The sequence below is a fragment of the Stenotrophomonas sp. 10N36 genome, from assembly GCF_056395005.1.
In genome coordinates this window covers 1-54,321 of record NZ_JBFTIS010000015.1, presented here as the reverse complement: position 1 = coordinate 54,321, position 54,321 = coordinate 1, and the positions used below count along the sequence as shown (strand labels likewise).

Sequence of the window (54,321 nt, the reverse complement as noted above, 5' to 3'; positions counted from 1 at the left end):
GTGGTGCGCTGGTTGGGCAGGCGGTTCCAGCCGTTGATGGTCACCCCGATGGAAACCGGTGCGTAGATATCGATCGGGGTCGGGGTGGCATCCAGGCTCAGCGATTCCTCGCGGTAGTCGGTGTAGTCCACGCCGGCCAGCAGCAGGTGCTGGAACGCGCCGGTGGCCACGTCGAACTGCAGCGCGGTGTCGCTGGTCAGCACGCGCACGTCCGGGCGCACGCCGTAAGCGTTGCGGTTGACCACGCGCTTGTCGGCATCGATGAACGGGTCGGTCGGGTTGGTGTAGGTGTCCGGGTACAGCTCGCGGAATTCGGTCTTGCCGTCCAGGTAACGCACCGAGGAGCGCAGGCTGACGGTGTCGTTGAAGGCGTGGTCGAACAACGCGGTGAGGCTGTACACGCGCGAATCGAGCGTGTCGAAATCGCGGTCGCCCAGGAAGGTCGACGGGTCCAGGCGCGGTCGGCCGGCCGGCGCGTTCAGGGTGGCCACCACCGGCAGGAACTGCTGGCTGGAGGCGGTCTCGTCATGCTGGTAGCTGGCCAGCAGGGTGAGCGTGCTGCGCTCGCCGCGCCAGCTGATCGACGGGGCGATATACACGCGGTCGTCGTCGACGCCGTCGGTCTGCATGCCCGCGTTGCGGACCAGGCCGACCACGCGGCCGGCCACGGTGCCAGCGTCGTTGAGGCTGCCGCCGATGTCGCCCTGGAACTGCTTGCGGTCGAAGTTGCCCAGTTGCACGCCCAGCTCACCGCCGATGTCGGTGAAGGTGGGGCGCTTGGTCATGGCGTTGATGATGCCGCCGGTGGCGCCGGCGCCGTACAGCACCGACGACGGGCCGCGCAGTACTTCCACCCGCTCCAGGCCATACACCTCGGTGCGTGCCATCGGGTTGAAGCCGTAGCTGCGGCGCAGGCCGTCTAGGTACTGCACCGGGTCCAGGCCGCGCACGGTGCTGCCGTCGCTGCGGGTGTCCAGGCCGTAGGCATCGGCGGTGACACCGGCGCTGTAGCGCAGCGTTTCCTGCAGGTTGTGCGCGCCCCGGTCGGTGAACAGCTCGCGGGTTACCACGCTGATCGCCTGCGGGGTCTGGGTCAGCGGGGTGTCGGTCTTGGTGGCGGTGCTGGCGCGCTCGGCCACCACGCTCACTGCGTCCAGGGTACGTGCGGCGCTGGCGTCCTGGGCCTGGGCGATGGCCGAGGCCAGCAGGGTGGGGGTGGCCAGCGACAACAGCAACAGGGTGCGGGAACGGGGCAGGGCGGGCATCGGGGTGGTCCGGGCAGGCAGGTGGCGACGGATTATCCGGATGGCCTATTGCGAATACAAATGATTCTCAAACTGAACCGATGGGGGTGTCGTCAGTGCAGGGCGTCGGCCACGCAGCGGATGCTCAGCCAGGCACCGCCGTCCGGACTGGCGTCGGTACGCAGGCGGAACCCATGCAGGCCGACGATCGCCGCCACGATCGACAGCCCCAGCCCGAAGCCTTCGCCATGCCCGGCCGCGGCGTTGCCGCGGAAGAAGCGCTGGTAGACCAGGGTGCGGTCCTGCGGGGCGATACCCGGGCCGTTGTCGATGACATCGATACGGGTGGCGCCGCCTTCGTCCACCGCGCGCAGCAGGATGCGTCCGTGTTCGGGGGTGAAGCGCAACGCGTTGGATAGCAGGTTGGCCAGTGCCTCGAACAGCAGTTCGCGGTCGCCGCTCACCGGCGCCAGCGACGGTGCGATTTCCAGTGCCAGTACCTGCTGCTTCTCTTCGGCCAGGGGCAGGTAGAACTGATGCACCTCCTGCAGCAGGTCGGCCACGTCGATGTCGATGAAGGCCGAGCGGCGTTGGTGGCTTTCCAGTTCCGACACGCGCAGCAGCGCCGCGAAGCGCGCCATCAGCAGGTCGGTTTCCAGCAGCGCCTTGTCGATCTGGTCTGCATGCGGGTCGTGTTCGTCCAGCGCTACCCGGGTGCGGTACAGGTGGGCGCGCAGCCGGGTGAGCGGCGTGCGCAGGTCGTGCGCGATGCTGTCGCACACCCCTTTGACCTCGGTCATCAGCTGCTCGATGCGCTCGAGCATGGCGTTGACGATGCTGGACAGGCGGTCGATCTCATCGCGCCGGTCCGACACCGGCAGGCGCTGCCCCAGATCACCGGCGACGATGCGGTTGGTGGCCGCCTCGATCTGCTGGATGCGCTTCAGCGGGCGCCGCCGCAGGATGTGCCACCCGGCCAGCCCGGGAATGACCGTGAGCGACACGCCCCACAGCAGGGCGTCCAGGATGATGCTGTTGACCGCGGTCAGCTTGCCGTTCTGGCGGACGAACACCAGCACCCGGCCGTCGTGGGTGGCCACGCCGAGCGCGCTGCCCGGTTCATCGCGCTTGCCCGTGGCCAGCACCCAGCCGTCCACCGGATGCGAGCGGCCGTCGACGGGCAGCCCGGCCGGCACGGCCACCAGCGGGCCGGCCAGCGGTTGGCCGGCGGCAGTGAACAGGCCGTAGGCGTACACCTGGTGGAGGTCGTAGCGGAGGCTGTCGCGCAAGGCGTCATCCAGCGCCGGGCCCTCGAAGGTCATGAACAGGTGCGCGCGCTGCTGCAGGCCCGATTCGGACAGGTCGTTGAGATAGTCGGAGATGCGCCAGTACATCACCCCGAGCAGCATGCTCGACCAAGCCACGAACAGGATGCAGTACAGGCCCAGCAGGCGGCTGCTGGAGGAGCGCCATTGCTCAGGGGTGTGGGTCGAGGACATAGCCGGTTCCGCGTACGGTCTTGATCGGCTGCTCGCGGCCGGGATGTTCGATGCGCTTGCGCACCCGCCCGATGTGCACGTCGATCAGGTTGGTGCCAGGGTCGAAGTGGTAGCCCCACACTTCCTGGAACAGCATGCTGCGGGTGACCACCTGGCCGGCGTTGCGGACCAGGAATTCCAGCAGTTTGAACTCGGTGGGCAGCAGCGCGATCTCCTGCCCGGCGCGGCGCACCGAGCGGGTCATCAGGTCCAGTTCCAGGTCGCCGGCGCGCAGCACGTTGTCGGCGACGCTGGCCTGGCCATGGCGGCGGATCAGCACTTCCACCCGCGCGGACATTTCATCGGAGGCGAACGGTTTGGTGAGGTAGTCGTCGCCGCCCGCGCGCAACCCGCGCACGCGTTCGTCCACGTCGGACAACGCGCTGATCATCAGCACCGGGGTGGTGATGCCGTCACGCCGCAATGCCGTGACCAGCGCCAGGCCGTCGATGCCGGGCAACATGCGGTCCAGCGTGATCACCGCGTAGTCGCCGCGACGCGCCATCGCCAGGCCGGTGTCGCCGTCGGCCACCAGGTCCACCTCGAAGCCGTGGCTGCGCAGTTCGGTGGCGATTTCCTCGGCGGTGACAAGGTCGTCCTCGATGGTGAGTACGCGCGGCATGGGCCACTTTGAAGGCTGGGTCCCGCGCATCGTCGCAACCGGGGGCAGCCACTGCAAATGAAAAATGTTTCATGCGTTCTTCGCTGGATCACGCTGCTGCGTCTTCTATATTCGGCCCCGTGGAACCCCGCTGCGGCCCTGGCCGGGCGTGTCCACACAGGACGTCTGCCTTGGGTATCGACGTCCCCGGGCCGTGCGCCGTTGCAGTGGCGGCACGCCCAGCGCTTCCCCCACGCCTGGAACCCCGCACCCGATGATCCCCACGTATTCCTCCTCCCCGGCCTTTGGCCGGCCGTCGCCCCGGGCCTGGCGCGCGCCCTGGCTCGCCGTCGGCATGGCCACCCTGCTGGTGGCATGCGGCAAGGACGCACCCAAGGCGGCGTCCGCCGCGCCGGAGGTGAGCGTGCTGACCCTGCAGGCCCAGCCGCTGGCGCTGGAGCAGGAGCTGCCGGGGCGCACGGTGGCCTCGCAGGAATCGGAGGTGCGCCCGCAGGTGGACGGGGTGCTGGTGGCGCGGCTGTTCGAGCAGGGCCAGATGGTGCGGGCCGGGCAACCGTTGTTCCAGATCGAACCGGCGCTGTACCAGGCCGCGCTGAACGAGGCCCAGGCCAACGTGAAGACCGCCGAAGCCACGGCGGTGGCCGCGCGCCTGCGCGCGCAGCGGCTGCAGGCGCTGGGCAAGGACCAGCTGGCTGCCCGCCAGGACGTGGACGACGCGATCGCCAGCGGGCAGCAGGCGGCTGCGGCGGTGCAGGCGGCGCAGGCCGCGCGCGATACCGCCCGTACCCGGCTGGGCTTTGCCACGGTGACCGCGCCGATCGCCGGCCGCATCGGCCGCGCGCTGTTCACCCCGGGCGCGCTGGTCACCTCCGGCCAGGCCGAACCGTTGGCGCGGATCCAGCAGGTGGACCCGATGAACGTGGACATCACCCAGTCCAGCAACGAATACCTGGCGCTGCGCCGGGCGATTGCCGAGGGCGGTGTGCAGGCCAGTACCGCGCCGGTGCGGCTGCGCCTGTCCGACGGCACCGACTACCCGCTGCCGGGCACGCTGGAATTTGCCGACATCGATGTCGAGCAGGCCACCGGCAGCATCACCCTGCGCGCGCAGTTCCCCAACCCGGCCGGCCAACTGCTGCCGGGCATGTACGTGCGTGGCCAGGTGGGCCAGGGCATCCGCCAGCAGGCGCTGCTGGTGCCGCAGGCGGCGGTGGACCGCAGCCCCAAGGGCGACGCGCAGGCGTGGGTGGTGGACGCCGATGGCAAGGCGCGGTTGCGCGTGTTCCGCACCGCCCGCGCGGTGGGCAACCAATGGCTGGTGCTGGATGGCATCGCGGCCGGCGAACGGGTGGTGGTGGCCGGCGCGCAGGGCCTGGCCGACGGCATGCCGGTACGGGTGAAGCCTGCCGCCGCCCCCGCCGGGAAGGGCTGAGCGCATGCTGCCGCGCTTCTTCATCCATCGCCCGGTGTTCGCCTGGGTGCTGGCGATCTGCATCATGGCGCTCGGCGCGATTGCAGTGACCCAGCTGCCCGTGGAGCAGTATCCGGACATCGCCCCGCCGCAGGTCAACATCACCGCCAACTACACCGGCGCCTCGGCGCAGACCGTGGAAGACAGCGTTACCCAGGTGATCGAACAGCAGATCAAGGGCATCGACCACCTGCTGTATTTTTCCTCCACCAGTTCGTCCTCGGGCCAGGCGCGCATCACGGTCACCTTCGACCAGCGCGCCAATCCGGACATCGCCCAGGTGCAGGTGCAGAACAGCGTCAACCAGGCCATCAACCGGCTGCCGCAGGAAGTGCAGCAGCAGGGCGTGACGGTGGCCAAGTCGCAGGGCGATGCGTTGATGGTGGTGTCGCTGTACGACACCAGCCGGCGCATGGAACGCGTGGACGTATCCGACTTCCTGGTCAGTAACGTGCAGGACCCGATCAGCCGCATTCCGGGCGTGGGCGAGATCAACGTGTTCGGTGCGCAGTACGCCATGCGCATCTGGCTGGACCCGCACAAGCTGCGTGCCTTCAACCTGATGCCCGCCGATGTGCGCAGCGCCATCGAAGCGCAGAACACGCAGGTGACCGCCGGTGAACTGGGCGCGTTGCCGGCCGCGCCCACGCAGGGCCTCACGGCCACGGTCACCGCGCAGTCGCGGTTGCAGACCCCCGAACAGTTCCGCGCGATCATCCTGCGCACGCTGCCCAGTGGCGCGGCGGTGCACCTGGCCGACGTGGCGCGGGTGGAGATCGGTGCGGAGAATTACCAGACCAGCAGCTACCTCAACGGCTACCCGGCGGCGGGCTTCTCGGTGACGCTGGCCTCCGGTGCGAACGCGCTGGAAACCGCCGACGCGGTACGCGCCACCCTCGAGAAACTGCGCCCGGGCTTCCCGCCCGGGGTGCAGGTGGCCTACCCGCGCGACAGCACGCCGTTCGTGCGGGTCTCCATCGAGGGAGTGATCCACACGCTCATCGAGGCCATCGTGCTGGTGGTGATCGTGATGTTCCTGTTCCTGCAGAACGTGCGTGCCACGCTGATTCCGGCGATCACCGTGCCGGTGGTGCTGCTGGGCACGTTCGGCGTGCTGGCGGTGGCCGGCTTCACCATCAACACGCTCACCCTGTTTGCGATGGTGCTGGCGATCGGCTTGCTGGTGGACGATGCCATCGTGGTGGTGGAGAACGTGGAGCGCATCATCCACGAGGAACACCTGCCGCCGCGCGAAGCCACCGAAAAATCCATGGGCGAGATCACCGGCGCGCTGGTTGGCATCACCGTGGTGCTGGGGGCGGTGTTCCTGCCGATGGCGTTGTTCGGCGGTTCCACCGGCATCATCTACCGGCAGTTCTCGATCACCATTGCCTCGGCGATGGCGCTGTCGGCGTTGGTCGCGCTGACCCTGACGCCTGCGCTGTGCGCCACGCTGCTCAAACCATCGGCGGCACAGAAACCGCCGGGCCGCTTCTTTGCGTGGTTCAACCGCGGCGTGGAGCGCGGCCAGGACGGGTACCGGCGGCGGCTGGGCGGCGTGGTGGCCGCGCCCAAGCGCTGGATGGCGTTTTACGTGTTGGTGATCGTGGCCATGGTGGCCCTGTACGCACGCATGCCCACCGGCTTCCTGCCGGTGGAAGACCAGGGCCAGGTGATGTTCCAGTTTTCAACCCCGGAAGGCACGCCGATGGCGCGCACCGAGGCGCTGGGCGCGCAGATCAGCCAGTACTTCCAGCAGAACGAAAAGCAGAACCTGGAAGCGGCGTTCGTGGTGGTGGGGCGCAACAATGCCGGCACCGGGCAGAATGCCGGGCAGGGCTTCCTGGCGCTCAAGCCGTGGGGCGAGCGCGATGGTGACAACACCGCCGCGGCGATCATCGCGCGGGCCAACGCGCATTTCCGCGGGCTGGCCGATGCCAAGGTCAACGTGCTGGCCCCGCCGGCAGTGCGTGGGCTGGGTCAGTCCAGCGGTTTCGAACTGTGGCTGCAGGACAGCAGCGCCGCCGGGCGCGCTGCGTTGCAGGCCGCGCAGCAGCGGGTGGTGGGCGCGGCCAACCAGGACGACGCGCTCAGCTCGGTGCGCTTGAACGGGCTGGGCGACAAGGCCGAACTGCACCTGGACATCGACCACGCCCAGGCCAGTGCGCTGGGGCTGGCGCAGGCCGACATCAACAGCACGCTGGCCGCGGCCTGGGGCGGTACCTACGTCAACGACTTCCTCGACCGTGGCCGGGTCAAACGCGTCTACCTGCAGGGCGATCAGCCCTACCGCAGCGTGCCCGACGACATCGGCCAGTGGTACGTGCGCGGCAGTGACGGGCAGATGGCGTCCTTCGCCAGTTTCGCCAGCAGCCACTGGGCGCGCGGCCCGCAGCTGCAGCAGCGCTTCAACGGCCTGCCGGCAATGGAAATCCAGGGCAGCGCCGCAGAAGGACGCAGTTCCGGCGAGGCGATGCAGCGCATGCAGGCGCTGGTGGCCGCCGAACCCGGTTTCGAGCTGCAATGGAGCGGGCTGTCCTACCAGGAGCAGCTGTCGAGCAACCAGACGCTGTGGCTGTATGCAGCGTCGATCGCCTTCATTTTCCTGTGCCTGGCGGCGCTCTACGAGAGCTGGACGGTGCCGGTGGCCGTGCTGCTGGTGATTCCGTTGGGCGTGCTGGGTACCGTGCTGGCTACCACGGCGGCCGGGTTCGTCAATGACATCTACTTCCAGGTGGGCCTGCTCACCACGATCGGGTTGTCGGCCAAGAACGCCATCCTGATCGTGGAATTTGCCGAGGCCCGGTACCGCGCCGGCAGTTCGGCGGTGGACGCGGCGCTGCAGGGCGCGCGCCTGCGCCTGCGGCCGATCGTGATGACGTCGCTGGCGTTCATCGCCGGCGTCATTCCGCTGGCCCTGGCCACCGGCGCCGGTGCGGTCAGCCGCCGCGAGATCGGCATGAGCGTGATTGGCGGCATGCTGTCGGGCACGCTGCTGGCGATCGTGCTGGTGCCGCTGTTCTTCGTGCTGGTGCGGGGGCTGGGCAGGCCCGCGCCGACCGCGTAACCGGCGCGGCGCGGCCGTCACATGGCTGTCGTACCGGCCTCACCTGGCCTATGCCGGGGCGCCGGTAACGTGACACCTCCCCGTCCCCCACGGAGACATGCCATGTGGTTGCTTGACCGACTCTGGCCCGCACGCCCGGCCCCTGAGGCCGCTACGCCCCCGCCGTTGCCCGATGCCGCCCAGCGCAGACTGCTGCTGAAGCGGCCTGCACGCGCGGGCCGCACCCGCATGGCGCCCTGGCAGAAAGTGGGCACCCCGGCGCGGCGACGCAGTCACTGAGCCGGCGGCCGGTCGGCGGGGTGGTTGACCCCGTCGCTCACCGGCACCTCGCCCAGCGCATACGGATTGATCCCGTCCAGGCAGCCCAGGTTGTAGCCGTACTCGTCCGGCGATGAGCGCCGCTGGTGATGGGTGTAGATGCCGCAGGTGCCGCAGAACCAGTGCTTGGCCACGTGCGTGTTGAACTGGTAGAGCCGCAGCGCGTGCTCGCCTTCGATGACCTCCAGGTCGGCCAGCTTCACCGACCCGACGATGGCGCCCTTGCGCCGGCACAGCGAGCAGTCGCACCGCCGCGGCGACAGCACGCCGTCGGGCAGGTGCAGGCGCAGGACCACCGCGCCGCAGTGGCAACGGGCCAGGTGGTGGCGCTGGATCGGCACCCCGCCGATGGAATGAATACCGGGCATCGCAAGCGCCTCCTGTGCGCAATGGGGACGCCGCCAGTATGCCGCCGGCCCAAGCTGAACAGGCGGACATGTAACCCACACCGCGGTTGTGGCTAACTAGCGCCCCCGAACCAACGATGGACCGACGCGTGAAGAAGGCAGGACGATGGGGGCTGGCGCTGTTGATGCTGGTCGCAGCGCTGTGGGTGACCGGCCTGTTGGCTTATCAGTTGCCCGGACCGGGCTGGCTGCGCTGGGTTGCCATCGCGGCGTGGGCGGGCTTTGCGCTGACCACGGCGGTGGGCGTGGCGCGTGCGCGGGCAGGGCGTTGGCCGGGTGCGGTGTACGTGGGCGCGCTGGTGCTGTGTGGCGTCTGGTGGCTGCTGCTCACCCCGCGGCAGGACCGGGTCTGGGCCGAAGACGTGGCGCAACGGCTGAAGGTGGTCGAATTCGACGGCACCCACGTGGTCCTCGACAACGTGCGCAACTTCACATGGCGCAGCGAAGACGACCACGACGTGCACTGGGTGCGCCGCAGTTATGACCTGGACCAGCTGCGCTCGGCCGACCTGGTGATGTCGTACTGGATGGGGCCGATGATCGCCCACACGCTGATCTCCTTCGGCTTCGCCGACGGTCGCCAGCTGGTGTTCTCGCTGGAGATCCGCAAAGAGCGCGGCGAGTCGTTCTCGGCGCTGGGCGGGTTCTTCCGCAAATTCGAAATGACCCTGGTGGCGGCCGAAGAGACCGACATCATCCGCGTGCGCAGCAACGTGCGGGGCGAAGACGTGTACCTGTACCGCCTGCAGGGCATGACCCGCGAACAGCTCAAGGGCCTGTTCGTGTCCTACCTGGGCGAGGCGCGCAAGCTGGACGCCGCCCCGGCGTTCTACAACACCCTGACCAGCAACTGCACCACCATTGTCTACGAGCTGGCCAAGCAGATCGCTCCCGGCCTGCCGCTGGACTACCGGCTGTTGGTGTCGGGCTATTTCGCCGAATACGCACGCGACCTGGGCGTGCTCACCCCCGGCGTGGACTTTGCCACGCTGAAGGCGCGCGGCCGCATCACCGACCGCGCCCGCGCCGCCGGCAACGACCCGGCGTTCTCGCAGTTGATCCGCCAGGGCGTGCCGGGCATGCACCAAGGAACCGCACCATGACCTCGCCCCACGTGTTCCCCCGCCGCTTGCTGCCGTTGCTGGCGGTGGTGTTGTCGCTGCTGCTGTCCAGCGGCTGCGCCATGGTCACCATGAAGCAGGTTGCGCCCACCGACTACCTGGCCAACAAGCGCGGCGACGTGCTCACCTCGGGCAAGCTCAGCGCGGCGTCGCAGGAAACCCTGAGCGTGGTCGGGCTGGACGAGGACCTGTGCGCCAAGGACGTGGTCACCTGCCAGAAGACGTTGGTAGACACTGCCGTGCTGCCGGAAGAGCAGCGTCTGTCGGCGCTGTCGGAGCTGTGGGTGAAAACCGCGCTGGGGCTGAGCCCCAAGCCAAAGGACCGCGAGAAGCATCCGATGAGCGATGCGGCGCTGGATGCATGGCTGGAAGCGGCGCGTTACGCCTATGCCTACCTGTTCTTCAGCGGACGTACGCCGTCGGACCGTGCCTTCGAAGACCGCCAGACCCAAGTGCGCGACTACTACAACTACGCCGCCGAGCAGACCGCGGCGGTGGTGTTCAAGCGCGCCCGCGAGAGTGCGCTGGAGGGCGAGGACTACAACGCCCCGGTGGCGGGCGAGCGCTGGACGCTGACGTCGGACTTCGATGAACTGCGCATGCCCAGCATTCCCACCCGCATGGTGTCGGCTTCGTCGGTGAGCTTCGCCGGCCTGCGCAGCACCTACCGGCGCGATGGCTTCGGTGCCGAGCTGGTGGTGGTGATGGACCCGCCCAAGCTGATTGCAGCCGCCGACGGCACCAAGGCGGAGATTCCGCAGTACAGCGAGATGTCGGCGATCAACGCCACCGCGCTGCTGCGCTTCAAGGGCGACAGTCTGCAGCAGGTGCTCGACACCACCCAGGTGCTGTTCGATGTGTATTCGCCCGAGTCCACCGAAAGCGTGGACCTGCACGGCGAGAAGGTGCCGCTGGCCGGCAACTTCACCGCCGCCTACGGCATGTGGCTGGCGCAGTCGGGGTTTGCCACGCAGTCGCTGCGCACGCTGTTCGGGCTGAGCGAGGGCATCGGCGAACCGCACATGTACCTGATGCAGCCGTGGGACCCCAACCGCCGCATCATCTTCATGCTGCACGGCCTGGGCAGCAGCCCGGAGGCGTGGGTGAACGTGGCCAACGAGATCATGGGCGATCCCGAGCTGCGCAGGCACTTCCAGGTGTGGCAGGTGTATTACCCGACCAACGCGCCGATTGCGTTGAACCGGTTCGAGATCGACGCGGCGTTCGACAACACGCTCAAGCACTTCGACCCGACCGGCAGCAGCCCGGCGTCCAAGGACATGGTGTTCATCGGCCACAGCATGGGCGGCGTGCTGGCCCGGCTGCTGGTGACGTCCTCCGGTGACGTGCTGTGGAACGACCTGCTGGCCAACTACGACCTCAAGGGCGAGCGCCTCAAGCGGGTGCAGGCCAAGCTCGGACCGCTGCTGCATTTCAACGCCGAGGCGAATGTGGAACGCGCGATCTTCATCGCCGCCCCGCACAAGGGCACTGACATCGCCGGCAACCGCGTGGGACGCCTGATCGGGCGCCTGGTGCGCCTGCCGATCACCATCCTGGGCAAGTTCGATGACGTGTTCCAGGCCCTGCAGCAGTCGGAAAGCCAATCGGCGCAGCCGACCAAGCTGCAGATTCCCAACAGCATCGACAACCTCAAGGCCAGCGACCCGTTCGTGAAGGCGGCCGGCGCGTTGCCGATCATGCCGGGGCTGAAGTACCACTCGATCATCGCCCAGCGCAAACCCGACGTGCCGCTGCAGCAGTCCGACGATGGCCTGGTGCCGTACTGGAGCGCGCACCTGGACGGCGCGGTGTCGGAGAAAGTGATCATCTCCGGGCACAGCGTGCAGGAAACCCCGCAGGCCGTGCTGGAAATCCGCCGCATCCTGCGCGAAGACCTGAAGGAAGTGGGCGACACGCACCCGTGAAGCGGGGACCGGCCGGCTGAAACGCGCCCGGTGGAAAGCGGGCGCGGTTGGGGATATGCATTCAGCGGCGAACGGATCGACCGGCAATGTGCATTCATCGTCGAACCGGGCCGACCGGCAATGTGCGGTCGCTCGTAGAGCGGGGCTCTGCCCCGCTGCCCTTCGCGGGGAAAGGCAGCCGGGCAGAGCCCGGCTCCACGGTCCAGCCGGGCAGAGCCCGGCTCTACGCGCGTGCCGTTTTCAGATGCGCCGGGCGACGACCACGCTGGCCACGGCCAGCACCAGCATGATGGCGTAGGTGAGCAGGTAGCCCAGCATCACGTTGCCCTGCAGGAACAGCGCAAACAACGAACCGGAGATCGCCAGCGTGGTGGCCACGGCCAGCGCTTCGCTCAACTGCAGCGCCGAGGTATTGGCGCCCTGCTGCGCCGGCGGCGACAGCGACAGGGTCAGCACCGAGAGGCTGGGGTAGATCAGGCCCATGCCGAAGCCGGTAAGGGTCCAGCCGGTCAACGCGAACCACAACGGCGTGGCCGGCTGGATCGCCAGCGACGTGGCCACGATGCCCACGCACATCAGCAGCGCGCCGGTGACCAGCAACTGCTGGCGCGTCCAGCCCCGCTGCTGGTGGCCCTGCAGCCACGAGCCGCTGAACCAGCCCAGCGCGCCCAGGCTCAGCGCCACCCCGGCCAGCAGCGGGCTTAGCCCGCGTTCGCGCTGCAGCAGCAGCGGCAGGAAGGCTTCGCAGCCGAAGAAGGCCGACGCGGCGATGCCACGCAGCGCAATCACACTGGGCAGCCCCCGGCGCAACCGCAGCGTGCCGGTGGGCAGCAGCTTCCAGCTGCACAGCGCCAGCAGCGCCAGCGCGGTCCAGCCCTGTTGCTGGCCGCCGATGTACAACAGCAACGCCCCGGCGGCGGCCCCGATTGCCCAGCGGATGACGCGGTCATCGTTGCGTGCCGACGGCGGCGGCGCGCCCACGTCGCGCAGGGCGGGGCGCAGCAGCAGGGCCGCCGGCACCGCCAGCAGGGGCACGATCAGGAATACCCAGCGCCAGCCCAGGTGCTGCACGATCAGCCCGCTGATGCCGGGTCCGATCAGCGACGGCACCACCCAGCCGGCCGAGAACGCGGCGAACACCCGCGGCCGCATCGCCTCGGGAAAGGTGCGCCCAACCATGACATACAGCGACACCGAGACCGCACCGGCTCCCAGCCCCTGCAGCAGCCGGCCCAGCACCAGTTGCGGCATGGTGTGCGCGAAACCGGCCAGCAGCAGCCCGGCGATGAAGCAGCCCAGGCCCAGCCACAGCGGCCGCGCCGGCCCCAGCCGGTCGCTCCAGCGCCCGGCGAGAGTCATGCCGATCACGCTGGTGGCCAGGGTCCCGCCGAAGGCCAGCGCGTACAGGCGCAGGCCGTCCAGTTCGTGGGCCACCGTGGGCATCGCGGCGGCCACGGCCAGCGCTTCGAAGCCATACAACGAGACCAGCGCGACCATGCCGATGGTGGTGGCGCGGTAGCGGGGCGACAGGATCGACGGCGTTGGCACGTCGGCAGGGGCCGCGGCGGCGGCGGTTACATCGGAAGACATGCGGGATACCAGGCAGCGGACGGGCAGGGTGTGCTTGCAGCGCATCCCCGCGTCACGCAGGATGCCACCTGAACCATGGTTGAGGTCAAGCAGTGATCGCGCAGGAACTGAGTGTGGGCGAAGTGGCCAAACGCAGCGGGGTGGCGGTGTCGGCGCTGCACTTCTATGAACGCAAGGGGCTGATCCGCAGCCTGCGCACCGCCGGCAACCAGCGCCGGTTCGCGCGCGATGTGCTGCGCCGGCTGGCGGTGATCCGCGTGGCCCAGCGCGTGGGCATGCCGCTGGAAGCGGTGGCGACTGCGTTTGCGGCGTTGCCGGAGAACAAGACGCCGACCAAGGCCGAGTGGGCGCGGATGTCGGCGTTGTGGCGCAGCGAGCTGGACCAGCGCATCGAGCAGTTGTTGTTGCTGCGCAACCAGCTGACCGACTGCATCGGCTGCGGCTGCCTGTCGTTGAAACGCTGCCGGCTGGCCAACCCGGGCGACGCGCTGGGCGACCAGGGCGATGGACCGCAGCGGTGGGGGTGAGGGGGATTACCGGGCATGCGGGTTGTCTGGTGGCCGGGTGACGTCATGCTGCGCGCTCGAGACATCTGATGCCGGTCCATCCGGTAGGTATCGACCGTTGGTCGATACACCACCCGGCGGGCATTGCGGGGAGCCGGCCAGCGGCCGGCACTACCGTTCTACCGACCAACGGTCGGTAGCTACCGTTTCGTTCGGTCGTTGGCGTTTCGTTCGGTCGGTCGTTGCCGTTTCATCCGTTCGGTCGTTGCCGTTTCATCAACGTTCGGTCGTTGCCGCCGGTAGGTATCGACCGTTGGTCGATACGCATCATCCGCCCGCCGTCACACCTCACCACACGTTGAACACCTGTCCGCTCTGCACGCCTTCCACGCTGCGCTGGTAGGCCAGCGACGCGCGCTGGGCGGTGACCGCTTCAAAGCCGGGGAAGTAGGCGCCGTAGTCGGCTAGCGATTCGACGAGCACGTTCGGGCTGACCACGTTGATGCGCAGTCCGCGCGGCAGCAGTTCGCAGGCGGCGCCACGCGCGAAGCCTTCCAGTGCGGCGTTCACCGCCGTGGCATTGGCACCGTCGCGGATCGGCTGGGCGCTGACGATGCCGCTGGTGAGGGTGATCGAGCCGCCGGCCGTGAGATGGTGCTGGGCCGCCAGCGCCAGCCGTACCTGGCCCAGCAGCTTGTCCTGCAAACCCACGTTGAACTGCGCCGGGGTCATGGACCCCAGCGGGCCGAAATGCAGCTTGCCGGTGGTGGCCACCACGGCGTCCACCGTGCCCACCTGGGCGAACAGGGCCTGCACGCTGGCATCGTCGGTAAGGTCTACCTGCACGTCACCGCCGTGGCGGCCGGCGCGGATCAGCTGGTGATGGGTGCCCAGGGTCGTGGCGACGGCCTGGCCAAGGGTGCCGCTGGCACCAACGAGAAGAATCTTCATGTGGGAGGCTCCAGAAAGGACGTGCAGCCAGTCTGCGCCCGCGGCGGCGGTTCGGTAACCGGCGTATGCTTTGCAGATTGCAAACCAGTGGTTACCAATGGATACCTTGCGCTGCATGCAGGCCTTCGTGGCCGTGGTCGAACACGGCAGCTTCAATGCCGCCGCCGAGCACTTGGCGGTGTCGTCGGTGATGGTCGGCAAGTACATCCAGCAGCTGGAAACGCACCTGGGCGTGCGCCTGCTGCAGCGGAACACGCGCCGGCAGAGCCTCACCGATGCCGGGCGCAACTACCTGGCCGGCTGCCGCAGTGTGCTGGAACAGGTGCAGCAGGCAAACGCCAGCGTGGCCGGCCTGCAGGCCCAGCCCCAGGGGCTGCTGCGGATCAGTGCGCCGGTCACCTGGGGCAGCTGCGTGCTGGCCCCGCTGGTGGCGCAGTACCTGGCTGCTTACCCGCAGGTAACGGTGGAGCTGGACCTGAGCAACCGCCGGGTGGACCTGATCGAGGAGCAGTTCGACGCGGTGGTACGGATGGGGCGGATCGGCTCGGCCGAATGGGTGGCGCGGCCGCTGCCGCCGTACGCGATGCAGATCTGCGCTGCGCCGGCCTACCTGCAGCGAAAGGGCATTCCGCGGCATCCCGGCGAGCTGCGCGATCACGATTGCCTGACCCATGTGGCCTGGCGCGGGGGCCATGGCTGGCGCCTGCGCGGGCATCCCGAGCAGGACTGGTCGGAGCATTCGCGGCTGCTGTGCAACGACGGTGATGGCCTGCGTCGTGCCGCGTTGGCCGGGGCCGGGCTGATCCTGCAGCCGGCGGTGCTGCTGGCCGATGACATCGCCAGCGGACGCCTGCAGCCGGTGCTGGCCGACTACCTGCCCGAACCGCGCCCGCTGCACCTGGTGTACCTGCCGGATCGCCGCCCGCGGCCGAAGTTGTCCAGCTTCGTGGATTTCCTGCTGGACCGGATGACCCGGTAGAGCCACCCCGTGGGTGGCTGTCGTGCGATCACGGTTTCCGTCAGCCACCCGTGGGGTGGCTCTACCGACCTGGAGAGGGGCGGGGCATCCTGCTCAACCGGCCGCCGGTGGCTTAGTCGTTCGCGGCCGACAGCGCCTGGCCGCGCCGGGTCGCCGCGTCGATCGCGCGCGCGACGATGGCCTCGAAACCGTCGGCCTGGAAGGATTCGATCGCCGCCTGGGTGGTGCCGTTGGGCGAGGTCACCCGGCGGCGCAGTTCGGCCGGGGCGTCGCCGGATTCGTCGAGCATGCGGCTGGCACCCAGCAGGGTCTGCACCACCAGCGTGCGTGCCGCCTCGGCCGGCAGGCCCTGGGCTACCGCGGCGGCTTCCATCGCTTCGGCCAGCAGGAATACATACGCCGGGCCACTGCCGGACACCGCGGTCACCGCGTCCATGCGGGCTTCGTCGTCGATCCACACGGTGCGCCCGGCGCTGGCCAGCACGGTATCGGCCTGGGTCCGCTGGGCATCGCTCACCGTGGCGGTGGCATACAACCCGGTCACCCCCGCGCCGAGCAGGGCAGGGGTGTTGGGCATCGCCCGCACCACCGCCGCGCTGCCGCCCAGCCAGCGTTCCAGCTGCGCGCTGGTGATGCCGGCGGCGATGGACACCACCAGCGGTTGCCGGGCACCGGCCAGCGGCACGAGCGACGCGCATACATCGCGCAGCACCTGCGGTTTCACCGCCAGCACCCATACCTCGCCCTGGGCGGCCGCTTCGGTGGCGCTGGCGTAGGTCTTCACGCCGAAGTCGGCGGTCAGCTGTTCGCGCAGCGCGGTCACCGGCTCGGCCACGTGAATATGCGCGGGCGCAACGCCCTGGCGGACCAGCCCGGCGATCAGGCTGCGGGCCATGTTGCCGCCGCCGATGAAGGTAAGTGTGATGGCGCTCATGCAATCTCCGGGTGATGCGTGTGAAAGGGAGTCAGGCCGGGCGCGGGCGCGCGCCGAACAGGGCGGTGCCGATCCGCACCAGGGTGGCGCCTTGGGCAATGGCCTCGGGGTAGTCGCTGCTCATGCCCATCGACAGCGTGTCCACCTGTGGATGCGCCGCAGCCAGTGTGTCCAACAGGGCGCGCATACGCGCGAACGCCTGCTGGCGGCGCTCGGCCTCGGGCCACGGGGCGGGAATGGCCATCAGCCCGCGCAGCTGCAGGCGCGGCGCGGCGTCGATGGCCGCTGCCAGCGCAGGCACGTCCTCGGGGGCGCAGCCATGCTTGCTGTCCTCGTCGTCGATGTTGACCTGGATGAGCACGTTCAACGGGGCCAGCGCCGCCGGCCGGTGTGCGGCCAACGCCGCTACCAGCTTGGGCCGGTCCACGCTCTGCACCCAGTCGAAGTGCTGCGCGGCCAGCTCGGCCTTGTTGGACTGCAGGTGGCCGATCAGGTGCCATTCCAGCCCGAGCGCCGCCAGTGCGTCGATCTTGGCCACGGCCTCCTGCACGTAGTTTTCGCCGAACGCACGTTGGCCCTGGGCGGCCAGTGCCGCCACCGCCTCGGCCGGCTGGGTCTTGGAGACCGCCAGCAGCACGGGGTCTGGCCGCCCGGCGGCGGCAGCCGCGTTGTGCAGGTTCAGCAATATCGTGGACAGGGGCAGCGCGGACACGGGCGTTTTCCGGTAGATCAGGAACGCTATACTGCCGCCCGGGGAAAGAACCTTCCAGTCGCAGCAGTCATGGGGAGTAGCAGCGCATGGATATCGCCGAACTGTTGGCGTTTTCCGTAAAGAACAAAGCGTCGGATCTTCATCTGTCGGCCGGCTTGCCGCCGATGATCCGCGTGGACGGCGATGTCCGTCGCATCAACATTCCGGCCTTGGACCACAAGCAGGTGCATGCGCTTGTGTACGACATCATGTCGGACAAGCAGCGCCGCGATTACGAGGAATTCCTCGAGGTCGACTTCTCGTTCGAGATTCCGTCGCTGGCGCGTTTCCGCGTCAATGCGTTCAACCAGAACCGGGGTGCCGGTGCGGTATTCCGTACCATTCCCTCGGAAGTGTTGACGCTGGAAGACCTGGCCGTGCCGCCGATCTTCCGCGAACTGATCGACCAGCCGCAGGGCCTGATCCTGGTCACCGGCCCGACCGGTTCGGGCAAGTCGACCACGCTGGCGGCGATGATCGACCACATCAACAAGAACGAATACGGCCACATCCTCACCGTCGAGGATCCGATCGAATTCGTCCACACCTCGCAGAAGTGCCTGATCAACCAGCGCGAAGTGCACCGTGATACGCACGGCTTCAACGAAGCGCTGCGCTCGGCCCTGCGTGAAGACCCGGACATCATCCTGGTCGGCGAATTGCGCGACCTGGAAACCATCCGTCTGGCGCTGACCGCCGCGGAAACCGGCCATCTGGTGTTCGGCACGCTGCATACCAGTTCGGCGGCCAAGACCATCGACCGCATCATCGACGTGTTCCCCGCCGGCGAGAAGCCGATGGTGCGCTCGATGCTGTCCGAGTCGCTGCGCGCGGTGATCTCCCAGGCCCTGTTGAAGAAGGTCGGTGGCGGGCGTACCGCTGCATGGGAAATCATGGTCGGCACCCCGGCCATCCGCAACCTGATCCGCGAGGACAAGGTGGCGCAGATGTACTCGGCCATCCAGACCGGCCAGCAGATGGGCATGATGACCCTGGACCAGCACCTGCAGGACCTGGTCAAGCGCAGCCTGATCACCCGCAACCAGGCCAAGGAATACGCCAAGGACAAGCGCATCTTCGAATGATGGTAGAGCCGGGCGCTGCCCGGCTTCCTGCACCGCCGGCCGCTGGCCGGCTCCCGGCAATCTTCGGAGCACACCGCAATGAACACCACCACCACGACCATCGACTTCACCTCGTTCCTCAAGCTGATGGCGCACCAGAAGGCGTCGGACCTGTTCATCACCGCGGGCATGCCGCCGGCGATCAAGGTCAACGGCAAGATCTCGCCGATCACCCAGACCCCGCTGACACCGCAGCAGAGCCGCGACCTGGTGCTCAACGTGATGACGCCGGCGCAGCGCGAAGAGTTCGAAAAGACCCACGAGTGCAACTTCGCCATCGGCCTGTCCGGCGTCGGCCGGTTCCGCGTGAGCTGCTTCTACCAGCGCAACCAGGTGGGCATGGTGCTGCGTCGCATCGAGACGCGCATTCCCACCGTGGAAGAGCTGAGCCTGCCGCCGATCATCAAGACGCTGGCGATGACCAAGCGCGGCATCATCCTGTTCGTGGGCGCTACCGGTACCGGTAAATCGACCTCGCTGGCGGCGATGATCGGCTACCGCAACCACAACTCGACCGGGCACATCATCACCATCGAAGACCCGATCGAATTCGTGCACAAGCACGAGGGCTGCATCATCACCCAGCGCGAAGTGGGCATCGATACCGACAGCTGGGAAGCGGCGCTGAAGAACACCCTGCGCCAGGCACCTGACGTGATCATGATCGGCGAGGTGCGTACCCGCGAAGGCATGGACCACGCCATCGCCTTCGCCGAAACCGGCCACCTGGTGCTGTGCACGCTGCACGCCAACAACGCCAACCAGGCGATGGACCGCATCATCAACTTCTTCCCGGAAGACCGCCGCAACCAGTTGCTGATGGATCTGTCGCTGAACCTCAAGGGCGTGGTGGCCCAGCAGCTGATTCCCTCGCCGGATGGCAAGTCGCGCAAGGTGGCGATGGAGATCATGCTGGGCACGCCGCTGGTTCAGGACTACATCCGCGATGGCGAGATCCACAAGCTCAAGGAAGTGATGAAGGAGTCGGTGCAGCTGGGCATGCGCACCTTCGACCAGAGCCTGTTCGAGCTGTACCAGGCCGGTGAGATCAGCTACGAAGACGCGCTGCGCTACGCCGATTCGCAGAACGAAGTGCGCCTGCGCATCAAGCTGTCGCAGGGCGGCGATGCGCGCACGCTGTCGCAGGGCCTGGACGGAGTGGAGATCTCCGAGGTCCGTTGAGCCTGCGGGGCGCGCGCAGGCCGCGCGCCCGTGTCCCCGGCAGCCGTGGCGCGCCGGGCGGCGGGGGGATCTGGAAAAACCCCCGGCGCTCTGCGATAGTCGCGCCGTCCCGGATTCCCGGGATACAGGGGGCGCCGGCACCTCGCCGGTAGATGCATTGCAGGTGATCCGCATATGGAAGTGGACGATCCTTACCGTGCGCCGGCAACACTGCCGGTCGCAGCACCACCGTTTACCCCGGCACCCCGCATCGCCACGCGCGATGTCGTCGCTGCCGCGTACTACTCACCGCCCACGCTGAAACTGGCCTCGCTGTCGCTGGTGACGCTCGGGCTGTACCCGCTGTACTGGTTCTGGCAGAACTGGCGGGCGATCAAGCGTGAAACCGGCGGCACCCAGTGGCCCTGGGCGCGCGCCCTGTTCGCCCCGCTGTGGTCGTTCCTGTGTTTCAGCGACCTGCGTGATATCGCGGTCAGCCGCCGCCGCGAACTGGCCTTCGCGCCGGGCCTGCTGGCGGCGGTGTACTTCCTGCTCAACCTGGGCGGACGCCTGCCGGGCGGCATGGGGCTGGTGTCGTTGTTGACCTTCGTGCCCCTCCTGCCGATCAATAGCCTGCTGCGGCGCTACCACCGCGAGGAAGGCGTGGACATGCAGCGCATGGACCGCTTCGGGGTGTGGCACATCCTGTTGCTGCTGTTCGGGGCGGGGTTCCTGCTGTTGGGGCTGTTCGGGCTGTCACTTCCGGATACGGAGCGCTGAGACAGGCATGGAGGCAGTGCTCAACCACGTCCTGATCGACTATGAGAACGTGCAACCCAAAACACTGGCTGCGCTGCGCGGGGCCTCGTTCAGGGTGCTGGTGTTCGTCGGGGTTGCGCAGGCAAAAGTCAGCATCGAGGTGGCCGAAGCGCTGCAGGCACTGGGTCCTGACGCGCGTTATGTGCGGTGCAGCGGCGCCGGCTCCAACGCGCTGGATTTCCATATCGCCTTCTACATCGGCGAGCTGTCCAGCAAGGGCCCGGAAGACCATTTCCACATCGTTTCCAAGGACACCGGGTTCGACCCGCTGGTACACCATCTGCGCGCACGCGGCTTACGGGTGACGCGCTCGCCGTCGGTGGAAAGTCTGCCAATGCTGCGCGCTGCCGAGCAGAAAGCTGCGAAGGCTGCCGCCGTGGTGCAGAACGGCGCGGCTGCACAGACCGGCGGGCCTGCCGTGGCCGTCGCACCGATCAAACGCGTGGTAGAAGCGCTTCGGAAGCAGGGCTCCAAACGCCCGGCTTCGCCGAAGACACTTCTCAATGCAATCGGCGCGATTTACCAGGGGGCAATGCCGGTCGCTGAGCGTGAGCGTCTGGTCCAGCAGCTGCAGCAGCGGGGCTGGGTCAGGATCCAAGGGAGCAAGGTGACGTACGCACTGCCGGCATGAAGGGTCTACGTATAGCGCTGGATTGATGAGCCAGTTTCATTACCACCAGCGATCACCCCGGTTCTCTTCCTGCCCTCGGGCGGTTCAAGATGGGCATCCCCCACCGATGCCGTTCCCGACGGCAGGAGCACCACCATGCAGACACGAGAACTGGGCAACAGCGGCCTGCGCGTTTCCGCGCTTGGCCTGGGGTGCATGGGCCTGAGCTTCGGCTACGGTCCGGCCACCGACACCCGCACCGCCACCGCCCTGCTGCACGCGGCCGTGGCGCAGGGTGTGACCTTCTTCGATACTGCCGAGGTGTACGGTCCGTTCCGCAACGAGGAACTGCTCGGCCAGGCATTGGCGCCGCATCGCGACCAGGTGGTGATCGCCACCAAATTCGGGTTCAAGGACGGCCACGCCGACGCCGGGCTGGACAGCCGCCCCGAACGCATCCGTGCGGTAGCCGAGGCCAGCCTGCAGCGGCTGCAGACCGACCGCATCGACCTGTTTTACCAGCACCGGGTGGACCCGAACGTGCCGATCGAAGACGTGGCCGGCACGGTCAAGGACCTGATCGCCGAAGGCAAGGTGAAGCACTTCGGGCTGTCCGAGGCCGGTGCCGACACCATTCGCCGCGCGCACGCGGTGCAGCCGGTGGCCGCCCTGCAGAGTGAGTATTCGCTGTGGTGGCGCGAACCGGAGCAGAGCGTGCTGCCGGTGCTGGAGGAACTGGGCATTGGCTTTGTGCCGTTCAGTCCGCTTGGCAAGGGCTTCCTGACCGGCGCGATCAACGCCGACACCGCGTTCGCCGACGACGACTTCCGCAACAGCGTGCCGCGCTTCGCCGCCGACGCGCGGCAGGCCAACCAGGTGCTGGTGGATCGGATCAGTGCGATTGCCGCCGCCAAGGGCGCAACGCCTGCACAGGTTGCGCTGGCCTGGCTGCTGGCGCGCAAGCCGTGGATCGTGCCGATTCCGGGCACCACCAAACTGCACCGCCTGCAGGAAAACCTCGGCGCCGTCGCGCTGCAGCTCAGCACCGACGATCTGCAGCAGATCGGCGTGGCGCTGGACAGCATCGCCATCGTCGGCGACCGCTACAACGCCGCGCGACAGAAGCTGGTCGCGCGCTGATACCTGCAAGGCGCACGCACGACCAACGGTCGTGCGCTACCGGCCCGGTGATCGGCACGCCGATCACCCCGCCACCCCGGGGTGGGTACCAATCGTTGGTCGGCACCCCGATCACCCAACCACCCCCGGTAGGTACCGACCGTTGGTCGGCACCCCGATCACCCAACCACCCCGGGTAGGTACCGACCGTTGGTCGGTACTCCGATCACCCAACCACCCCGGGTAGGTACCGACCGTTGGTCGGTACCCCGATCACCCAACCACCCGGGGTAGGTACCGACCGTTGGTCGGTACCCCGATCACCCAACCACCCCCGGTAGGTACCGACCGTTGGTCGGCACCCCAATCATCCAACCCTCCGGGTAGGTACCGACCGTTGGTCGGTACGCCCCTCACCCCCGAATAAACGCCAGAAGATCCCCGTTGATCACCTCGGCATGCGTGGTGCACATCCCATGCGGATACCCCGGGTAGACCTTCAACGTGCCATGCCTGAGCAGTTTGATCGCAAGCTCGGCAGAATCGGCGATGGGCACGATCTGGTCGTCATCGCCATGCATCACCAGCACCGGCACATCGATCTTCTTCAGATCCTCGGTGAAGTCGGTTTCCGAGAACGCCTTGATGCAGTCGTAGTGCGCGTTGATCGCGCCCATCATGCCCTGGCGCCACCAGTTGTCGACCACCCCCTGCTGGACCGGCGCACCGTCGCGGTTGAACCCGTAAAACGGAATGGGCACCTCGCGGTAGAAGGTGGCGCGGCCTGCAGCCAGCTGCTGGCGGAAACCGTCGAACACCGCCTTCGGCGTTCCGCCCGGATTGCGCTCGCTCTGCACCATGATCGGCGGCACCGCGCCGATCAACACCGCCTTGGCCACCCGGCCAGGTTTCGCCTGGGCCACGTAGTGCGCCACTTCGCCGCCACCGGTGGAATGCCCCACGTGCACCGCATCGCGCAGGTCCAGGTGGTCGGCCAGCGCGTTGACGTCGGCCACGTAGGTATCCATCTCGTGGCCGCCACTGGTCTGCGAGGACCGGCCATGGCCGCGGCGGTCGTGCGCGATGACCCGGTAGCCCTGCAGCAGGAAGAACTGCAGCTGGGTGTCCCAGTCATCGGCAGTGAGCGGCCAGCCGTGGTGGAACACGATGGGCTGGCCCTGGCCCCAGTCCTTGTAGAAGATCCGGGTGTTGTCGGCGGTGGTCAGGTGGGGCATGACGCGGACTCCTGCAAAGGACGAGGGGAGGGTGCGGAGGTGCCCTGGCATGCTGCGGCAGCGGGGTGTTCAGCGGGCATGAAAGCCCGTGTCGATTTCGCGCCCCCCGCCACGTCATACACAGCGAGCCCCGCCATCCCGGCGGCGCGCCACCCCTGCGAGGCATCCGCCATGAGCGATACCCCCACCCTGAAAGGCCCGGCGTCGTACTTCCCGTCCATCGAAAAGACCTACGGCCAGCCGGTCGGGCACTGGCTGGCGCTGCTGGTGGCGCAGGGCGGGCTCAAGCACATGGAGCTGGTGGCCTTCCTGAAAGCCGAGCATGGGCTGGGCCATGGCCACGCCAACGCGCTGGTGGCCCATCACCTGGCCGCTGCACGGGCCGGTTGAGCGCAGCGGCCCGCGCGACAGTGGCATGCTGTGCGGCCTTGCCGCCGACAGGAGTCACGCCGCGATGCCCCGCTTCACCGAACTACGCGTGAACTCCAGCCCCGACGTCACCCGCGCCGGGCGCGTGCTGGAGGGCGTTGCCTTCAGCGCGGACGCCTACCATGTCGCCGCGCTCTTCATGGCCGCGTTGCCGCGCGACTACGTACTCGATGGCGCCAGCCTGCTGACTCTGCAATGCGGTCCGCCCGGCGATGAACCACGCTACCAGCCTTTCCCCGGGGCCAGCGTGGTGTGCGTGGACCCGTTCGATTTCGCTGCCTACGCCGGCAGCGACCCCGCAACCCGCGAGCGCGCGGTACTGGCGCTGATCGAACAGCACGGGCTGGCGCTGATCGACCGCGTGGGGGCCGATCCCGGCCCGTGGCGGGCGGCTGCCGCTGCGGTGCGCGAACAGGGCTTCCAGCGCGAGGATGAGGTGGCACGGCTGGGGCGGGCGCTGCCCGGCCGGGCCGGTTGGGTCCGGGTCTACCGCGGCCTGGGGGCCGGGTTCGGCGAGCGTTGGCAGGCACGCGTGCTGGACCGTGGCGGGGCGCTCATCGCCTGCCACCCGATGCGCAGCCCGGCCGCGCTGGACCAGCGCGACTGGTTCAAGCGCTCGGCGTGGGAGCAGGGCGTGTTCGTGGTGCGCCAGCGCCTGGGCCAGGCGGTTTTCACGCTGGAGCCGCCGAGCGCCGCAGGCCCGGGCAGCAGCTGGATGGCTGTCTGAATCATTTCACCTGCAACTGTCACGCTGATCGTGTCTAATACCGCTCCCCACGCACAGCCCCCACCCCCATGTCCCTTGATTCCCATGGCCCCGCGCCGTGCGACGACGCTGACGGCCACCTGGTCACCGCTGGCCCGCTGACCCCGCCGCCGGACAGTGCCGGCACCGTCGCCGATGAAAAAGCGCTGCGCCATTCGGTGGCCGAGGACGTGCAGGGCATGATCCTGGCCACGCTGGTGGCCTCGCTGGGCCTGGCCATCTTCGCCAAGGGCGGGCTGATGATCGGCGGCATGGCCGGGCTGGCCTTCCTGGCGCACTACGCCTTCGACTGGAACTTCGGCCTGGTGTTCGTGCTGGTCAACCTGCCGTTCTACTGGGTGGCCGTGCGGCGGATGGGCTGGGAGTTCACCCTGAAGACGTTCGCGGCGGTCACCGCGTGCGGCGCGCTCACCGACCTGCTGCCGCGCTGGGCCGATTTCGCGCATATCGCCCCGCTGTATTCGGCCCTGGTGGGCGGCGCGCTGGCCGGCCTCGGCATCCTGTTCTACATCCGCCACCGCGCCAGCCTGGGCGGCATCGGCATCCTGGCGGTGTACCTGCAGCGCACCCGCGGCTGGAGCGCCGGCAAGGTGCAGATGTCCTTCGATACGCTGCTGATGTGCGTGGCGTTCTTCGTGCTGTCCCCGTCGCAGGTGATGTATTCGGCGATCGGTGCGGTGGTGCTCAGCCTGGTGCTGATGTTCAACCACCGCCCGGGCCGTTACATGGGGGTGTAGGTACCCACCGTTGGTGGGTACGAAAGCACGCGACCACCAACGGTGGCCGCCTACCTGCCGGTCGGTGCCGACCGTGGGTCGGCACGCAGGCGTTGCAGGCGCGCGTACACCGGGCAGTCCGGGCTGTGCGCGCCGGGCAGGTAGCCCAGGCTCATCAGGAACTCGCCGGTGATCTCGCCGCCGGTGAAGCGGAACGTCTTCTTGAACAGCTTCACCCACGCCGCCTTGTCCTGCGGGTGGTGCGCGTCCAGCCACGCCGCGAAACTGCCGTGACTGGCGCGCAGCTGCTGGATCACCTGCGCGTTGTGCACCGCTGCATGCACCTTGAGCCGGTTGCGGATGATGCCGGCATCGTTGAGCAGGCGCTCGATGTCGCGCTCGCCGTAAGCGGCCACGGTATCCACGTCGAAGCCGGAGTAGGCCGCGCGGAAGCCCTCGCGCTTCTTCAGGATGGTTTCCCAACTCAGGCCGGCCTGGTTGATTTCCAGCAGCAGCCGTTCGAACAGCTCGCGCTCGTCGCGCTGCGGGAAGCCGTATTCGTGGTCGTGGTAATGGCCGTGGACCGGGTGGCCGGGGGCGATGAGGCAGTAGCCGCTCATGGGCGTGATTCCTTGTAGGCGGTTTCGTCGATGGTCTGGGCCGGCCCGCCGTCGATGGACAGACGGGGCCAGCGCGGTGCCTGCAGGTGCAGCTGGCCGTCGCGCAACGCGGTGTTGCCACGGGCGACCCCGCCGGTGCCGTCGCCTTCCGGGAAGGACACCATGCCGACGTCCTGCCACCGGCCTGCGTCACGGGCATGCACCCGGCAGTAGGCGCGACGATGCGGCGACAGGTTGCACAGCAGCACCTCGTCCACGCCGTCGCTGTCCAGGTCGCGGCGCAGCACCACGCAGTCCTGGCCCGCGTCCAGGCAGTCGCTGGTGGCCAGCGTGCGCGCCAGCACGGCCTGCCACCAGTCCGGGTCCGGGGTGGGCAGGCCCTTGGCGAGGGTCAGCTGGCGCTGCAGAGCGGGCAGGTCGGCAATGCCATCGTCGATGTCGCCCAGTTGGTTGTCCCGGCCCCACCGCGTGTCGCGGGCCAGCGCGGAGGCGATCACGCCGGCGGCGCGGGCATCCTGGCTGAAACGCGGGTCGCGCTGCAGCGTCTTGAGCGCCTCCACGCCGTGGCGGCCGTAGGCGAAGCGCAGGGTAATGGCCTGCTCGGCGTCGATCGCCGGTGCACCGGCCTGCACGCGCGCCAGCTGGCTGCCGGCACTGATCCGCAGCGGGTCGAGCAGCGGCGAGTTGGCCAGCACCGCGCTGCCCAGCACCGCCCAGCACATCCAGCGGTTCACCGGTTCAAGCCGCTGCAACCAGCGCGCGCCCGGGCGCAGCACCGCCAGCGCATAGCCCAACGCGTAGCCGCATACCAGCACCGCCACCAGCGCGCCCCAGAAGCGTTCCGGGGTCCACCCGTACTGGGCGATGCGCAGCCCCATCGCGTACAGCGCCACGGCTGCGTACACCGGCAGCGCCAGCAGGGCGGCCTCGATCAAGCGGCGCAGCCAGGCCGGGTAGGGCGGCTGCTCGCTGTCGTGCTGGTAGACCGCGTTGACGAACGCCACCAGCAGCAGCGACAGGGTGATCAGCAGGCTGGCCGCCGAGCGGGTGCGCCACAGCGGCTCGAGCCCGGTGAATGGCAGGCTGAGCACGAACAGCAGCGCAATGAAGGCCAACAGCGGCAACAGCCCACGGCCCACCGCGAACAGCACCGAACGCACCGTCTGGATGGCGCGGTGCTGGGTTCGCCCGATCAGCACGCCAAAGCCGAACAGCGTGCCGGTGGCCAGCGCGATGAAGGCATCTTCGCGGAACAGGGTGCGGAAGAAGCCGATATCCACCAGCTGGAACAGCGCTGCCCACAGCCACAGCAGCAGCCAGGTCAGGCCGGTGAAGGCCACCGCCAGTGCCAGCGTCAACCCGTTCTGCCAGGCGTGTTCGAACAGGGCGGCGTAGGACGCGCGCCAGTGGCCGTGCTGCAGGCGGAACTGCCACCACGGCAGACTGACGAACACCGCAATGGCCATGCTGATCGAGAACGGCCAGAGCACGCCACTCTGCTCCAGGCCTTTGGCCCCGCCACCGAGCGTCCAGCCGATGCCGCTGGCCAAGGCCAGCACCAGCACCGAGGCCAGCCCGGCATGCAGCCACAGGCGGCGATCACGCAGCTGCACCAGCGTCAGTGCGACGGCGGTGGGCACGCTCAGCACCCAGGCATACCAGCACACGCGGTTGCCGAGAGCGTGGAAGGGCCAGCTGTCGGCGGCTTCCTGTGCGGCGTACAGCATCAACCCCTGCAGCAACGCGATCAGCACGATGGCGCTGCGCGAGGCGGTGGGGAGTGCAGGGCTGGCAGTCATGCGGTGGGGTCCTTCCTGGAAGGCCTGCATCCTAGCAGCGCTCACGCCCGTGTCCCGGGCCCAGCGGGTAGAATGGGCCCATGTCCGAGCTCTCCACCTCCCTCGCCCATCACCTGTTGGTCGCGCTGCCGTCGCTGACCGATCCCACCTTCGCGCGCAGCGTGGCGCTGATCTGTCAGCACGACGACAACGGTGCCATGGGCGTGCTGGTCAACCAGCCGTCCGAGTACACCCTGGGCGACGTGCTGGCGCAGATGGAAATCACCACCGACAGCCCTGACCTGCGTGGCCAGATCGTGCTCAACGGCGGCCCGGTGCATCCCGAGCGCGGCTTTGTCATCCATGACGATGCGCGCAGCTGGGATTCCAGCCTGGCCGTGGGCGAGGGCGTGTACCTGACCACCTCGCGCGACATCCTCGAAGCGATGGCCCGCGGCGAAGGCCCACGCAACGCGCTGGTCACCCTTGGCTGTGCCGGCTGGAGCGAAGGGCAGCTGGAAAGCGAGCTGGGTGAAAACAGCTGGCTGACCGTGCCGGCCGATACCGAACTGCTGTTCAGCACGCCGTTCGAACAGCGCTGGCAGGGCGCCGCCTCGCGCATTGGCGTCGACCTGTTCCTGCTGACCGATTACAGCGGCCATGTCTGAACCCACCCCACCGCCGACCGCTGCAGCCGCCCCCGGCACCATCCGCCGCGATGGCACCGTGCTGGGCTTCGACGTCGGCTCGCGCCGCATCGGCGTGGCCATCGGCAGTTCGTTCGGCACCCACGCCCGCGCGATCGCGGTGGTGGATGTGCACGGCAACGGGCCGGACTGGCCGGCGGTAGAGCGACTTATCAAAGAATGGCGGCCTGACGGCCTGGTGGTGGGCGACCCGCTCACCCTGGACGGCCAGGACCAGCCCAACCGCAAGCGTGCGCAGGGCTTCGCCCGCCAGCTGCGGGAGCGTTTCAAGCTGCCGGTGGTGTTGGTCGACGAGCGCTCCAGCTCGGTCGAAGCGGCCCGCCGGTTTGCCGTCGAACGTGCCGAAGGCCGCAAGCGTCGCCGCGATGCCGCCACCCTCGATGCCGTGGCCGCCGCGGTCATCATCGAGCGCTGGTTGTCGTGCCCGGACGATGCCACCCCCGTTTCCTGACTCACAGACTCCCGCCCATGACCGCTTCGCAACTTGATTCCGATGGACGCCTGCGCCACCTGCTGACCCTGGAAGGTCTGCCCCGTCAAACCCTGTTGCAGCTGCTCGACCGTGCCGGCCAGATCCGCGACGCGGCAGTGGGCCGGGTGGGCAACAAGCGCCACGTGCTGGGCGGCGCGGCGGTATGCACGCTGTTCTTCGAACCCTCCACGCGCACGCGCAGCTCGTTCCAGCTGGCCGCGCAGCGGCTGGGCGCGGACGTGCTGAATTTCGACGCGTCCACCTCGTCCACGCGCAAGGGCGAAACCGCCTGCGACACGCTGAAGAACCTGGAAGCGATGGGCGTGCGCGGCTTCGTGGTGCGCCACCCCGACGACGGCGCCGTGGCGGCCCTGGCGGCGGCCGCAGGCGAGGGCACCGCGCTGGTCAATGCCGGTGACGGTCGCAGCTCGCACCCGACCCAGGGCCTGCTGGACATGCTGACCCTGCGCCAGGCCAAGGGCAGCGATTTTTCCAAGATGAAGGTGGTGATCGTCGGCGACGTGAAGCATTCGCGCGTGGCCCGCACCGACCTGCACGCGCTGCGTACGCTCGGCGTGGGCGAAATCCGCGTGTGCGGCCCGCAGTCGCTGCTGCCGGACGATGACACCCTGAAGGGCTGCATCGTTGGCCAGGATTTCGACGCCATGCTGGAAGGCGTGGATGCGCTGATGATGCTGCGCCTGCAGCGTGAGCGCATGGAAGAGGGCCTGGTGCCGTCGATCGAGCAGTACCACGCGCAGTACGGCCTGGATGCCGCGCGCCTCAAGCGCGCCGGCACCGATGCCGCCGTGCTGCACCCGGGCCCGATCAACCGCGGCGTGGAAGTCACCGACGAAGTGGCCGATGGCCCGCAGTCGTGGGTACTGCGCCAGGTCGCCAACGGCGTCGCCGTGCGCATGGCGGTGTTGGAGACGTTGCTGGGGTGAGGCGCGGACTGTGCCGCGTGAGGGTGGGTATCGACCGTTGGTCGATACGCCATCAACGGTGGCGGTGTTTCCCTGCGCACCCACCAACGGTGGGTGCCTACCCATCGGTGATCGGCCATCGGCAGCCCGCGTAGGGGTATTGGCCGATCTGTTCCGCCAGCCCCGCTCGAATCGGATTGCCGAGGATGTACATGGCGTGCCGATGCAGGGATTCATCCGAACGCACCGCATGGTCGTGGTACCCCGATTGCCACATCGGACCGGTTCGCCCATGCAGCCGGTTCAACAGTAGCGCACTGCGTGATTTGAGTCGTTGGGCGATGTAGGCCAGCGTGTGTGCACGCAGCTCCACCAGCCAATGGATGTGATCGGGCATGACCACCCAGGCCTGTGAGCAACACAGACCCTGTTCGTCGAGCTGGGGAAACAGCTCCATCATGATGGCCGCGTTGTGCGGGTCAGCGAACCAGGGACGACGGTGCAGGCACACCATGGTGAGCGTGTAGGACTGGCCGACGATGGAGGATCGCCCCAGCCTGAGGCGCGGACTGTTCATGCCGCCATCGTCCCTGCACCCACGGATGGCAGACATCGGCGGAAAGCCTGATGTGGGGTCGGGGAACGGTACCGACCAACGGTCGGTACCTACCGGCAAAGCGGATCGGGTAGGCGGCGACCGTTGGTCGTCGCGCGGTGTGCGGTACCGACCAACGGTCGGTACCTGCCGGGAAAGCGGATCGGGGTAGGCGGCGACTGTTGGTCGTCGCGCGGTGCGCGGTACCGACCAACGGTCGGTACCTACCGGCAAAGCGTATCGGGGTAGGCGGCGACCGTTGGTCGTCGCGCGGTGTGCGGTACCGACCAACGGTCGGTACCTACCGGCAAAGCGGATCGGGTAGGCGGCGACCGTTGGTCGTCGCGCGGTGTGCGGTACCGACCAACGGTCGGTACCTACCGGGAAAGCGGATCGGGGTAGGCGGCGACCGTTGGTCGTCGCGCGGTGTGCGGTACCGACCAACGGTCGGTACCTACCGGGGAAGCGGATCGGGGTCGTCGCGCGGTGTGCGGTACCGACCAACGGTCGGTACCTACCGATGGGGTGATCGTTGCGCCCACAACCACGCCCACATCGCGTCATCGGCATATGTGGCATCCCACGCATTGTGGTTGCCATCCGGGTACTCGGTGTAGCGCGCGTCCTTCGCGCCGGCCTGTTCGAACGCCGCCTTCAAACGGCGGTCGTCTTCCGGCGGGACCACGTCGTCGCGTGTGCCATGGAACATCCAGATCGGGGTGTGTTTCAGGCGCTGGGCGATGGCCGCGTACGGGTCGGCTTCATGCGCCACGTCTTCCACGAACAGGGTCGGGCGCACCGCACGCGGGGCCAGTACCGCGCCGCAGACCGGCACGATGGCGGCGAAGCGCTGTGGGCTGTCCAGCGCGATGTTCCAACTGCCGTAGCCGCCCATCGACATGCCGGTGAGGTACTGGCGCTGCGGGTCGGCGTTGAACTCGGCCACGGTGGCATCCAGCGCGGCCAGCGCGACGCGGTTGTTGTCGCCCGACCACTCGCCGTCGCCCGGCACCTGGGGCAGCACCACCAGCGCGGGGAAGGTATCGGCATGGCGGCGCAGGTACGGGCCCAGCCCGGCCTCGGTCTGGGCCTGGTTGTCGTTGCCGCGTTCGCCCGAACCGTGCAGGAACAGCACCACCGGCAGGTGATCGGCCTGCGCCCGTGCGCCGCGTGGCACGAAGACCTGGTAGTACGCGGTACGTCCGTCCACCTTCACCGCGCGGGCTTCAAACCGGCCCACGTCCTCGCGGGTGGGCGCACACCCGGCCAGCGTCACCATCGCCATTGCCCACAGCAGCCACCCGGTGCGTCGTGCCATTGCCCATCCTCGACTGGAAACGATTTCAGTCTAGGCGCCCTGGCGCGCCGGGGCATCGTGCAGTGCATCAGTCCGGGCGCGGCGCGGCGGCCAGGATCTCCGTCTGCTCGATCGCCTCGGGATGCCCCTCGGCGGCGGCCGCCTGTACCTGGGCCAGGGTGGGGTGGACTACCAGCAGGATCGGGTTTTCGCACTGCGGGCAGTCGAACTGCGCTTCGTCTTCGTGCAGCTCCATCGGCATCTGGCGCGCGCTGCCCTGCCATTCGCAGGCGGCGCAGGTGTACGTCGCGTCACGCCAGCCGGGGACGAAGTAGTTGTCGAGGGTCACGGCCATGCGGGGTCCAGGGTCAGTGCAGCAGGATCAGGGTGGCCAGGCCAAGGAAGCTGAAGAAGCCCATCACGTCGGTGACGGCGGTCACCACCACGGTGCCGGCCACGGCCGGATCGACGTTCATGCGCTTGAGCATCAGCGGCAGCAGCACGCCGGCCAGCGCAGCGGCGCAGAAGTTGATGATCAACGCCAGGGTGATGACCAGTGACAGCAGGAAACTGTGGAACCACAGGAAGGCGATGATGCCCACCACCGTGCCGATCAGCGTGCCGTTGATCAGCGCCACGCGCGATTCCTTCCACAGCAGGATGCGTGCATTGCTCGGGCCCACCTGGCCCAGCGCGATGCCGCGCACCATGAGGGTCAGCACCTGCACGGCGGCATTGCCGCCGACGCCGGCCACGATCGGCATCAGCACCGCCAGCGCCACCACTTTCTGCAGGGTCAGCTCGAACTGGCCGATCACGCTGGCGGCCAGGAACGCGGTGCACAGGTTGATGCCCAGCCAGACCACGCGGCCGCGCACGGCGCGCTTGATCGGCGAGAACAGGTCTTCCTCTTCGTCCAGACCGGCGGCGCCCAACGCCTGGTGTTCGGCCTGCGAACGGATGATGTCGACCACGTCATCGATGGTGATGCGGCCGAGCAGGATGTTGTTGTCGTCCACCACCGGCGCGGATACCCAGTCATGATCGGAGAACTGCCGGGCCACTTCCTCGGCCCCTTCGCCGACGTCGATGGCCGGCTGCTCGTCGTCGATCAGCCGGTTGATCGGGGTGTTGTCTTCATGGGTGACCAGCGCGGCCAGCGACAGCCGGCCCAGGTACTGGTGGCGACGGCTGACCACGAACAGGTGATCGGTGTGGTCGGGCAGTTCGCCACGCAGGCGCAGGTAGCGCAGCACCACGTCCACATTGACGTCGGCGCGCACGGTCACCACGTCCGGGTTCATCAGGCGGCCGGCGCTGTCCTCGGGGTAGGACAGCACCTGCTCGAGCCGCTCGCGGTTCTCGCGGTCCATCGACTTGAGCACTTCGTCGATGACCGTGTCGGGCAGGTCTTCGACCAGGTCGGCCAGGTCATCGATGTCCAGGTCTTCGACCGCGGCGATGATTTCGTCCGGGTCCATGTCGGCCAGCAGGCTTTCGCGCACTTCTTCGCCGACGTGGACCAGCACCTCGCCATCGTCTTCCGGGTCGACCAGGCCCCACACCACTTCGCGCTTGCCCGGCGGCAGCGATTCCAGCAGGTTGCCGATCTCGGCCGGCGCCAGCGTGTTGACCAGCCGGCGCACCGGACCCAGTCGCCCGCTGTCCAGTGCATCGGACAACAGCCGCAGCTGGCGTGCCGTCTTGTCGTGGCGTACGGCTTCGGCCATGGGCAGCTCCTGCGGGAAAAGAAAAGGCCGCGATCCGGACAGGATGCGGCATGCGGGGTGGTCAGCGCGTCATTATCGCGTGCTTGTGTGTCAATCGGGTAGGGCACGACCGTTGGTCGTGCCGCGTATGCGAGTAGCACGCACGCATTCAACGACGGTAGTGCCGGCCGCTGGCCGGCAACCACGCATACCGATCCGAAGGTTCATGCGGAGCCGGCCAGCGGCCGGCACTACCGGGCCTTTTCGATCCAGCGTTCAATGCCGCGGCGGTCGCGCGCCTGCATCAGCTTCGGTGCCATCGCCTGCAGCACGGACAGGTCGCTGTCGCGGATCGCGCGGCGCACTTCCAGCAGCGTGCCCGGGTGCAGGCTGAACTCGGTGAGGCCCAGGGCCAGCAGCAGCGGAGTCATGCGCGGGTCGCCGGCGATCTCGCCGCACACCGCCACCGGGATGTCGTAGGCCTGGCCGGTGCGCAGGATATGCGCCAGCAGGCGCACCACCGCCGGATGCAACGGCGAGTACAGCTCGGTGACCGCTTCGTTGTTGCGGTCGGCCGCCAGCAGGTACTGCACCAGGTCGTTGGTGCCGATCGACAGGAAGTCGACCAGGTCGATGAAGCTCTCCAGCGCGATCGCCGCGGCGGGCACTTCGATCATCGCGCCGAAGGGAATGTGCTCGGCCACCTCATGGCCTTCGGCGCGCAGCAGCTCGGCCTGCTTGGCCAGGCGCCGGCGGACCGCAAGGATTTCCTCGCGGGTGCTCACCATCGGGATCAGGATGCGCAGCTTGCCGTAGGCCGAGGCGCGCAGGATCGCGCGCAACTGGGTGTCGGCCACTTTGGGCCGGGCCAGCGACAGGCGGACGCCGCGCAGGCCCAACGCCGGGTTTTCCTCGTTGCTCAGGGTCAGCCCGGTGCGGTCGGCCTTGTCCGCGCCCAGGTCCAGGGTGCGGATGGTCACCGGCCGCCCGCTCATGCCGAGGGCGGCGTCGCGGTAGGTTTCGAACTGCTCCTGTTCGTCGGGCAGCTCGTTGCGCTGCAGGAACAGGAATTCGGTGCGGTACAGGCCCAGCCCGTGCGCGCCCAGCGCATGGGCCTGGGTGACGTCTTCGCTGGATTCGGCGTTGGCCAGCAGCGCGATGTCGACGTTGTCGCGGGTGCGGGTCGGCTTGGTGCGCAGGCGGCCGAGTTCGCGCTGTTCGCGCGCGTGCTCGCGCAGACGGACGCGGTAGTCGCGCAGGTCCGGGGCCTGCGGGTTGATGGTGACCGTGCCGTCGCTGCCATCCATGATCAGCACGTCGCCGTCGGCGACCTTCTGCAGCACGTTGGGGACGTTGACGATCAGCGGCAGGTGCAGGCTGCGGGCCAGGATCGCGCTGTGCGACAGCGCACTGCCGCCGGCGGTGACGATGCCGACCACGCCGTGCGCCTGCAGCTGGGCCAGCTCGGAGGGGGCGATGTTGTCGCAGACCAGTATTTCGCCGGCCATGCCTTTGACGTCCGGCGGGCGCTTCTGCAGGAAGGCATGGATGCGGCCGATCACATGGTCCAGGTCGTCCATGCGGCTCTTCAGGTAGGCATCGTCCATGCCGTCGAAGACCTTGGCCAGGCGGTCGCGCTGCACCCGCAGCGCATACCCGGCGCTGTAGGGGCCGCTGCGGATCAGCTCATCCAGCCCGAACAGCAGCTCCGGGTCGTCCAGCAGCAGCGCGTGCAGGTCGAGGAATTCGCCGACTTCCTTGTTCAGGGCACCCTGCAGGCGCTGGCGCAGGTCGTGCATTTCCGCACGCGCCGCGTCCACAGCCTGGTGCAGGCGCTGCAGTTCGGCCTCCACCTTGGCCGGGGGGATGCGCTGCTCGGCCACTTCCAGCGCGTGCGGCAGCCGCACCCGGGCGCGGCCGAGCGCATTGCCACGCGAGGCACCGTGCCCGGTCAACAGCAGCGCGCCGGACGCTGTCCGGCTGGCGGCGGTCGATCCCGGTCGCGACGGCTGCCCCGGCATGGTCAGTTGTCCTCGTCGAAGCGCCGTTCGAACAGGCCCACCACGGCGTCCATCGCGGCGGCTTCGTCTTCGCCGTCGATGCGCACGGTGACCGGCGTGCCCTGGCCGGCGGCCAGCAGCATGACGCCCATGATGCTCTTGGCGTTGATCTCACGGCCCTTGGCGGCCATGGTCACGTTGCAGCGGAAAGGGGCCAGCTCCTGCACCAGCTTTGCAGTGGCGCGGGCGTGCAGGCCCAGGCGGTTGGATACGGTGAGTTCACGTTCAAGCATCGTCGACAATCGCTCCATTGCGAGTGCCTGCCGCGGCAGTGGCAGGCAGTTGATCCAGTCCCTGTTCCGGATAATTCATCACCCGCAACAACATCGGCAGGCTAAGCGCCGAAACCCGGCGAGCCGGGGTGCCCAAACGAGCCAGTTGCCCGGCCAGATTGCTGGGGCTGGCGCCGTACAGGTCGGTCAGGATCAGCACGCCCTGGCCACTGTCCACCCGGCGCAAGGCGGCCGAGGCGAGTGGGAGCAGGACGTCCAGGTCTGCGTCGAACGGTACTTCGAAAGCTTCGGTCTTCAGCGGCAGGTGCCGCAGCAGCCGGGTCGCCACATCCAACAGGGACGTGCCGACGCCGGGGTGTGTTACGAGGAGAATGCCACAGGTCATCCCCGAACGTTAACAGGTCAACATGAATTGGGGGTAGGGGTAGGCCGCACGCGGCCCATCCCGGGTAGCACCCGACCGTTGGTCGGGTGACATTTCAATTGGCACCGAGGGCCGCAAAAAAAGCGCTTCCGCGCGCACGACCCCCAATCCAACGACATTTCTGTGTTCCAAATCGGGTGCCCAGGCACGCCGTCAATCCAGTTCCCGGTGGAAGGTGGCCACTTCCGGCCAGCCCTGCTCACGGGCGTGGCGGGCCATGCGTTCGGCCAGGTACACCGAGCGGTGCTTGCCGCCGGTGCAGCCGAAGGCCACGGTGACATAGCTGCGGGTGTCGTTGCCCAGCCGCGGCAGCCAGGTATCCAGGAAGTCGATCAGCTGGCCGGCATAGCGCTGCACGTCGGGCTGGGCGTCCAGGTACTCGCGCACCGGGCGCTCGCGCCCGGACATCGGGCGCAGTTCGGGGTCCCAATGCGGGTTGGGCAGCACCCGGGCGTCGAACACGAAGTCGGCCTCGGCCGGCACGCCGCGCTTGTAGGCGAACGATTCGAACAGCAGCGACAGCTTGCTGCCATGGTTCAGCGCGAACTCGGTGACCACCTTGCGGCGCAACTGGTGCACGTTGAGAGTGGTGGTGTCGATCACCGCGTCGGCGGCGCGCCGCAGCGGGGCGGTCAGTTCGCGCTCGCGCGCGATCGCTTCGGGCAGCGACAGGCCCAGCTGGCTGAGCGGGTGGCGGCGACGGGTGTCGGCGTAGCGCTTGAGCAGGGTTTCGTCGGTGGCATCGAAGAACAGCAGCTGCGCGTCCAGGCCGGCGGCCAGCGCATCTTCGCGCCAGTGCGAGAGCTGGCTCAGGTCGCTCTGCCCGCGCACGTCGATGCCCACGGCCAGGCGGCGCGGTGCATCGGCATCATGGCCGGCCAGCAGGCTGCGCACGAAGTCCGGCAGCAGGTTGATCGGCAGGTTGTCCGAGCAGTAGTAATCGAGGTCTTCGAAGGTTTTCAGTGCGACCGTCTTGCCGGAACCAGACAGGCCACTGACGATGATCAGGGTGGCGGCGGTCGGGGCGGAGGCGGGGGTGTTCATGGCGTTCGGCGTTCCAACAGGTTGCTGTGGCGGGCGATGAACATCGCCGCAGGATCGATGCCCTTGGTGCGCAGGATGTGCAGCCGGGTGGCGGCTTCGGTCAGCACCGACAGGTTGCGCCCGGGCATCACCGGCAGGGTGATCAGCGGCACGTCCAGGTCCAGCACGTGGCGGGTGCCGGAATCGCCGGTCAGGCGCTCGTAACCATGCGGGGTGGGCTCGGTCATGGGCTTGGTCAGGTGCACGATGAGCCGAAGGTACTTGTTCTTCTTTACAGCAGTGTCACCGAACATCTCGCGCACGTTGAGCACGCCCAGGCCGCGCACTTCCAGCAGGTCCTGCAGCAGTTCCGGGCAGGTGCCGTCGAGCACGTCCGGGGCGATCTGGGTGAATTCCGGGGCGTCGTCGGCCACCAGCCGGTGCCCGCGGCTGAGCAGCTCCAGGGCCAGTTCGCTCTTGCCCGAGCCGGCTTCGCCGGTGATCAGCACGCCAATGGAATAGATCTCCATGAACACGCCATGCAGGATCACCCGCGGCGCCAGCGTGCGCGCCAGGTGGTAGGACAGGTGGTTGAGCAGTTCGTGGCCGCGCTTGGGCGAGATCCACAGCGGGGTCTGCGATTCGTCGGCGGCTGCACGCAGGTCTTCCGGGCAGGCCTGGTTACGGGTGATCACCAGCGCCAGCGGGTGCGAATGCATGATCCGCTCGATGGTCTCCCAGCGCTGGCGCGAGTCCAGCGAGTCCAGCCAGGACAGCTCCTCGGTGCCCAGGATCTGCACCTTGTTGGGGTAGATCGCGTTGAGGTAGCCGGCCAGTGACGGCCGCCGCGAGACGGTGTTGCCCGCTTCCAGTTCGCGGCGCTCGCCCTGCTGCCCGGCCACCCAGCGCAGGGCCAGGCGGTCGCGCTGCTGTTCGAACAGCTCACGCGCGGTGATGCTGGTATTCATGCGGCACTCGCCGGCGGGGGAAATTCGATGACCTGGCGCAGTGCCTCGCCGTCGCGCGCTTCGCGCAGCGCCTGGCGGATGTCCGGCTCGGAAAACAACTCGGCCAGCTCTGACAGCAGCATCAGGTGTTGATGGGTGTAATGGGCCGGGACGGCAATGGCGAACACCAGGTCCACCGGTTCGTCGCCGCCGAATTCGACCGGGCTTTCCAGTCGCAGCAGGGCGCCGCGCGGGCGCTCCAGCAACGGCGCGCGACCGTGTGGAATGGCGATGCCGTGGCCGATCGCCGTGCTGCCCAGCTGCTCGCGCTGGCACAGGTTCTGGTAGATCAGGTCGGCATTGGCTTCGCGGCAGGCCAGCAGCCGGGCGGCGGCATGCAGGACGCTGTCGCGATCGGCGGCCGGCAACACTTGCGTGCGCACGGCCGCCAGGAGATCAGTCAAGGGCATGTCAGGGGAAGAACGAGGACGTCAGTCGTCATTGTCGCCCACTGGCAGCGGCGCGTGCTGCTGTTTTTTCTCCTTGTGCTTGATCACAAGACGGTCCAGCTTGTCGGCCAGGATATCGATCGCGGCATACATGGTCTGACCGCCAGCCTCGGCGTGCAGGGTCTGGCCGGGGACGTTGGCACTGGCATCGACGTGGTGTTCGTTCTTGCGCAGCTCCAGGGTGACCCGCACCTCGCAGTGCTGGTCGAAGTGCTTGCCCAGGCGCTGCAGCTTGGTTTCCACGTACTCGTGCAGGGCCGGGGTGACTTCTACGTCTTTGCCAAACGTCTCGATGCGCATCGGGTTTCTCCTTTGTTCGGATGAGCCAATGAACCTTTCCGCCGGGCGCGGTGCGTCAGGCGATTCGTACCCGTTCGTGCGAGGCGGAAATGTTCATGGCCTCACGATACTTCGCCACGGTGCGCCGCGCTACCGGTATTCCCGAGGTCTTGAGCAGGTCAGCCAGCTTGGCGTCAGAAAGCGGCTTGCGCGGGTTCTCGTCGTCGATCAGGCGCCGGATCATGGCCTGGATGGCAGTGCTGGACGCTTCGCCGCCACTGTCGGTGTCGATGCCCGAGGCGAAGAAGCTGCGCAGTGCCAGGGTGCCGCGCGGGGTACGCACGTACTTGCGCGCGATCGCCCGGGAAATGGTCGATTCGTGCAGGCCCAGTTCGGCCGCCACCTCGCGCAGGGTGAGCGGGCGCAGCGCCTGTTCGCCGAACTCCAGAAACGCGGCCTGCTGCTGCAGCAGGCTGCGCATCACCCGCAGCAGGGTTTCCCCCCGTGCCTCCAGGCCCTTGAGCAGCCAGCGCGCTTCCTGCAGGTGCGCGCGCAGGTAGCCGGCGTCGGCCTCGCCACAGCGGCGGATCATCTGTTCGTAGCCGCGGTGGATGACCACCTTGGGCCCGGCATGGCTGGCCAGCGCTGCGCGCCAGACCCCGTTCTGGCGCCAGACCACGCAGTCGGGCACCACGTAGCTGTCATGGGCCAGCTCGCCGATCTGGGTGCCCGGGCGCGGGTCCAGTGTGCGCAACAGCTGCACGGCCACCTCCACCTCGGCCACCGGCTCCCGCAGTTCGTGCGCCAGCCCGGCCACGCCGCTGCGCGGCAGCCGCTCCAGTGGGCCGTCGGCGATGCGCCGGGCCAGCGCCAGGCCCGGAGTGTCCGGGCACAGCACGTCCAGTTGCAGCCGCAGGCATTCGCCCAAGGTGCGCGCGCCGACCCCGATCGGGTCGAAGCGCTGGATCTGGTGCAGCACCGTGAGGATCTCGGCGTCATTGGCATGAATGGCCGGCAGCAGGGTCTCGGCAATGGCCGACAGCGGCTCGCGCAGGTAGCCGTCGTCCTCGAACGCGTCGATGAGTGCGGCGCCGATGCTGCGATCGCGCGTGGACAGGTGCGACAGGTGCAGCTGCCAGAGCAGGTGGTCGACCAGGCTGTCGGTGTCGGCCACGCGCTCGGCGGCGCTGCCGTTGTCGTCATCGTCGAACGAGCCGCCGCTGTTGCCGCTGCTCCAGTCGCCTTCCCCCGGGGCCCAGTATTCACTGGCCGAGGCCTGGTGCTCGCCGTCGCTGTGGGTGTCGGTGGGAGTGGGCGGGCGCTCGTCGTCGCTGGGCGCCACCTCCAGGGCGGGCTCGGCGTTCTCGGCCCAGTCCAGCAGGGGGTTGGTTTCCACCGCCTCGGCGATTTCCAGCTCCAGTTCGGCGCTGGACATCTGCAACAGCTTGATCGCCTGACGCAGCTGCGGCGTCATGACCAGTTGTTGTCCCAGCGATGTCTGCAGCCGTGCTTTCATGCCTGTGCCGAACGAAGGGAAGGCGCCGCAGCGGCCGGGCGTCAGAGCTTGAAGGTGTCCCCAAGGTAGACGCGACGGACATCGGCGTTGGCCAGAATCGCCTCTGGTGCCCCCTGCGCCAGTACGCTGCCTTCGTTGAGGATATACGCGCGGTCGCAGATTCCCAAGGTTTCCCGCACATTGTGGTCGGTGATCAGCACCCCGATGCCACGCTGCTTGAGGTGGGTGACGATGCGCTGGATCTCGCCGACCGAGATCGGGTCCACGCCGGCGAAGGGTTCATCGAGCAGGATCAGGCGCGGCCGGGCGGCCAGCGCGCGGGCGATTTCGCAGCGCCGACGTTCACCGCCGGACAGGCTGGCGCCCAGCTGGTCGGCCACGTGGCCGATCTGCAGCTCGTCCAGCAGCGAATTCAGCTCGGCCTCGCGGCCGGCCTTGTCCAGGTCCTCGCGCAGCTCCAGCACCAGGCGGATGTTGTCGGCCACGGTCAGCTTCCGGAATACGGATGGTTCCTGCGGCAGGTAACCCACGCCCTGCTTGGCCCGGGTGTACATCGGGTCGCCCGTGATGTCCTTGCCGTCCAGCACGATGCTGCCGGCGTCGGTTTCGACCAGGCCGACGATCATGTAGAAGCAGGTGGTCTTGCCGGCACCGTTGGGGCCCAGCAGGCCCACCACTTCACCGGCTTCCAGGGTCAGACCGAAGTCCTTGACCACTTCGCGCTGCTTGTAGCGCTTGCGCAGGCCTTTGGCGACGAGCATTACTTCTTGCTCCCGGCAGTGGGGACGGTGGTCTTGGCGGCCGGCGCAGCCGCCGGCGCCGCAGTCTTGTTCTTGGGCGGAATCACGGTGCGCACGCGGGTGCCGTCGCCGCCGCTGTTCATTTCGCCGGTGCGGGTGTTGTAGGTCATCTTCTGGCCGGCGTTGGTGCCGCGCGCGCTCTTGACGTGGTAGTTGCCGGTCATCACCAGCACTTCGCCCTTGATGTCGTAGTCGATGCGGTCGGCGCTGGCGTCCATCCAGCTGCCGTCATCGAGCTGCTGCTTGAGCTTGGCCTGCTTGCCGGTGAACACCGCGCGCACCGCCTCGCCGTCCTTCATGTAGATCTCGGCGTCGGACGAGCGCAGGTCCAGCGTGCCCTGGGTGATCACCACGCCCTGGGACAGGGTGGTCTTGCCATCGCCGATCAGGGTGCCCGACTGGGCGCCGGCGTCGATGGTCATGTCCTGGTTGCGGTCGGTGGACTTCGCGCTGGCGGCGAAGGTGGGGACCAGAAGGCTGATCGCGCAGGCGGCTGCAAATAGGATCTTCATGAAGGGAGTCTGTCCTGCCGGAGAAGGGGGCGTGGCCGAAGAGGCCACGGGGTAAGGGGGCATTGGCCAGGCAGGCGCCTGGCCGGCGGGTGGGGCGGTGCAGCGGCGCCGGTCCAGGGGACGTCGCCTGCGGCTGCACCGGCTCAGCGTTGGGGCGTGTAGCGGCCCTTGGACTGGCTCAGGAAATGGTAGGTCTTGTTCTTGGAATCCAGCTCGAACCCCACGCCGGACTGGGTCATGCCCGGGCGGGTCATGGTCACCAGCGCATCGGTCTTGGCCCGGTTTTCCTTGGGGAACACATCCAGGTGGTCGGTACGGAAGGTGGTGGGTGGCACGTTGGCCACCTTGGGGCTGTCACCACTGACGTTGCCGGCAAGCTTGAGCTGGTCGCCCTTGGCGCTGACCCAGCCGGTGTCGCTGCGCAGTTCCCAGTGGTTGCCGTCCTGGTCGGGCAGCAGGAACAGCGGGGTGGTGATGCTCATCGTTTCGTCGTTGCGCGACCGCTCCAGCAACGGCGCACGCAGGGTGGTGGATTCCTTGCCCTGCTCATCCAGCGCGATGATCTGGAAGTCGTGCAGCACGTAATCCTTGCTGCCGTCATCGGTGGCCTGCGCGGCCGGCTTGTCGCGGTGGCGCAGCAGCGACCAGCCGCTGAGCACGGCAGCCACCAGCAGCAGACCGCCCAGAACGGTGCGCCAGTTCATGCGCCGAACCTCGCCAGTACCGCGTCCACGTGGCCCTGTGCGGCCAGCAGCACGTCGCACAGCTCGCGCGCCGCGCCACGGCCGCCATCGCTGCGGGTCTGCCAGTGCACGCGCTCGGCAATCCAGGGATGGGCATTGGCCGGTGCCACCGCCAGGCCCACCGCGCACAGCGGGGCCAGGTCGGGCAGGTCGTCGCCCATGAAGGCGACCTGGTCCAGCCCGATGCCGTGGGTGGCGCACAGCGCGCGTACGCTGGCCAGCTTGTCGCCCACCGCGATCTGGGTGTCGATGCCGAGGTCCGCGCCACGCTTCTGTGCCGACAGGCTGTTGCGCGCGGTGATCAACACCGGGTGGATGCCGTGTTGCTGCAGCAATTTCAGGCCAAGTCCGTCCTGCACGTAATACGCCTTGCTCTCGTTGCCGTCACGGTCGTAGTAAAGCCGACCATCGGTGAGCGTGCCGTCCACGTCGAAACAGGCCAGCCGGATGCGGCCGGCAACGGCATGCAGGTGGGACGGGAAACCGGGCAGCGGGGAATAGGGCATCGGCAGGGGGCAGGTCGTGGCTGAATGGAGGAAGGCAACTGTGGTTTAAACCACCCGCGCCCGCAACAGGTCATGAATGTTGAGCGCGCCGACCAGCTTTCCCTGGCCGTCCACCACCATCAGGCCGGTGATCTTGTGGGTCTCCATGAGCCGGGCGGCCTCGGCGGCCAATTGGTCGGCGCCGATGGTGCGCGGGTTGCGGGTCATCACCTCGGCGATCTTCGCGCTGCGCACGTCCAGCTCGGTGTCCAGCGCACGGCGCAGGTCGCCGTCGGTGAACAGGCCGATCAGGCGCTGGTCGGCGTCCACCACGGCGGTCATGCCCAGCCGCTTGCGGCTCATTTCCAGCAGGGCCTCGCTGAGGCTGGCGTCGGCGTCCACCTGCGGCAGCTCCTCGCCGCTGTGCATCACATCGGTGATGTGCAGCAGCAGGCGGCGGCCCAGGCTGCCGGCCGGGTGCGAGCGGGCGAAGTCGTCGGCGGTGAAGCCGCGGGCATCGAGCAGGGCCACGGCCAGCGCATCGCCCATGGCCAGCGAGGCGGTGGTGCTGGAGGTGGGGGCCAGCGCCAGCGGGCAGGCCTCGGCGGGCACGCTGACGTCCAGGTGGACGTCGGCGGCCTGCGCCAGGCTGGACTGCGGGCGGCCGGTCATGGCGATCAGCCGGTTGCCCTGGCGCTTGAGCACCGGCAGCAGCATCAGCAGTTCGTCGGACTCGCCCGAGTAGGACAGGGCCAGCACCACGTCGTCTTCGGTGATCATGCCCAGGTCGCCGTGGCCGGCCTCACCGGGATGCACATAGAAGGCCGGGGTGCCGGTGGAGGCCAGGGTGGCGGCGATCTTGCGGGCCACGTGGCCGGACTTGCCCATGCCGGTGGCCACTACCCGGCCCTTGCCGTGCAGGACCAGCTGGCAGGCCTGGCTGAACGCATCGCCAAGCCGGTCGGCCACGGCGGCCAGGGCGTCGGCCTCGATCTGGAACACGCGGCGGCCGCTGGCGACCAGTGCCGCAGGGTCGGCCGGATGGGGGAGCAGGGGCGATACAGCCATGCGGGCGCCACGCGGAAGAGTAGAATGAGCGCTCATTTTATTAGGAAAGCCCGTTGGACGCCGAGACCATCCGCAATCTGATCGAAACCGGCCTGCCCGGCGCCCGCGCGGACGTGCAGGGCGACGATGGCGTTCACTTCGAGGCCACCGTGGTCTGCGACGCCTTTGCCGGCAAGCTGCCGCTGGCGCGCCACCGCATGGTCTATGCCACTCTGGGCGATCTGATGGGCGGGGCGATCCACGCGCTGGCGCTGAAGACGGTGACCCCGGGCGAAGCGGGCTAGTTCGCGGACCGATCAGATCAGCCGACCAATTAGATCAGCCGACCAACGGTCGGCTCTACCTCAATTCAAGTAGATTCCATGGCCAAGATTGTAGTGACCGGCGGCAAGCCGCTGCACGGTGAAGTGAACATTTCCGGCGCCAAGAACGCCGTCCTCCCCATCCTGTGCGCCACCCTGCTGGCCGACGCGCCGGTGGAAATCACCAACGTGCCGCACCTGCACGACGTGGTCACCACGGTGAAGCTGCTGGGCGAACTGGGGGCCAAGGTCACCATCGACCAGGGCACGCTGTCGCGCGGCAGCGCGATCGTGGTCGACCCGCGCCCGGTGAACCAGCACGTGGCCCCGTACGAGCTGGTGCGTACCATGCGCGCCTCGATCCTGGTGCTGGGCCCGCTGCTGGCCCGTTTCGGTGCGGCCGAAGTGTCGCTGCCCGGCGGCTGCGCCATCGGCTCGCGCCCGGTTGACCAGCACATCAAGGGCCTGCAGGCGCTGGGTGCGGAAATCACCGTCGAGAACGGCTTCATCAAGGCGCATGTCGCCACGCGCCTGAAGGGCGCGCACTTCACCTTCGACATGGTCAGCGTCACCGGCACCGAGAACGTGCTGATGGCCGCCGTGCTCGCCGAAGGCACCACCGTGCTGGACAACGCGGCGATGGAACCGGAAGTGACCGACCTGGCGCACTGCCTGATCGCACTGGGCGCGAAGATCGAAGGCCTTGGCACCGCCCGCCTGGTCATCGAAGGCGTGGAGAAGCTGTCCGGCGGGCGTCATGAAGTGCTGCCCGACCGCATCGAAACCGGCACCTTCCTGGTGGCCGCGGCGATGACCGGCGGCAAGGTCACGGTGAACCGCGCCCGTCCCAACACCATGGACGCGGTGCTGTCCAAGCTGGTGGAAGCCGGTGCAAAGATCGAGACCACTGAAGACAGCATCACCCTGGACATGGAAGGCAAGCGCCCGCGCGCGGTCAACCTGACGACCGCGCCGTACCCGGCGTTCCCGACCGACATGCAGGCGCAGTTCATGGCGCTCAACTGCGTGGCCGACGGCGTGGGCGTGATCAATGAAACGATCTTCGAAAACCGCTTCATGCACGTCAACGAACTGCTGCGCCTGGGCGCGGACATCCAGGTGGAAGGCCATACCGCGATCGTGCGCGGTGCCGAGCACCTGAGCGGTGCGCCGGTGATGGCCACCGACCTGCGCGCGTCGGCGTCGCTGATTCTGGCGGGTCTGATGGCTGACGGTGACACCACCATCGACCGCATCTACCACCTGGACCGTGGCTACGAGAACATCGAAGAGAAGCTGTCTTCGCTGGGCGCGACCATCCGGCGCGTGGCCGCATGATCCTGCGCGGCTCGTTCACCCGCCGCCGCAAGGCGCTGCTGGTGCTGATCCTGGTGGTGCTGGCGTGGCTGGGCTATGCCTGGTACGCCAACATCGCCATTACCCAGGGGATCGAGCAGCAGGACATGGACTGGAACGCCGACGGCACCGTCAGCCGCACCGAAGTGCTGCAGGCGTTCTATGCGGTGGGCGTGACCAACCAGCAGGAAGGCAACCGGCACTGCCGCACCTTCTACTGGCGCAGCAACGGCGAGCAGATCCGCGTGGACTGCAAGACGGTGTTTGGCGACGAAGCCAAGAAAGAATGAAGAAAGCCCGCGCAAGCGGGCTTTTCTCTATCTAGCGACATGCGGCACTGGTGACGCGCGGTAATGACGAAACGCCGCAATGACGGCACGCCGTAATCGGTAGGTACCGACCGTTGGTCGGTACGCATGCAAGCAGCCGACCAACGGTCGGCTCTACCGCGGCGGCGGCATGCTGCAATTGCGAAGCGGCAATGACGAAACGCCGTAATGACGGCACGCCGTAATCGGTAGGTACCGACCGTTGGTCGGTACCGATGCAAGCAGCCGACCAACGGTCGGCTCTACCGCGGTGGCGGCATGCTGCAATTGCGACGCGGCAATGACGACATGCCGTAATCGGTAGGTACCGACCGTTGGTCGGTACCCATGCAAGCAGCCGACCAACGGTCGGCTCTACCGCGGCGGCGGCATGCTGCAATTGCGACGCGGCAATGACGAAACGCCGCAATGACGGCACGCCGCAATCGGTAGGTACCGACCGTTGGTCGGTGCGCGTGCAGGCAGCCGACCAACGGTCGGCTCTACCGCGCGTGTTTAATGCATGCCTTTGATCGTCAGGTCCAGCGCGTCCTTGCCGCCCTCACGCTGCAGCAGGCGGGCCGGTACCGGGAATTCCTTGACGACCCAGGCGATCAGTTCCTTGTTGCCGTCGGTACGCGACACCTTGGTGGCGTCATAAGACTTGCCGCCCACGCTGATCTTCTCCTGCCCGACCACCTTGTAGGTCATCGGCTTGATCCGGCCTTCGTCGACCATGCGGTAGGTCAGCGGCTTGCCGGCCGCCAGGTCGCGGGCGATCGCCAGGTTGATCAGCAGCGCATCCATGTCACCGGGCTTCAGCGCGACCGGGCCGCGGCGGTCGCCCTTGACGTCACCGGTCCAGGTGGCCTGGTTGCTGGACCAGTTGTAGGTGGCATCCACGTTGCGCTTCTTCACCAGCAGCACCGAACGGTCGTTGCTGCTGAGCGGGCGCAGGCGGCCGTTGGCCTCCTCGAACACGGTGCTCTGGCTGAGATCGGCCAGCTGGTTCTTCACGTTCAGGCTGTAACGCCACTTGTTGCTGCCTTCACTGGCCAGGGTCATGGTGCCGTTGGCCTGCATGCCCATGTAGCTGGCCAGGTACTCGGCCTTGAACGGTTCCAGCGCCATGGCCGGCAGGCTCACCACGGCCAGCGCGCCAGCGGCGATCCAGGTCAGCGGGCGGTTCATCAGGTTCATTGCTCAGACTCCTTGGTATTCGATCAGGCGCAGATCAATCCGATCTTCGCCGTCTTCGCGTTGCAGGATGCGCACCGGCGTGGGGACACCGTTGGCGATCCAGAGGATGGTTTCGTCATTGCCGCCGTTGGTCCGGTGGACCCGCAGCGCGTTGTAGGACAGGTCGCCGACCTGCACGTTCTCGGTGTCGGCTGCCGCCTGGTAGTCGTGCTGGCGCACGCGGCCCACGTCGACATAGCGGTAGTGCATCTGGCTGCCGGGACGTGCGTCGCGCATGATCGCCAGGTTGATCAGCAGGGCGCTCTGGTCACCGGGCTGCAGCGGAATCGGCTGGGTACGTTCCTTCTTCAGGTCGCCCAGCCACTGCGCGGTGCCGGCCTGCCAGTTGTAGGTGCCACTGACCTTTTTGCCCAGGAACAGGCCCTTGCGCACGGTGGCCTGGCTGATCGGTACGTAGACCTCGCCCTGCTTCTCGAACACGGTGCTCTGTTCCAGGTTCAGGCCCAGCACGCTGGCAAAGCCGCGCCGGCCTACGACCTGCATGTCCACCCGCCACTGCGCGCCGCCGGTGTGGGTCACCTTCATGGTGGCATCGCCCGCTTCCTTGCCCTTGTACAGGGCCTGGTAGGTGGCGGTGAACGGCTCCAGCGGCGGCGCTTCCCAGCTGATGGCCGGCACCGGCAGCGGCGCGGCCGCCTGTTCCGGCGCGGCCGCAGGCGGTTCCTGCGCCTGCGCGATCGCCACGGTGCACAGCAGGGATGCCATCAGCAGCACTGGCTTGGACAGGGAGATGTTCATGCGGGCACGGGAAAGGGGGAGAAGGGAGGATGCCAGCGTCCGGATCAGCAGCGCGTGTGCGCGCCGCTCACCTGTTCAGCTTACCGGCGAAATCTAGGCGCAAGGGGCTAAACAGGGGGTGACCGTCAACCACCAGCTGTCCGTGCCGTTCAGTCACGCGGCCGGACACCAGCCACTGCAGGCTGGCAATCAGTAGCGGGTGTTCCACCGCCAGCACCCGCTGGGCCAGTGTTTCGGGGGTGTCGCCGGCCAGCACCGGCACCTGCGCCTGGGCCAGCACGGTGCCGGCATCCAGTTCGGGCACCACGAAGTGCACGCTGGCACCATGCGCGGCGTCGCCGGCCTCCAGTGCGCGGGCGTGCGTGTGCAGGCCCTTGTACAGCGGCAGCAGCGACGGATGGATGTTGACCAGCCGGCCGTCGAAGCGCTCGACGAAGGCCTGGCCCAGGATGCGCATGTAGCCGGCGCAGACCACCCAGTCCGGGGCGAACCCGGCCAGTGCATCGCCCAGTGCGGTATCGAAGGCGGCGCGGTCGGCGAAGTCCTTCGGCGAGCGTGCCCAGCGCTGTTCGGCAGCGACCTGCTGCAGGGCGGGCGCGTCGGGCTTGTCCGACAGCACCGCCACGACCTGCGCGTCGAGCTGGCCGGCCGCGATGGCCGCGCTGATCGCCTGCAGGTTGCTGCCGCGGCCGGACGCGAGCACCGCCAGGCGTGCCGGTGCGCTCATCGCTGCGGGCTCCGCTGTGCCATCGGCCAGACCAGCAGGCTGCCCAGCGTGGCCAGCAGCATGTCGGCGTGCGCGTCCCACATATCGCCCTGCTGGCCGTTGTAGGCCTCGGCCGCTTCGGGCGACAGCAGCAGCGCAATGCCCCATTCCAGCCATTCGTAGGCCAGGCTGGAGCACATCACCACCATCACCGCCAGGGTGAAGGCCTGGCCGATGCGCAGCGCCGGCCACGCATGGCGCGCCAGTTGCAGCAGTGCCGGGGTGAAGCAGACGCCGTACAGGAAATGGATGAGCCGGTCGAAGTGGTTGCGCTGCCAGCCGAAGGTGGCGTTCGGCGACCAGTGCAGCGCGGCCTGCAGCCACGCGTCGTAGGGCACGTTGGAATACAGCCAGCGCGCGGCGATGCAGTGGATGGCGATGAAGCCGCAGATCGCGGCGAACGCGCCGTTGCCCAGCCCCCAGCGGCGGTCGACCCACCACAGCGCCACCAGACCGATCACGGTCAGCGAGCTGTGCAGGGTCTGCTCAAGCGGCCACAGCGGTTGGATCCAGCTGGCCGCGAACACCGCCAGCACGGCGGCAAGGGCGAGCTTCTTGGCCATCGAAAACGGACGGGCACTGCGGCCACGGTGGTTCATGCGCGTCAGCCGGCAGGTCAGGGCGTGGAAGGGGGCGGGGTGGCGCCGTGCGCGAAGCGCTCACGCACCGAGGTGCGGGTCAGGGTGACCAGGGTGAAAACGCCCAGGATGGTGCCCAGCGGCATGAACATGCAGCACACGCCGGCGGCGACCATGCACAGCGTGTGGCGCTGCTCGCGCGCCAGGCAGCGCCCGGCGTAGCCGACCAGTCCGGCCATGGCGAGCATGCCCACGAAGAACACCGCACCCAGCCCGGTGAACACCCAGCCCATCAGCTGGACCTCGCCCGGCGACGACGCCGTGCTGCTGTCCACCGGCATGGCCCCGCTGAGCACCGCGATGCCCAGCACCAGATAGATCACCGGGAACAGCGAAAACAGCGCGGTGAAACCGGCCATTACGTAGTGCAGCACCGACAACAGGCGCAGCTGCGCCGCGTCGTCCTGGCCGCCGCGCGGCGGTGCCATGGGCATCCGCGGCGGCAGCGGCGGTGGAGCGAGGGCATCCATGCGGGGCTCCATGGGGGCGATCAACCGATCTTGACGCGCTCGGCACCGTCGGCGACGGTCACCGTGCCGATGGTCCAGTGGTCCAGGCCCTGTGCGGTCACGGCAGCGGACACGGTCTGGACCTGGTCGGCGGCCACGATCAGCACGAAGCCGATGCCGCAGTTGAAGGTGCGCCACATCTCGCTGTCGGCCACCGCGCCTTCCTTCTGCAGCCACTGGAACACCGGCGGCAGGGTCCAGGCGTTGGCCTGGATGTCCAGGCCCAGGCCATCGGGCACCACGCGGATGATGTTCTCGGTGAGGCCGCCACCGGTGATGTGGGCCATGCCGTGGATGGCCGCGCCATGTTCCTTCAGCAGCGCCAGGATCGGCTTGACGTACAGCCGGGTGGGGGCCATCAGCGCGTCGACCAGCTTGACCCCGCCGTCGAGCTCCAGCTCCGCCGGCTGGCCGGCGCGGTCGTAGATGCGGCGCACCAGCGAGTACCCGTTGGAGTGCGGGCCGGAGGAGGCGATGCCGATCAGCACGTCGCCGGCGGCCACGCTGGCGCCGTCCTTCAGCTCGCTCTTCTCGACCCCGGCCACGGTGAAACCGGCCAGGTCGTACTCGCCCGGGGCGTACATGTCGGGCATTTCAGCGGTTTCGCCGCCGATCAGCGCGCAGCCGGCCTCGGTGCAGCCGTTGGCGATGCCGCCCACGACCGCCGCGGCGGTGTCGATGTCTAGCTTGCCGGTGGCGAAGTAGTCCAGGAAGAACAGCGGCTCGGCGCCCTGCACCAGCACGTCGTTCACGCACATGGCCACCAGGTCGATGCCGATGGTGTCATGGCGGCCCAGCTGTTGTGCGAGCTTCAGCTTGGTGCCCACGCCGTCCGTGCCCGACACCAGCACCGGCTCGCGGTACTTGTTGGACAGGTCGAACAGCGCGCCGAAGCCCCCCAGCCCGCCCATCACTTCGGGGCGGAAGCTGCGCTTGACCAGCGGCTTGATGCGCTCGACCAGTGCATTGCCCGCGTCGATGTCGACACCGGCGTCGCGGTAGGTCAGGGGAGAGGGGTTGGACGGGGAGTTGGTCACGGGCGTCGGCGCTGCGCTGGGGTGAATCGGCGATTTTAACAGGCCACGTTGGCGCGCAGGCCCTATTCGGGCAACAATTCCCCCCGGATACGCTCAATGGAAGTCCTGATGCGCCGCAGCCTCTTTTTGATGATGCTCCTCACGCTATGCCTGCCCGTGGCCACGATGGCCCAGAGCGGCCTGCGTACCGAAGGCGACGTGGCCAGCGCCACGGGCGCCTATGAGGCCGAAGTGCCGGTCAACAGCCAGGCCGACGCCGACCGCAATGGCGCGTTGGCGCGCGCGCTGGGCAATGTGCTGGCCAAGCTGTCCGGCGACCGCAGCGTGATGGGCCGCCCGGGCGTGGCCCAGGCCCTGCGCGGGGCCAAGGATTACGTGGCCAGCTATGACTATCGGCAGGACCAGAGCACCTCGGCCAGTGGGGCGCCCAGTTTCCGCACCACGTTGGTGGCCCGATTCCGCCAGGACGACGTGGATGGGCTGATTTCCGCGCTGGGGCTGCCGCTGTGGCCGCAGCCGCGGCCCAAGCCGGTGGTCTGGCTGGCCATCGACGATGGCAGCGGCCCGCGTCTGGTCAGCGTGCAGCAGGCCAACGCCGCCCGCCCGTTGCTGAACCGCGCCATCGAGCGCGGCTACAAGCTGGGCCTGCCCGGTGGCAGCGCCGCCGAGCAGGCCGTGGTGGGCGCGATCTGGCGGCAGGACACCGCCGCGGTGGCCCGCGCCTCCTCGCGCTACGCCCCGCCGATGCAGCTGGTGGGCAAGCTGTACCGCGCCAACGGCGGCTGGGTGGCCGACTGGGTGTTCGTGGACGGTGGCAAGGAACTGAACAAGTGGACCACCAAGGACACCGACGCCCGCCGTGCCATGGCCAGCGGCGCCGACGGCACCGCCGACGCGCTGGTCCGGCGGTACGCCAAGGCCGGGGCCGCCACCGGCGCGGCCGGCAGCTACACCATCGTGGTGAGCGGGCTGGACAGCGCCGAGGACTACCTGCGCCTGGCCGCCGGCCTGCGTGAAAACCCGGTGGTGCGCAACATCACCCCGCTGCGCGCGTCGGGCAACCGCCTGGAGCTGTCGCTGGAGATGACCACCGGCCTGTCCGGCCTGAACCGCATGCTCGGCGACAACGGCGTGATCGTGCCGCTGGCCCCGCTGCCGGTGCCGGTCGACGGCGATGACGCCCCCGGCACCCCGCCGCCCCCGGCCAGCAACGAGTACCGACTGCGATGATCCTCACTCCCGAAGCCGAGATCGCGCAGTTCCTGCGTCGCCTCAAGTACGTTCTGGCGGCGCTGGCAGTGGGCTGGGTGATCTGGCTGCTGGGCCCGATCCTCACCCCGTTCGTGCTGGCGCTGGCGCTGGCCTGGCTGGGCGACCCGCTGGTCGACCGCATCGAGGCCACCGGCCGCTCGCGCAACACCGGCGTGGTGCTGGTGTTCGTGGCGATGATCCTGGTGATCACCGCCGCGCTGCTGATCCTGGTGCCGATGATCGAGCGCCAGATCGCCACGCTGGTGGCGGCCATCCCGCAGGCCCAGCAGTGGCTGATGCAGACCGGCATTCCGTGGTTCGAGCAGAAGACCGGGCTGGAGATCATGCAGTGGATGGACCCGGACCGGCTGATCGAGTGGGTACGCAGCCACTGGCAGCAGGCGGGCGGATTCGCCAAGACCTTCTTCGGCTACGTGTCGCGCTCGGGCTTCACGATGGTGACCTGGGTGGTCAACATCCTGCTGCTGCCGATCCTGGCGTTCTACTTCCTGCGTGACTGGGACAAACTGGTGGAGCGGGTGGCGTCGATGATCCCGCGCAACCACATCGGCACCATCACCAAGCTGGCCCGCGAGTCCGACGAGGTGCTGGGCGCGTTCATCCGCGGCCAGTTCCTGGTGATGATCGCGCTGGGCGTGGTGTATGCCGCCGGCCTGTCGCTGGTGGGGCTGAAGCTGGGCCTGTTGATCGGCCTGGTGGCCGGCCTGATCAGTTTCATTCCCTACCTGGGCGCCACCACCGGCATCGTGATGGCCATCGGTGCCGCGCTGGTGCAGGCGCAGGGCTTCGACCTGAAGCTGCTGATCCTGGTCGGCGTGGTGTTCACCGTGGGCCAGCTGCTGGAAAGCTACGTGCTCACCCCGCGCATCGTGGGCGACAAGATCGGCCTGCACCCGGTGGCGGTGATCTTCGCGGTGATGGCCGGTGGCCAGCTGTTCGGCTTCCTGGGCATGCTGCTGGCGCTGCCGGTGGCGGCGGTGAGCAACGTGCTGCTGCGCTATGCGCACCAGCGTTACCGCCAGAGCGACCTGTATGCCGGCGAGAAGTCGGCGATCGTGCTGGATTCGTACATCGACACGCCCACCATCATCGTGGATACCTCACCGAAGGCGCCTGACTCGAAGTGAGCGTCGTTCCGCAGTTGCCGCTCGCCCTGCGCTACCCGCAGGACGAGCGACTGGAAACCTTCATCGGTGCACCGGATGGTGCGCTGGCGCAGCTGCGTGCGATCGCGGTGGGGGCCGCGCACGACTGGGTGTACCTGGAAGGCGCGGCCGGCACCGGCAAGACCCACCAGGCGCTGGCGATGTGCTCGCTGGCCGAACAGGCCGGCCGCCAGCCGACCTACCTGCCGCTGAAGGCGGTGGTGGGGCGCACCCGCGCCGCGCTGGAATCTCTCGAAGGGCGCGACCTGGTCGCGCTGGACGGGCTGGATGCGGTGGCCGGGCAGCGCGAGGACGAGGTGGCGCTGTTTGATTTCCACAACCGCGCGCGCAGTGCCGGCATCACCCTGCTGTATACCGCTCAGCACGGTCCGGACCAGCTGGGTCTGGTGCTGCCGGACCTGCGCTCGCGCCTGCAGCAGTGCGTCCGCGTGCAGCTGCAGCCGCTGGATGACGAAGGCCGCGCGGCGGTGCTGCGCGAACGCGCGCTGCGCCGCGGCCTGGCCATCGACGAAGCGGCGATCGAATGGCTGCTGACCCGCACCGGCCGCGAACTGGGCAGCCTGGTCAGCCTGCTGGACTGGCTGGACCGCGAATCGCTGGCCGCACAGCGACGCATCACCGTGCCGTTCCTGCGGCAGGTCCTGGAAGACGGCCCCCACCGGTTGTAGAGCCGACCGTTGGTCGGCTGCTCTGGTCGGCTCGCATCCCGATCGACTGCCGATATGCCCGCACCGTTCTTTGGTGGCATGACATTGGATCAACGGCGGCTTCGGCTGCAGGTCATGCGTTCGCCGCGCCGTTCCCGGTCATCGGCGGTCGTTTGGGAACCGACCCTACCGGCCGGTCGTTCGCCGCATTTT

56 protein-coding genes and 1 pseudogene (1 of these 57 only partly in view) are annotated in these 54,321 nt (G+C 68.2%); 23 read left to right on the top strand and 34 right to left on the bottom strand.

Going from position 1 to position 54,321, the window contains the following annotated elements:
• The 3 genes from AC1DCJ_RS14490 to AC1DCJ_RS14480 all read right to left on the bottom strand — a co-directional run.
• A protein-coding gene (locus tag AC1DCJ_RS14490) for a TonB-dependent siderophore receptor (RefSeq protein ID WP_478071263.1) crosses the window boundary here: on the bottom strand, positions 1 to 1,265 show its 5' portion. It extends 835 nt beyond the left edge of the window; 1,265 of the gene's 2,100 nt are visible here — the first part of the coding sequence; the start codon lies at positions 1,263 to 1,265; the stop codon falls past the left edge of the window.
• Positions 1,266 to 1,357: 92 nt separating this feature from the next.
• Positions 1,358 to 2,743 (bottom strand): sensor histidine kinase, encoded by a 1,386-nt coding sequence (locus tag AC1DCJ_RS14485; protein WP_478071262.1) that lies wholly within the window; start codon positions 2,741 to 2,743, stop codon positions 1,358 to 1,360.
• Entirely contained in the window at positions 2,721 to 3,404 is a 684-nt protein-coding gene (locus AC1DCJ_RS14480) for a response regulator transcription factor (protein ID WP_354287172.1), read from the bottom strand. Before AC1DCJ_RS14480 ends, AC1DCJ_RS14485 begins: the two co-directional genes overlap by 23 nt.
• A gap of 334 nt (positions 3,405 to 3,738) precedes the next feature.
• Between AC1DCJ_RS14480 and AC1DCJ_RS14475 the strand changes: the two genes are divergently transcribed.
• A complete protein-coding gene (locus tag AC1DCJ_RS14475) occupies positions 3,739 to 4,836 on the top strand; it encodes an efflux RND transporter periplasmic adaptor subunit (RefSeq protein ID WP_478071261.1) in 1,098 nt (365 codons plus the stop codon).
• A gap of 4 nt (positions 4,837 to 4,840) precedes the next feature.
• Positions 4,841 to 7,942, top strand: coding sequence for an efflux RND transporter permease subunit (locus AC1DCJ_RS14470; RefSeq protein ID WP_478071260.1), 3,102 nt, complete (start codon positions 4,841 to 4,843; stop codon positions 7,940 to 7,942).
• Positions 7,943 to 8,214: 272 nt separating this feature from the next.
• Here AC1DCJ_RS14470 and AC1DCJ_RS14465 read toward each other — a convergent pair whose 3' ends face one another.
• Positions 8,215 to 8,628, bottom strand: a complete 414-nt coding sequence (locus AC1DCJ_RS14465; protein ID WP_137188768.1) for a GFA family protein — start codon at positions 8,626 to 8,628, stop codon at positions 8,215 to 8,217.
• A 164-nt stretch (positions 8,629 to 8,792) separates the two neighbouring features.
• On the opposite strand from AC1DCJ_RS14465, the gene AC1DCJ_RS14460 reads away from it, so the two are divergent.
• Entirely contained in the window at positions 8,793 to 9,770 is a 978-nt protein-coding gene (locus AC1DCJ_RS14460) for an Lnb N-terminal periplasmic domain-containing protein (protein WP_478071320.1), read from the top strand.
• Positions 9,767 to 11,716: an esterase/lipase family protein gene (locus AC1DCJ_RS14455; protein ID WP_320490628.1), complete on the top strand. Its 1,950-nt coding sequence runs from the start codon at positions 9,767 to 9,769 to the stop codon at positions 11,714 to 11,716. The genes AC1DCJ_RS14460 and AC1DCJ_RS14455 overlap by 4 nt, the downstream gene beginning before the upstream one ends.
• Before the next feature lie 240 nt (positions 11,717 to 11,956).
• Here AC1DCJ_RS14455 and AC1DCJ_RS14450 read toward each other — a convergent pair whose 3' ends face one another.
• Positions 11,957 to 13,306: an MFS transporter gene (locus AC1DCJ_RS14450; protein ID WP_478071259.1), complete on the bottom strand. Its 1,350-nt coding sequence runs from the start codon at positions 13,304 to 13,306 to the stop codon at positions 11,957 to 11,959.
• Between the two features lie 92 nt (positions 13,307 to 13,398).
• On the opposite strand from AC1DCJ_RS14450, the gene soxR reads away from it, so the two are divergent.
• Positions 13,399 to 13,833, top strand: coding sequence for a redox-sensitive transcriptional activator SoxR (soxR, locus tag AC1DCJ_RS14445; protein WP_181393942.1), 435 nt, complete (start codon positions 13,399 to 13,401; stop codon positions 13,831 to 13,833).
• 327 nt (positions 13,834 to 14,160) lie between these two features.
• On the opposite strand, the gene AC1DCJ_RS14440 is transcribed toward soxR, so the two are convergent.
• Complete coding sequence (locus AC1DCJ_RS14440) at positions 14,161 to 14,763, bottom strand: short chain dehydrogenase (RefSeq protein WP_219994890.1); 603 nt, start codon at positions 14,761 to 14,763, stop codon at positions 14,161 to 14,163.
• Positions 14,764 to 14,860: 97 nt separating this feature from the next.
• Here AC1DCJ_RS14440 and AC1DCJ_RS14435 point away from each other — a divergent pair, with 97 nt between their 5' ends.
• Positions 14,861 to 15,742 carry a LysR substrate-binding domain-containing protein gene (locus AC1DCJ_RS14435; RefSeq protein WP_478071258.1) on the top strand — a complete coding sequence of 294 codons (882 nt, stop codon included), beginning with the start codon at positions 14,861 to 14,863 and terminating at the stop codon, positions 15,740 to 15,742.
• A 112-nt stretch (positions 15,743 to 15,854) separates the two neighbouring features.
• Here AC1DCJ_RS14435 and proC read toward each other — a convergent pair whose 3' ends face one another.
• Together proC and AC1DCJ_RS14425 are read right to left on the bottom strand one after the other, a co-directional pair.
• Complete coding sequence (proC, locus tag AC1DCJ_RS14430; RefSeq protein WP_463600487.1) at positions 15,855 to 16,676, bottom strand: pyrroline-5-carboxylate reductase; 822 nt, start codon at positions 16,674 to 16,676, stop codon at positions 15,855 to 15,857.
• 31 nt (positions 16,677 to 16,707) lie between these two features.
• The gene (locus tag AC1DCJ_RS14425) at positions 16,708 to 17,388 is read right to left on the bottom strand and encodes a YggS family pyridoxal phosphate-dependent enzyme (RefSeq protein WP_428710974.1); all 681 of its coding nucleotides are present in this window, start codon (positions 17,386 to 17,388) and stop codon (positions 16,708 to 16,710) included.
• A gap of 86 nt (positions 17,389 to 17,474) precedes the next feature.
• Between AC1DCJ_RS14425 and AC1DCJ_RS14420 the strand changes: the two genes are divergently transcribed.
• From AC1DCJ_RS14420 to AC1DCJ_RS14400, 5 genes are all read left to right on the top strand, one after another.
• On the top strand, positions 17,475 to 18,512 hold the full coding sequence (locus AC1DCJ_RS14420) for a type IV pilus twitching motility protein PilT (protein ID WP_070208322.1): 1,038 nt from the start codon (positions 17,475 to 17,477) through the stop codon (positions 18,510 to 18,512).
• Positions 18,513 to 18,590: 78 nt separating this feature from the next.
• Positions 18,591 to 19,733: a PilT/PilU family type 4a pilus ATPase gene (locus AC1DCJ_RS14415; RefSeq protein WP_038690016.1), complete on the top strand. Its 1,143-nt coding sequence runs from the start codon at positions 18,591 to 18,593 to the stop codon at positions 19,731 to 19,733.
• A gap of 180 nt (positions 19,734 to 19,913) precedes the next feature.
• Positions 19,914 to 20,492, top strand: coding sequence for a hypothetical protein (locus AC1DCJ_RS14410; RefSeq protein ID WP_478071257.1), 579 nt, complete (start codon positions 19,914 to 19,916; stop codon positions 20,490 to 20,492).
• 7 nt (positions 20,493 to 20,499) lie between these two features.
• Entirely contained in the window at positions 20,500 to 21,162 is a 663-nt protein-coding gene (locus tag AC1DCJ_RS14405) for a PIN domain-containing protein (RefSeq protein WP_478071256.1), read from the top strand.
• A gap of 135 nt (positions 21,163 to 21,297) precedes the next feature.
• Positions 21,298 to 22,281, top strand: a complete 984-nt coding sequence (locus tag AC1DCJ_RS14400; protein WP_478071255.1) for an aldo/keto reductase — start codon at positions 21,298 to 21,300, stop codon at positions 22,279 to 22,281.
• 392 nt (positions 22,282 to 22,673) lie between these two features.
• On the opposite strand, the gene AC1DCJ_RS14395 is transcribed toward AC1DCJ_RS14400, so the two are convergent.
• On the bottom strand, positions 22,674 to 23,495 hold the full coding sequence (locus AC1DCJ_RS14395; RefSeq protein WP_478071254.1) for an alpha/beta fold hydrolase: 822 nt from the start codon (positions 23,493 to 23,495) through the stop codon (positions 22,674 to 22,676).
• A 171-nt stretch (positions 23,496 to 23,666) separates the two neighbouring features.
• Here AC1DCJ_RS14395 and AC1DCJ_RS14390 point away from each other — a divergent pair, with 171 nt between their 5' ends.
• From AC1DCJ_RS14390 to AC1DCJ_RS14380, 3 genes are all read left to right on the top strand, one after another.
• Positions 23,667 to 23,885 carry a DUF4287 domain-containing protein gene (locus tag AC1DCJ_RS14390; RefSeq protein ID WP_128096383.1) on the top strand — a complete coding sequence of 73 codons (219 nt, stop codon included), beginning with the start codon at positions 23,667 to 23,669 and terminating at the stop codon, positions 23,883 to 23,885.
• Between the two features lie 64 nt (positions 23,886 to 23,949).
• A complete protein-coding gene (locus AC1DCJ_RS14385) occupies positions 23,950 to 24,651 on the top strand; it encodes a hypothetical protein (protein WP_478071253.1) in 702 nt (233 codons plus the stop codon).
• Positions 24,652 to 24,719: 68 nt separating this feature from the next.
• Complete coding sequence (locus AC1DCJ_RS14380) at positions 24,720 to 25,427, top strand: YitT family protein (RefSeq protein WP_038690005.1); 708 nt, start codon at positions 24,720 to 24,722, stop codon at positions 25,425 to 25,427.
• A 50-nt stretch (positions 25,428 to 25,477) separates the two neighbouring features.
• On the opposite strand, the gene AC1DCJ_RS14375 is transcribed toward AC1DCJ_RS14380, so the two are convergent.
• Together AC1DCJ_RS14375 and AC1DCJ_RS14370 are read right to left on the bottom strand one after the other, a co-directional pair.
• Entirely contained in the window at positions 25,478 to 26,026 is a 549-nt protein-coding gene (locus tag AC1DCJ_RS14375) for a DNA-3-methyladenine glycosylase I (protein ID WP_478071252.1), read from the bottom strand.
• Positions 26,023 to 27,825 carry a DUF4153 domain-containing protein gene (locus AC1DCJ_RS14370; RefSeq protein ID WP_478071251.1) on the bottom strand — a complete coding sequence of 601 codons (1,803 nt, stop codon included), beginning with the start codon at positions 27,823 to 27,825 and terminating at the stop codon, positions 26,023 to 26,025. The genes AC1DCJ_RS14375 and AC1DCJ_RS14370 overlap by 4 nt, the downstream gene beginning before the upstream one ends.
• Positions 27,826 to 27,905: 80 nt before the next feature.
• Here AC1DCJ_RS14370 and AC1DCJ_RS14365 point away from each other — a divergent pair, with 80 nt between their 5' ends.
• The 3 genes from AC1DCJ_RS14365 to AC1DCJ_RS14355 are packed head-to-tail and all read left to right on the top strand — an operon-like array spanning position 27,906 to position 29,930.
• Entirely contained in the window at positions 27,906 to 28,472 is a 567-nt protein-coding gene (locus tag AC1DCJ_RS14365) for a YqgE/AlgH family protein (protein WP_038689999.1), read from the top strand.
• Positions 28,465 to 28,962 (top strand): Holliday junction resolvase RuvX, encoded by a 498-nt coding sequence (gene ruvX / locus AC1DCJ_RS14360; protein WP_478071250.1) that lies wholly within the window; start codon positions 28,465 to 28,467, stop codon positions 28,960 to 28,962. Before AC1DCJ_RS14365 ends, ruvX begins: the two co-directional genes overlap by 8 nt.
• A 17-nt stretch (positions 28,963 to 28,979) precedes the next feature.
• The gene (locus AC1DCJ_RS14355; RefSeq protein ID WP_478071249.1) at positions 28,980 to 29,930 is read left to right on the top strand and encodes an aspartate carbamoyltransferase catalytic subunit; all 951 of its coding nucleotides are present in this window, start codon (positions 28,980 to 28,982) and stop codon (positions 29,928 to 29,930) included.
• A gap of 97 nt (positions 29,931 to 30,027) precedes the next feature.
• Here AC1DCJ_RS14355 and AC1DCJ_RS14350 read toward each other — a convergent pair whose 3' ends face one another.
• From AC1DCJ_RS14350 to AC1DCJ_RS14270, 17 genes and pseudogenes are all read right to left on the bottom strand, one after another.
• Complete coding sequence (locus AC1DCJ_RS14350) at positions 30,028 to 30,486, bottom strand: REP-associated tyrosine transposase (protein WP_478071248.1); 459 nt, start codon at positions 30,484 to 30,486, stop codon at positions 30,028 to 30,030.
• A 532-nt stretch (positions 30,487 to 31,018) separates the two neighbouring features.
• Entirely contained in the window at positions 31,019 to 31,789 is a 771-nt protein-coding gene (locus tag AC1DCJ_RS14345; protein ID WP_478071319.1) for a carboxylesterase family protein, read from the bottom strand.
• Between the two features lie 100 nt (positions 31,790 to 31,889).
• On the bottom strand, positions 31,890 to 32,156 hold the full coding sequence (locus tag AC1DCJ_RS14340; protein ID WP_478071247.1) for a hypothetical protein: 267 nt from the start codon (positions 32,154 to 32,156) through the stop codon (positions 31,890 to 31,892).
• Between the two features lie 13 nt (positions 32,157 to 32,169).
• Positions 32,170 to 33,531 carry a magnesium transporter gene (gene mgtE, locus AC1DCJ_RS14335; RefSeq protein WP_038689989.1) on the bottom strand — a complete coding sequence of 454 codons (1,362 nt, stop codon included), beginning with the start codon at positions 33,529 to 33,531 and terminating at the stop codon, positions 32,170 to 32,172.
• A 230-nt stretch (positions 33,532 to 33,761) separates the two neighbouring features.
• Positions 33,762 to 35,494: pseudogene (gene ptsP / locus AC1DCJ_RS14330) on the bottom strand (phosphoenolpyruvate--protein phosphotransferase); the annotation flags it as partial.
• Positions 35,495 to 35,533: 39 nt separating this feature from the next.
• A complete protein-coding gene (locus tag AC1DCJ_RS14325; RefSeq protein ID WP_038689987.1) occupies positions 35,534 to 35,803 on the bottom strand; it encodes an HPr family phosphocarrier protein in 270 nt (89 codons plus the stop codon).
• Positions 35,796 to 36,188 carry a PTS sugar transporter subunit IIA gene (locus AC1DCJ_RS14320; protein ID WP_038689985.1) on the bottom strand — a complete coding sequence of 131 codons (393 nt, stop codon included), beginning with the start codon at positions 36,186 to 36,188 and terminating at the stop codon, positions 35,796 to 35,798. The genes AC1DCJ_RS14325 and AC1DCJ_RS14320 overlap by 8 nt, the downstream gene beginning before the upstream one ends.
• A 192-nt stretch (positions 36,189 to 36,380) precedes the next feature.
• Positions 36,381 to 37,271, bottom strand: coding sequence for an RNase adapter RapZ (rapZ, locus tag AC1DCJ_RS14315; protein WP_038689983.1), 891 nt, complete (start codon positions 37,269 to 37,271; stop codon positions 36,381 to 36,383).
• Positions 37,268 to 38,218: an HPr(Ser) kinase/phosphatase gene (gene hprK / locus AC1DCJ_RS14310; protein WP_038689981.1), complete on the bottom strand. Its 951-nt coding sequence runs from the start codon at positions 38,216 to 38,218 to the stop codon at positions 37,268 to 37,270. The genes rapZ and hprK overlap by 4 nt, the downstream gene beginning before the upstream one ends.
• Positions 38,215 to 38,667 (bottom strand): PTS sugar transporter subunit IIA, encoded by a 453-nt coding sequence (locus AC1DCJ_RS14305; RefSeq protein ID WP_128098032.1) that lies wholly within the window; start codon positions 38,665 to 38,667, stop codon positions 38,215 to 38,217. The genes hprK and AC1DCJ_RS14305 overlap by 4 nt, the downstream gene beginning before the upstream one ends.
• Before the next feature lie 21 nt (positions 38,668 to 38,688).
• The gene (gene hpf / locus AC1DCJ_RS14300; protein WP_038689977.1) at positions 38,689 to 39,006 is read right to left on the bottom strand and encodes a ribosome hibernation-promoting factor, HPF/YfiA family; all 318 of its coding nucleotides are present in this window, start codon (positions 39,004 to 39,006) and stop codon (positions 38,689 to 38,691) included.
• Between the two features lie 55 nt (positions 39,007 to 39,061).
• A complete protein-coding gene (locus AC1DCJ_RS14295; RefSeq protein ID WP_478071318.1) occupies positions 39,062 to 40,459 on the bottom strand; it encodes an RNA polymerase factor sigma-54 in 1,398 nt (465 codons plus the stop codon).
• Between the two features lie 83 nt (positions 40,460 to 40,542).
• Complete coding sequence (lptB, locus tag AC1DCJ_RS14290) at positions 40,543 to 41,262, bottom strand: LPS export ABC transporter ATP-binding protein (protein ID WP_038689973.1); 720 nt, start codon at positions 41,260 to 41,262, stop codon at positions 40,543 to 40,545.
• Positions 41,262 to 41,813: a lipopolysaccharide transport periplasmic protein LptA gene (gene lptA, locus AC1DCJ_RS14285; RefSeq protein ID WP_478071246.1), complete on the bottom strand. Its 552-nt coding sequence runs from the start codon at positions 41,811 to 41,813 to the stop codon at positions 41,262 to 41,264. Before lptA ends, lptB begins: the two co-directional genes overlap by 1 nt.
• A 143-nt stretch (positions 41,814 to 41,956) precedes the next feature.
• Positions 41,957 to 42,517 carry an LPS export ABC transporter periplasmic protein LptC gene (gene lptC, locus AC1DCJ_RS14280; protein WP_038689969.1) on the bottom strand — a complete coding sequence of 187 codons (561 nt, stop codon included), beginning with the start codon at positions 42,515 to 42,517 and terminating at the stop codon, positions 41,957 to 41,959.
• Positions 42,514 to 43,062, bottom strand: a complete 549-nt coding sequence (locus AC1DCJ_RS14275) for a KdsC family phosphatase (protein ID WP_038689968.1) — start codon at positions 43,060 to 43,062, stop codon at positions 42,514 to 42,516. Before AC1DCJ_RS14275 ends, lptC begins: the two co-directional genes overlap by 4 nt.
• 45 nt (positions 43,063 to 43,107) lie before the next feature.
• Positions 43,108 to 44,109 carry a KpsF/GutQ family sugar-phosphate isomerase gene (locus AC1DCJ_RS14270; protein ID WP_038689966.1) on the bottom strand — a complete coding sequence of 334 codons (1,002 nt, stop codon included), beginning with the start codon at positions 44,107 to 44,109 and terminating at the stop codon, positions 43,108 to 43,110.
• A gap of 53 nt (positions 44,110 to 44,162) precedes the next feature.
• On the opposite strand from AC1DCJ_RS14270, the gene AC1DCJ_RS14265 reads away from it, so the two are divergent.
• The 3 genes from AC1DCJ_RS14265 to AC1DCJ_RS14255 all read left to right on the top strand — a co-directional run bounded on the left by AC1DCJ_RS14265 (position 44,163) and on the right by AC1DCJ_RS14255 (position 46,057).
• The gene (locus AC1DCJ_RS14265) at positions 44,163 to 44,393 is read left to right on the top strand and encodes a BolA family protein (RefSeq protein WP_038689964.1); all 231 of its coding nucleotides are present in this window, start codon (positions 44,163 to 44,165) and stop codon (positions 44,391 to 44,393) included.
• Positions 44,394 to 44,471: 78 nt separating this feature from the next.
• On the top strand, positions 44,472 to 45,749 hold the full coding sequence (gene murA / locus AC1DCJ_RS14260) for a UDP-N-acetylglucosamine 1-carboxyvinyltransferase (RefSeq protein ID WP_038689962.1): 1,278 nt from the start codon (positions 44,472 to 44,474) through the stop codon (positions 45,747 to 45,749).
• Positions 45,746 to 46,057, top strand: coding sequence for a hypothetical protein (locus AC1DCJ_RS14255; protein WP_038689960.1), 312 nt, complete (start codon positions 45,746 to 45,748; stop codon positions 46,055 to 46,057). Before murA ends, AC1DCJ_RS14255 begins: the two co-directional genes overlap by 4 nt.
• Positions 46,058 to 46,591: 534 nt before the next feature.
• Here AC1DCJ_RS14255 and AC1DCJ_RS14250 read toward each other — a convergent pair.
• The 6 genes from AC1DCJ_RS14250 to purM form a co-directional block, all read right to left on the bottom strand.
• Positions 46,592 to 47,275: a DUF3108 domain-containing protein gene (locus tag AC1DCJ_RS14250; RefSeq protein ID WP_137188792.1), complete on the bottom strand. Its 684-nt coding sequence runs from the start codon at positions 47,273 to 47,275 to the stop codon at positions 46,592 to 46,594.
• Between the two features lie 3 nt (positions 47,276 to 47,278).
• Positions 47,279 to 48,073, bottom strand: coding sequence for a DUF3108 domain-containing protein (locus AC1DCJ_RS14245; protein WP_414715967.1), 795 nt, complete (start codon positions 48,071 to 48,073; stop codon positions 47,279 to 47,281).
• A 67-nt stretch (positions 48,074 to 48,140) separates the two neighbouring features.
• The gene (gene purN / locus AC1DCJ_RS14240) at positions 48,141 to 48,800 is read right to left on the bottom strand and encodes a phosphoribosylglycinamide formyltransferase (RefSeq protein WP_478071245.1); all 660 of its coding nucleotides are present in this window, start codon (positions 48,798 to 48,800) and stop codon (positions 48,141 to 48,143) included.
• Positions 48,797 to 49,438 (bottom strand): DUF2238 domain-containing protein, encoded by a 642-nt coding sequence (locus AC1DCJ_RS14235; RefSeq protein ID WP_141057332.1) that lies wholly within the window; start codon positions 49,436 to 49,438, stop codon positions 48,797 to 48,799. Before AC1DCJ_RS14235 ends, purN begins: the two co-directional genes overlap by 4 nt.
• Positions 49,439 to 49,455: 17 nt before the next feature.
• Positions 49,456 to 49,947, bottom strand: coding sequence for a hypothetical protein (locus AC1DCJ_RS14230; RefSeq protein WP_313423778.1), 492 nt, complete (start codon positions 49,945 to 49,947; stop codon positions 49,456 to 49,458).
• 20 nt (positions 49,948 to 49,967) lie between these two features.
• Positions 49,968 to 51,023 (bottom strand): phosphoribosylformylglycinamidine cyclo-ligase, encoded by a 1,056-nt coding sequence (gene purM / locus AC1DCJ_RS14225; RefSeq protein ID WP_478071244.1) that lies wholly within the window; start codon positions 51,021 to 51,023, stop codon positions 49,968 to 49,970.
• Between the two features lie 108 nt (positions 51,024 to 51,131).
• On the opposite strand from purM, the gene AC1DCJ_RS14220 reads away from it, so the two are divergent.
• Genes AC1DCJ_RS14220 through hda form a run of 3 tightly spaced genes read left to right on the top strand, consistent with a single transcriptional unit; the run spans position 51,132 to position 54,129 of the window.
• Positions 51,132 to 52,253, top strand: a complete 1,122-nt coding sequence (locus tag AC1DCJ_RS14220) for a DUF2066 domain-containing protein (protein WP_181406134.1) — start codon at positions 51,132 to 51,134, stop codon at positions 52,251 to 52,253.
• Positions 52,250 to 53,422 carry an AI-2E family transporter gene (locus AC1DCJ_RS14215; RefSeq protein ID WP_447592327.1) on the top strand — a complete coding sequence of 391 codons (1,173 nt, stop codon included), beginning with the start codon at positions 52,250 to 52,252 and terminating at the stop codon, positions 53,420 to 53,422. Before AC1DCJ_RS14220 ends, AC1DCJ_RS14215 begins: the two co-directional genes overlap by 4 nt.
• Positions 53,419 to 54,129, top strand: a complete 711-nt coding sequence (gene hda, locus AC1DCJ_RS14210; protein ID WP_137188798.1) for a DnaA regulatory inactivator Hda — start codon at positions 53,419 to 53,421, stop codon at positions 54,127 to 54,129. The genes AC1DCJ_RS14215 and hda overlap by 4 nt, the downstream gene beginning before the upstream one ends.
• Positions 54,130 to 54,321: the final 192 nt, after the last annotated feature.

Coding starts and splice junctions, on each gene's coding strand:
- lptA (WP_478071246.1), bottom strand. CDS start 41,813: ATGAAGATCCTATTTGCAGCCGCCTGCGCGATCAGCCTTCTGGTCCCC.
- AC1DCJ_RS14475 (WP_478071261.1), top strand. CDS start 3,739: ATGGCCACCCTGCTGGTGGCATGCGGCAAGGACGCACCCAAGGCGGCG.
- AC1DCJ_RS14395 (WP_478071254.1), bottom strand. CDS start 23,495: ATGCCCCACCTGACCACCGCCGACAACACCCGGATCTTCTACAAGGAC.
- purN (WP_478071245.1), bottom strand. CDS start 48,800: ATGAGCGCACCGGCACGCCTGGCGGTGCTCGCGTCCGGCCGCGGCAGC.
- AC1DCJ_RS14235 (WP_141057332.1), bottom strand. CDS start 49,438: ATGAACCACCGTGGCCGCAGTGCCCGTCCGTTTTCGATGGCCAAGAAG.
- AC1DCJ_RS14400 (WP_478071255.1), top strand. CDS start 21,298: ATGCAGACACGAGAACTGGGCAACAGCGGCCTGCGCGTTTCCGCGCTT.
- lptC (WP_038689969.1), bottom strand. CDS start 42,517: ATGAACTGGCGCACCGTTCTGGGCGGTCTGCTGCTGGTGGCTGCCGTG.
- AC1DCJ_RS14275 (WP_038689968.1), bottom strand. CDS start 43,062: ATGCCCTATTCCCCGCTGCCCGGTTTCCCGTCCCACCTGCATGCCGTT.
- AC1DCJ_RS14270 (WP_038689966.1), bottom strand. CDS start 44,109: ATGGCTGTATCGCCCCTGCTCCCCCATCCGGCCGACCCTGCGGCACTG.
- AC1DCJ_RS14435 (WP_478071258.1), top strand. CDS start 14,861: ATGGATACCTTGCGCTGCATGCAGGCCTTCGTGGCCGTGGTCGAACAC.
- ruvX (WP_478071250.1), top strand. CDS start 28,465: ATGTCTGAACCCACCCCACCGCCGACCGCTGCAGCCGCCCCCGGCACC.
- proC (WP_463600487.1), bottom strand. CDS start 16,676: ATGAGCGCCATCACACTTACCTTCATCGGCGGCGGCAACATGGCCCGC.
- hpf (WP_038689977.1), bottom strand. CDS start 39,006: ATGCGCATCGAGACGTTTGGCAAAGACGTAGAAGTCACCCCGGCCCTG.
- AC1DCJ_RS14365 (WP_038689999.1), top strand. CDS start 27,906: ATGTCCGAGCTCTCCACCTCCCTCGCCCATCACCTGTTGGTCGCGCTG.
- AC1DCJ_RS14420 (WP_070208322.1), top strand. CDS start 17,475: ATGGATATCGCCGAACTGTTGGCGTTTTCCGTAAAGAACAAAGCGTCG.
- AC1DCJ_RS14305 (WP_128098032.1), bottom strand. CDS start 38,667: ATGCCCTTGACTGATCTCCTGGCGGCCGTGCGCACGCAAGTGTTGCCG.
- mgtE (WP_038689989.1), bottom strand. CDS start 33,531: ATGGCCGAAGCCGTACGCCACGACAAGACGGCACGCCAGCTGCGGCTG.
- rapZ (WP_038689983.1), bottom strand. CDS start 37,271: ATGAACACCCCCGCCTCCGCCCCGACCGCCGCCACCCTGATCATCGTC.
- lptB (WP_038689973.1), bottom strand. CDS start 41,262: ATGCTCGTCGCCAAAGGCCTGCGCAAGCGCTACAAGCAGCGCGAAGTG.
- AC1DCJ_RS14355 (WP_478071249.1), top strand. CDS start 28,980: ATGACCGCTTCGCAACTTGATTCCGATGGACGCCTGCGCCACCTGCTG.
- AC1DCJ_RS14460 (WP_478071320.1), top strand. CDS start 8,793: ATGCTGGTCGCAGCGCTGTGGGTGACCGGCCTGTTGGCTTATCAGTTG.
- AC1DCJ_RS14465 (WP_137188768.1), bottom strand. CDS start 8,628: ATGCCCGGTATTCATTCCATCGGCGGGGTGCCGATCCAGCGCCACCAC.
- AC1DCJ_RS14385 (WP_478071253.1), top strand. CDS start 23,950: ATGCCCCGCTTCACCGAACTACGCGTGAACTCCAGCCCCGACGTCACC.
- AC1DCJ_RS14295 (WP_478071318.1), bottom strand. CDS start 40,459: ATGACGCCGCAGCTGCGTCAGGCGATCAAGCTGTTGCAGATGTCCAGC.
- AC1DCJ_RS14370 (WP_478071251.1), bottom strand. CDS start 27,825: ATGACTGCCAGCCCTGCACTCCCCACCGCCTCGCGCAGCGCCATCGTG.
- AC1DCJ_RS14380 (WP_038690005.1), top strand. CDS start 24,720: ATGTCCCTTGATTCCCATGGCCCCGCGCCGTGCGACGACGCTGACGGC.
- AC1DCJ_RS14375 (WP_478071252.1), bottom strand. CDS start 26,026: ATGAGCGGCTACTGCCTCATCGCCCCCGGCCACCCGGTCCACGGCCAT.
- AC1DCJ_RS14215 (WP_447592327.1), top strand. CDS start 52,250: ATGATCCTCACTCCCGAAGCCGAGATCGCGCAGTTCCTGCGTCGCCTC.
- AC1DCJ_RS14255 (WP_038689960.1), top strand. CDS start 45,746: ATGATCCTGCGCGGCTCGTTCACCCGCCGCCGCAAGGCGCTGCTGGTG.
- AC1DCJ_RS14485 (WP_478071262.1), bottom strand. CDS start 2,743: ATGTCCTCGACCCACACCCCTGAGCAATGGCGCTCCTCCAGCAGCCGC.
- AC1DCJ_RS14350 (WP_478071248.1), bottom strand. CDS start 30,486: ATGAACAGTCCGCGCCTCAGGCTGGGGCGATCCTCCATCGTCGGCCAG.
- AC1DCJ_RS14220 (WP_181406134.1), top strand. CDS start 51,132: ATGCGCCGCAGCCTCTTTTTGATGATGCTCCTCACGCTATGCCTGCCC.
- AC1DCJ_RS14480 (WP_354287172.1), bottom strand. CDS start 3,404: ATGCCGCGCGTACTCACCATCGAGGACGACCTTGTCACCGCCGAGGAA.
- AC1DCJ_RS14345 (WP_478071319.1), bottom strand. CDS start 31,789: ATGGCGATGGTGACGCTGGCCGGGTGTGCGCCCACCCGCGAGGACGTG.
- AC1DCJ_RS14470 (WP_478071260.1), top strand. CDS start 4,841: ATGCTGCCGCGCTTCTTCATCCATCGCCCGGTGTTCGCCTGGGTGCTG.
- AC1DCJ_RS14230 (WP_313423778.1), bottom strand. CDS start 49,947: ATGGATGCCCTCGCTCCACCGCCGCTGCCGCCGCGGATGCCCATGGCA.
- AC1DCJ_RS14390 (WP_128096383.1), top strand. CDS start 23,667: ATGAGCGATACCCCCACCCTGAAAGGCCCGGCGTCGTACTTCCCGTCC.
- AC1DCJ_RS14415 (WP_038690016.1), top strand. CDS start 18,591: ATGAACACCACCACCACGACCATCGACTTCACCTCGTTCCTCAAGCTG.
- AC1DCJ_RS14320 (WP_038689985.1), bottom strand. CDS start 36,188: ATGACCTGTGGCATTCTCCTCGTAACACACCCCGGCGTCGGCACGTCC.
- hprK (WP_038689981.1), bottom strand. CDS start 38,218: ATGAATACCAGCATCACCGCGCGTGAGCTGTTCGAACAGCAGCGCGAC.
- AC1DCJ_RS14340 (WP_478071247.1), bottom strand. CDS start 32,156: ATGGCCGTGACCCTCGACAACTACTTCGTCCCCGGCTGGCGTGACGCG.
- AC1DCJ_RS14450 (WP_478071259.1), bottom strand. CDS start 13,306: ATGTCTTCCGATGTAACCGCCGCCGCCGCGGCCCCTGCCGACGTGCCA.
- AC1DCJ_RS14250 (WP_137188792.1), bottom strand. CDS start 47,275: ATGAACCTGATGAACCGCCCGCTGACCTGGATCGCCGCTGGCGCGCTG.
- AC1DCJ_RS14325 (WP_038689987.1), bottom strand. CDS start 35,803: ATGCTTGAACGTGAACTCACCGTATCCAACCGCCTGGGCCTGCACGCC.
- AC1DCJ_RS14405 (WP_478071256.1), top strand. CDS start 20,500: ATGGAGGCAGTGCTCAACCACGTCCTGATCGACTATGAGAACGTGCAA.
- AC1DCJ_RS14455 (WP_320490628.1), top strand. CDS start 9,767: ATGACCTCGCCCCACGTGTTCCCCCGCCGCTTGCTGCCGTTGCTGGCG.
- AC1DCJ_RS14440 (WP_219994890.1), bottom strand. CDS start 14,763: ATGAAGATTCTTCTCGTTGGTGCCAGCGGCACCCTTGGCCAGGCCGTC.
- murA (WP_038689962.1), top strand. CDS start 44,472: ATGGCCAAGATTGTAGTGACCGGCGGCAAGCCGCTGCACGGTGAAGTG.
- AC1DCJ_RS14245 (WP_414715967.1), bottom strand. CDS start 48,073: ATGAACATCTCCCTGTCCAAGCCAGTGCTGCTGATGGCATCCCTGCTG.